A 57671-nucleotide genomic window follows, 5' to 3' on the forward strand; every position below is an offset into this window, starting at 1 on the left:
CGATGGCTGCTTCAACGGACTGCATCCAGCGTTTAGCGTCAGTTTTACGCGCAAAAGTCTGGCTCTGAGCGGGGTGTCCCTTGCGGCGTACTTTTGCCCGATAATGGGGCTTGCCATTCTTTCCTTGGCGACGCTCGATAGTGCCCATCGTTCATCCACATCGTATGGTTGGCAGATCAACGCAGCCCATTTGCACTTTGCCTACAATTGGGCGGTGGAGAAATCGTGATGCTAAATATGGAAGAAATGTTAGAAAAGCGTCCCATTTGTGTCCCATGAGACCCAGTTGTTGCAATCGATTGCAACGTAACTTATTGATAAATATGGTGGGCCCAGAAGGACTTGAACCTTCGACCTGCCGATTATGAGGAGTTGGGAGAGATTGAAACTCGGTCAGTAAGTGGAAGAAGGGTAAGGCCTTTTCTGGGGGCCGGCGCGCATTGTAAACGAAACCGAACGTATGCCGAGCCTGGGTGGTGGCAATACCGAGCAATTTTTCAGTAAGCCGAAGAGTTGTAATGGATTTTCAAAAACCGAACCCCGAACCTCCGCCGCAACCCCCGAAGCCTGCAGTAAGACTTGGAGCCGATTGCGAGATAGTCACAACCGGTCAAATATTCTCGCGACTCAGGCTAGGAGTGATTCTAGAGAGGAACAGGGTGGTAGCCTAATCGCCCCCTCATTATTTAACTGGCCACGATGGGTTAACTTGTCAGAACCCCTTACGCTCTATAACTAAATATCGCATAGTGTGTTTTATCATAGGAGTGGCCTACGTTGGCCTCCAGGGAGTATGTACTGGTTACAAGGACAAGGCGATGAGTGTAGTGAATAGACAGATTGTGGGTGTGTTGGCAGTATTTTTGTTGATGATTTCAAGTCCCGCTTGGTCAGATACCTATGATGTAACATCCGATTCATGTTCCGGGCCTGGGTCATTTCAGGCTGCCGTAGCCGCCGCTAACTCGAGGCCAGGGCCAGACACGGTGTCTTTTCAGACTGACGTCAATGGTGTCCGGGACACCGTTTGTGGCCTGAGCGGCGCCGACCCTGCCGATGCATATATGGCGCGCGTCACGGACGAACTGGTAATTGAAGGCAACGGGTATTCTATTACTGGTGGAAGCCGCTGGATCACACCGGATGGACTTTCAAACGTGATAGGGCTTTGTCCAGCAGACAAAGATGTCCAGGCTACGATTGTAAGCAACCCTGTCGGACTGGTAGCACTGGAAGATAACGTCAAAGTTACTGTTAATGATCTACAATTGCATGGCCTCAGAGCCATTGCCGCACTGCGGGCAGACACAGACCTGACCCTCAACAGGGTTACGGCTCAACGGACCATCGATTTCTATCGCTTCTGCGACACCGGTGCAATCTTCCTGGTCTCAGGCGAAAACCAGAACGTCACAATCAATGATTCAGTCTTCGAGGAAGCATGGAATGACGGTCTGGTAGTGCAGGGTCGACCGGACGGAAACCAATTCTGGGGTAATGCATTTATAGCCGGGTTTAGCTCTGCCGGAACGCTTTCAATTTCAAATTCATGGTTTGGAAATTTTGCCGGTATTCCGGTCATAGACTGGGATGGAGCAGTCAATATTCAAACCACCGAATTTAAAGACACCGGATTCATGAATATCCGCGGCGGAACTGCCACCATTGTCAACTCTCTAATCATGGGCGATGCAGCTGGTCAGGGCCTTCATCAACGGATTATGGCATCGGATGGTGGCTCTATTACGCTGGAGGCCAGCACCGTCGCTGTGAGTCTGTTGGATTGCCAGACGGTTTGCCAAAGTACCACGGGGCCTGGCCTGATCATTGCGACCAATAATGCAAGCATCGAGTTGAAGGCAAGCGCTATCAGTGTCGGTATCCCCGATATCCCTGATGTGCTTATCAGGGAGGCCACTGGAGGCAACGTCACCGCGACGGCTGCACCAAACCCAAACTGGGTGCAACCAGTTACGCCACAGGACGCTGCAGCATTGAAAGCGATTCTCGACCAACCGGCCTTACTGACCGATGCGCCGGGGCTGCCCAACAAGTTTGCCGCTGCATTTTTCTATGAAGCGGCTACGCCGCTGGCAGATGACGGTGGCGGTACCCCCGGGCTTCTCATCGATGCGGTCACAGGCGCCGACAGCGGCAATGAATTGCTTAGTCCGATTGACGGCGTCAGCCCGATCACCGAGGACATCTTCGGCAACCCCCGCACCGAAGCTGCTGGAACGGTGCGTAACATTGGCGCTGTTCAACTGGGCCTGGCACCCACGCTTCACCTGACAGCAACGGGTGATGCACTGGTTGACCTTAACTGGACCCGTCCCACAGATCCTGGCAGCGGCGCCATCACAAGTTATGAGGTCTGCTTTGGTACCGGCACCGTGCCAGATCCGTCAGCGCTTGGTTCAGACTGTGAAGACGGGGGCGGCAACCCTGGTACAGTGCAAACGATTTCCAACGCACCTGACAACCTCACTGGACAAGTGACTGCCCTGGTCAACGGCGAAACCTATTGGTTCTTACTGCGCGGCGCTAACGCTGTGGGCGGAGGCCCATGGAGTAATCCTGTCATAGGCACGTCCTACGGTGTGATCGGTACACCTTCTTTGACCGTCACATCGACGAGTTGCAGTGCAGTCTTGCTGGAGTGGACACAACCTGATTTGGGTGGGCACACGTTCGCCGGGTACACCGTAAGTTGGGGGCTGGGGGGCTCGGGTACTGCGACTGGCACCATTTTTATTCCGGACTACAACACACTTTCTACCACTATCAGCGGCCTTAATTGCAACACGAATTATTCCTTTGCAGTGACTGCAAGCACTGTTGATGGCTCTGCGGGAAGCTCCGGTACTGGCACCGTGCTGACGCCACCAGCATCACCGGTTCCTGCACTTGGTATGCGGGGGTCGATCCTCTTGGCCCTGGTTATGCTCGGAATCAGTATGGCTGGGGTGAGGCGTTTTCACTGCTTGAAGGTCGAGGGCCCATAGAAGGAACAACACAGGTACTTCAAAGTGTGTAAGCCTATGTTGATGACCTCGATCGGTGAATGCCCGTCCCCCGTTTATTGGGTAGAGCCGTCGACCACACACCCACCGACTCCAGTACATGAGTCACCACCTATAGTCGGATGCTCTAAGCAGTTATAACGCTATGATTTATAAGAAAAATGGTGGGCCCAGAAGGATTTGAACCTTCGACCTGCCGATTATGAGTAGCCGGGAGAGGGCCGAGCTACCCCAGTAAGCTGAAGAAAGTTAAAAGATTTCTGCACGTGAGCAGGGCAGGGAGGCCGAGACTGAACCTATGCCGAACATTGGGTGGGCCGGTTTGTAGGGCCGGTGCCAGTAAGTGGAAGAAAGGCAAGTACGTTCCCAGACCGAACTTCCGAACCAGGGCCGAACTGAGAATGCCCCGCCTTTCCTGGGTTCTAAGGGGCGATATTTTCAATCCGTGGAGTATCACGCCGAATCGAACTATTCTAATAGCCTTCCTTGTACGAGATACCCCTTCGTTAGATGCGAATCGAAGATATACGAGCTCATGTTGCAAGATCCCCCTGGTTTGAGGATCTGCCAGCGGAAGCCATTGAACGATTATCTGCTGCTGCAAGTGTAGAGAATTTCCCTGTAGACAGTCGCCTGTACGTACAGGGAGAACCGACCACGAAGATCTACTGCATTGTGAGTGGTCGGGTGAGACTATCATTATCCAGTGCTTCCGGGCACGAAGGTACTGCCAAGTTAAGCCAGTGATTTGGGCTAGTATCAGCCTATGAAGACCTACAAGCGACACCGATTCCCGCCAGATATCATTTCCTATGCTGTCTGGCTCTACTACAGATTCAACCTGAGCCACCGGGATATCGAAGATCTACTCGCCGAGCGGGGCATCATCGTCACTCGAGAATCGATCCGTCTTTGGTGCATCAAATTTGGAGCAATCTATGCTCGTCGCCTGAAGAGAAATCATCGAGGCTACGGCGATACCTTCTACATTGATGAAGTCTTTGTGAAGATCAGCGGCAAGCAGCACTATTTGTGGCGTGCTGTGGATCAGGATGGAGAAGTTGTGGATGTGTACCTACAGTCGAAGCAGGACGGGGCAGCTGCTAAGAGGTTCTTCAGGCGGTTGCTACGTAATTACGGCGGGGAGCCCAGAAAGATCGTCACAGACAAGCTCCGTAGCTATCCAGTCGCCCATCGCGAGGTCATCCCTGACACGATCCATGTGACAGATCAGTATGCGAATAATCGGGCCGAACAGTCTCACGAATCGACCAGGGTCAGTGAGCGAGGGATGAGGCGGTTCAAGTCGATGGCCCAAGCTCAACGGTTTGTGATTATCCATGCCGCTGTTCAGAATCTGTTCAATCTGGGGCGCCACCTAGTCAGGGCTGAGCATTATCGGTATCTGAGGTTCAGTGCGTTCAGTGAATGGAGTCGGGCGGTGGCATGAGAACCAAGGACTGATTTTCTATCGAATCAATGATTTAACTTGTCAGTACCCTCCGTACAATTTGCCTCCGGTATTTTGCTACCTAAAAGCATATGAGCTTTGTCCCCGTGAATAGTGTGGCCAATTAATTTTGCACGCCCGACCTCGCGGATAGATAGGTCAGCACTTCGTCCGATGCGTGTAGGAACGCAGATACCATGAGAGCTTGATCGATGAGTTTTGGGTCCGTGTGAAGGAAGAGCTGAACTTCACCATCGTAGTTAGACCAGGCGAACTTGGTGCGCTCATAGGGCACCATCGGAACGCGCAGCGTGTGTCCAATAAGCTTTGCTCCATCCACAAAGAGAGTATCGTCTGCTAGTGGAAAATAGTTGGAAATGAAGTCTGGCATAGCCATTCGCCGCAAGGTCGGCTCAAATATGGGAATACGTCTGGCAAATCTCATAAGACTGCCCGCTGTGTCATAGGAGCTGGCCGTTGGCTGAAGGTTGAGTATGCGCATGTGCATTGCATCAACCGGTTCTAGCGGGAATACGAAGGGGAACGCTTTGATTGCACGGTTGTTGCCTTCATCCATCGATAGTGAGCTTGTCCTTAAGCTGATGGGGCTGATTAAAGGCCGAGGAAGTTGATTATCGTTTTTTTCTTCGTATATCGTTGTGGCTCTTAAAGCAATAAAAGAGAAGATGTCACTCATGGGCAGTTTTGCGTCACGCCCTAGCTCAAACAGCTCCCTGTCACCCATTGGTAACTCAAATCTTGATACTTCGTAATCTGTGCCGGAAAACCCTATCGATCTCTCTGAGCCATACAGCTCGGTGAAGGGATTAGGCGCTTGGGGGTCCGCAGATTCGGTGGCAGTGTCAGCCCCAGCGGCGTTGGAAATTTGATAGCCGAACTGAGTTCGCTCACCCGCCTCTAGAAAGAGATGTTTGGCGTGTTTGTTAAACATTCCCTCAAGATCAGATATCACGTGATGCCAGACAAAGATAAGCTGCTTGCGATCCGAGCTGAGAAAGACGCGAAAGAGCGGGAGACCACTTCCCAGTTCTGAGGCTTTTGAAACGGCATGCTCCGCCTGCAATCGTGCCGCTTCAATATCCTCATCAGGGTCGAGTATCCAAAAATTCTTATCCCAATCGACATTTGCTGCCTGCCAGTATGGCAGACCTCGTATTTCAACAACGTTACGTTGAAACATTTTGTATGAGGACGTGAGGTCCTCTAGCCTGTAGCGAATTAAGCCTTCATCCAGAGGCTGATCGAAGTGGTAGTAAACGACACAGGGAGTTAGGCGGTTGTTTGGCGACCCTTGCATCAACCAGAATTGGGCATCACCATCTTCCACCTCGGTAAGGCCCATACTGTCGACACCGCGCTCAATCCAGACTTTGTAGCCGAATAAAGTGATTGCTATCAAACCGAGTGATGCGAGAGCAAAATATTTCTTATGCAAAGTGTTTTCCCAGAGTTTTCGTGAATAACAGAAGTAGGGATGCCGGCAGTTTCGCTAATGGGATATTCGATGCTTGGCAATTCATTCAGTCGTGATTTCATACTTTCCTCTTGCTCTTGATGCAAGCCGACCTGGTCCAGGTAGCTCCGGTCCCATTTTCCATCAGGGTGCAGTATAGTGGGCGGCGGAACATAATTGGGGTCATATTCGGCCAAGTTTCGAATGCGGTTGATCGATGGTAGAGCGCCAGGGTCCGCGGTCGCCGCCGTTTGGAGAGTGCAATGAAAGTACGCTCAGTACAGCGTGAATTTTTCGTACAGTTGCTCTTGGAACTGGAGAAAACAGGTGTCAGCTCAGGAGAGTTGCTGGATGAGCTGCGGCTGCGTGGCGTATCCGCTTTGGACACGTCCAGGGCCTTACTGGAAGGTGCGGAGTCGATGGTCTTGTTGGAAACTGCTGCAGAACTGGCAGACGACCCCTGCCTGGCTTTGCGTGTTGGGAAAAGGCTTGGTATTGCCAGTTTCGGTACGTTTGGTTTTGCCCTGATGAGCTGTGCGAATCTGCGCGAGAGTATCCGGCTCTTGCTTCGCTACGGGCAGCTATTATTCGAGCCCATCTGGAAAGCGTATGAACATGATGGAGGCTTGTTGCTGCGAGCGAACCCTACCCTGGGTACGCCTCTTCGGCGCCAGTTAGTAACCGAGTTGAGTCTTTCAAACGTTGCCGCGGTGGGTAGGTCTCTGTATGGGAGGCAGGTAGCGCGTGCAGAGGGTATAGAGGTTCAATTTGGATATCCCCGGCCTGCTCATTCTGCATGTTATAAACGTTGCTTTGATACACCAGTGAAATTCAACTGTGAACACAGCCAGATGTTTGTTCCTGCGCATGTCTTCGACACACCGGTTAAAACGGCGAACCGTACCGAGCACGTCGTTTTTCAGCAACAGTGCGAGGAGATGCTGCGCGAGTTGGCCACTGTCGAGAAAACCACCGCAGCTGTGCGGCAGTTATTGATCCAGTCTGCGGGCGATTTCCTCGATATTGCCCAGGTAGCCGATAAGCTTCATATAAGTGAACGAACCCTGAGGCGGCGGCTTGATGCCGAGTCTGCCAGTTTCAGAGCGATCGTCGAGGAGGTGAAAGATTTGCTTGCTCGAGAGTACCTAACGGCGACGGAATTAACGGTCGCAGAAATAGCGCAGCTGCTGGACTACAGCGATGCGGCGAATTTTCGCCGAGCGTTTACCGGTTGGAACGGCATAACCCCCAGCGAGTATCGCCAACGCGCTGCTGAAAATTTAAGTTGCTGATACTGTCAATATCGGCGAACGAACGCCTACAGGCGCCACCGACTTCCTGTCTGTGCATCAATCCATAAAAGCCTGACAGCAGACTCTGATCTGGCTCAAAAACTGTACTGCGCCTGTATCGCGATAGAGCGAGGCCGATCCGGAAGAGCGAAATAGCTATTCGAGTTGGTAAATGGCACGTCCTGATTCCAGATGGTTGTCTCTTCATCGGTCAGATTTTTGCCGACAACGCCAACCGTCCAGCCGTGGTCCTGGTTTGTCAGTGCAATACGTGCATTTACGATGGTTGCCGCGTCGTGCTTGGTGTTGGGGTCCAGGTCCAGTGCCGAGTAGAACTCGTCCTCATAATTGATGTCCAGGTTGGTCACCAGCAACAGGTCGCTGCCCAGAGGCAGGATGAGTCGGGCATTGAGCGATGCACTCCATTCGGGCGCAAACGTTAAGGTTTCTCCTTCCAGGTCCTGGCCACCGTCTTCACCGGGTGCGATATTGGTGCCGTCTTCGCGCAGGCAGCCGGGGTTGTTCAGCGGATCGGTGGCTTGTGGGATGGTACAGGTAGCCCCGGTGAAGTCTTCATAGTAGGCGTCGAGGTAGGCCACTGCGCCACCGAAAGACAGACCTTGCGTCACCTGCCAGCGGGCGTCGAGTTCCACCCCCTGACTGATGGATTCCCCTGCGTTGCCGACGCGGAAGACATCGCCTATCAGCGAGCTGGTCTGCAAGTCGTCGTATTCCATACGAAACACCGCAAGATTCAACTCTGCAGCGCCATCCATCAAGCGCATTTTCGCGCCAATTTCATAAGCGAGCACTTCCTCGGAGTCGTACTCGAGTATCGAGGGGTCGGCCCCCGGTACCGATTCACCGGTCAACTCACCGGTAAAGGGATTCGCCAGGCGAATCTCATACCCTGCTCCGCTGTACGCCTCATCGTAGCCACCGCCCTTGAAACCGGTGCTGACGCTGGCGTAGAGCATGGTGTCCTCGCCTATATCCCACTGGATGTTACCGGAGTAGGTCCACTTGTCTTCCTCGCGACTCAGGCCAGTAAATGAGTGCTGTCTGACATCCGCGATCAACTGCTGGTTGGCTGGGTTGGCGAAGAGGAAGTTGTCTCCGAACCGGATCTGCAGGCCATCGGAAACCGTCACCTTGTCCAGGTCTTTACTTTCCTCGTTGTAGCGTGCGCCGAGGGTAAATCGCAGCGTGTCGCTGACGTTCCACGTACCCTGGCCGAAAATCGCCCAACTGTCCGATTCCTGATCGAACACACTGGGCACGCCGCCGGCAGTAGCAGCAGAATACAGGGGCACCACGCTGATCGGACCAGACTGTGCGAAATCGAGATCGACAGTTTGCGAACTGATTTCCAGCTCGCCGCGTTGCAAGTAGGCTCCGGCAATCCAGTCAATGGTCTCTCCGCCAGGTGAGACGAAGCGTATTTCCTGGCTGTACTGTGTGTATTCCTCGTACTTGGTGCGAGATAGAGCTGGGGTCGCTGTCACGTCTGTGTTAAGAGTGGAACCGTCAGATTCGTAGTACGAGTAGGCCGATATCGAAGTCAATGTCGCGAATTCCAGGTCCCAGTTCAGGGTGACGGCGAACACATCGGTTGTGATCTCGTTGCCACCGTCAACATCGCCGGCGCCTTTTCGCGGGTCTCCAACGGTGGGCAGTGGTACGCCGCCTAAGCTGGTTTCCTGGCCGGTAAAATCGGATTGATATACGTAGGTGGGCCTGGACTGGCGATCGAAGTCGCCATGCTCGTATTTCATGTGAACATCCAGTGTCTCTAGCGGCACCCACTGGAGGCTGGCGCGTCCATACCAGATATCATTGTCGCGACCCTCTGCACCGGTCACCACGTTTTCCCACCAGCCGTCCATTCTCTCGTGGCGAACTGCTACCCGGCCGGCAAGGTTATCCGCCATCGGACCAGAGAGCATCAGGTCGTATCGTTCCTCGCCGTGATCAGGCTCGTACAGGACACCTACCATGCCCTCGAACTCACTACTGGGTTTGGCACTGGTAACATTGATGGCGCCGGCAATCGTGTTTTTGCCGAAGAGGATGCCCTGGGGCCCCTTGAGCACCTCAACCCGCTGCAGATCCATGCTGTTCGGCACTGTTGCCAGTGCGCCTCGTCCGGAATAAACACCGTCGATATACAATCCCACAGACTGCTCAAAGCCCGCATTGGTGCCAGAACCCACGCCACGGATAAACAGGTTGGGCGTTCCGGCGCCATTGTTGATGGTGACATTGGGCATGTACTGGGTGAGTTCCTCCAGGCCGGTGATGCCTGTCTCGTCGATTCTCTCACCACTCATGGTAGTGATGGATATCGGCACGTCCTGCAGGCTCTCTACCCGCTTCTGGGCCGTGACGATGATTTCTTCCAGCATAAGCTGCTGAGCCTTGGCTACGGCGCTACTGCCAGTTAATGCAATTGCGACAGCTGACGCAAGGAAGGTATATCCGTGACCGTGGTGTTGACCGGGCCTCATTACGAAATCTCCGTTACTCTTTAGTGTTATTGAGGCCAGTATATTCGCGATCTCGACTGCGCGCGGGTCATATTCGGCCATTCGATTCGCTCTTTGGCATTAGTGGCAGGTCAGGGTTTTAAGGCGCTCCGAGAATGGCCGAATATGACACGTGCTCCGGTGGGCGGGTAGATATAATCCGGTCGACATAAAGGATATGAAGTTCACCGGCCCTGGCTGCCTGGTGAGGGTTTTGGTCATGCTAAAAAAATTCATGCTGGTAGTGTTGGCTGTCCTTGCCATGGGCGTTGGCTTTACTGCCGTCAAATTTATTATCCCCTTGTACACCGTACTCGATAAGGCGGGGCCCGGCAGTGCACCGCGCGACCTCGCACTGCAGAATGACAGCAGGGTAGAAGCGCCATTTGGCAACGCGCATCCGGTGTTGGCCGAAGGGCAGCCATCGTCGGAAAATATGGCTGCAGGCGCAACGAATCTCTACTGGGGCGAGTTACATTTGCATACGGGCGAGAGTTTTGATGCCAGCATGATGGGCAACAAACTCAGTATTGAGGATGCCTACCGTTTTGCCACGGGCGATCCCCTGGTGGGGCCCGGGGGCGAGACTATGCAACTGAGTCGTCCCCTGGATTTTGTCGCGATTACCGATCATGCAGAAGGTTTTGGTACTCGGACACATTGCTCCGACCCAAGCCTGTCGCTGCGCGAACGCGCGACTTGCTGGTTGATGGGCTTGGATAACCCGGCCCTGTTCACGATCTTTGTCGACGGTGCTCGTGGCGCAGCCAAGCCTGGTGATCCGTCGAAGCCTGTAGGTGTCTATCAGCCTGAATCCCGTCAGCCTCTTGCATTGGCCAACTTCCAAACTTGTAAGCCAGGGCAGCGGGCCTCGCAGCGGTGCTATGAAAATACTTATAAGGATTGGGCGCGTTATGTAGGGCTTGCCAATGCGTATTACGAACCCGGAGTGCTAACCACACTGATCGCCTACGAGTTTTCCCCTACCTTGCCGGATCAGGGTAAACACCATCGCAATATCATTTTCCGTTCCGATGTTGTGCCCGAGCGGGCCATTTCCAGTTTTGATGTGCCCAATGCGATTGAGTTGTGGAAAGGGCTTGAGGCGACCTGCGGCGCGGGTTGTGACTTTCTGACCATTCCGCATAACCCGAACAAGTCCTGGGGGCTGACCTATTCGCGTTACACCTGGGATGGCCAGCAATACGGCGAGGATGACTGGCGCCTGCGACAAAAACGCGAACCGCTGGCTGAGATTTTCCAGGTCAAAGGTTCTCAGGAATGTGCGCTGGGTGTCGGTGCGACGGATGAAGAGTGCGACTTTGCCCAGGTGCTGGATCCCTGCCAGCCGGGAGAGACGACCGGCTGTGCCTTCCAAACGGGCTTTGTTCGCCAGGGCATGAAGGTGGGTTTGGAGCTTGAGCGGGAGTTCGGCTTCAATCCCCTGCAAAATGGTTTTGTAGCGGCAACAGACAGCCATAACTCCAATCCGGGGGATGTGGAGGAGTGGGACTACCGTGGAGCTTCAGGTACAGTCACTTCCCCCGCCCTCCGCCGTCTTCGGGAGGGCGAACCTGACGGTAAGGCCTATCGCTCCAGGCTTAAATTCAATACCTCTGGCGGTCTGGCTGCAGTATGGGCTCCCGAGAATACCCGCGAAGCCATTTTCGACGCGCTCGCACGCCGCGAAACCTATGCCACTTCCGGGCCGCGCGTCGCGCTGCGTTTTTTTGCCGGCTGGGGCATTGATGAGGCAATGCTCGATGCGCCCGGTCTGGTGCCGCACTTGGAAGCAGTAGCCGTGCCTATGGGGTCGGTTTTTTCCACTAGCGGAAAGGCAGAGTCGCCGGAGTTCCTTGTCTGGGCGATTCGGGATCCTATGGATGCCCCCCTGCAGCGCATTCAAATGGTCAAGGGCTGGATCGATAGTGCGGGCAAGACACATGAAAAGGTGGTCGATATTGCCTGCGCTGACGGCCTGCAAGTCGACCCGGCAACAGGTCGCTGCCCGGACAATGGAGCCAGTGTTGATCTGGCAAGTTGCCAGTTTAGTACTGGTTCCGGCGCCACAGAGCTAAAAACCCTTTGGCGCGATCCGGATTACGTCGCTGATCAACGGGCTTTCTACTACGTGCGGGTGCTGATGAATCCCACCTGTCGTTGGTCCAGCTTTGACGCAATTCGCCTTGGCAGGAAACCTCCCCAGGGTGTGCCCGCAACCATTCAGGAAAGAGCCTGGTCTTCGCCGATTTGGTCGGGCGATTAACCGTGTGTTTCAAGTGAGAAAAAAGTAGTACTGACGAATTGACTGCAGCGGACGACTGAAAATTGCACCCTGGGAATTCCAGGCTAAGGGTCCACTGGTGTGGTGCTGGATAGTGGAACAAAAGAAACGAAATCTCACCAGAACAGCGTGCTGGATAGCTTACCGGTGCGTTCTATGTAAGCAGACATTAGAGTTAAGGCGATAATAGATGAAGCGCGTCGCAGTTGTTGTTTTATTGGCTGGCCTAGGGCTGTGCTTGTACGGATTGAGTTATCTTTACAGAGTGGGGCCGATACCTGCGGGCTTTGCCGCCCAGGCAGTATGCGCGGGTGTGTTTATCTCTGGGCGTGATGCCGATGATGTGTACGTCCACGACATTATGGCAATGCAGCGTCGCCTGGTCGATTTTGAGGTGCGAGAGCAAGTCGTAACTGCCACTTTCGGGTTCTGGCCGATTACGGCTGTAAAGCAATCGGTGTATCGTCCCGGTCTGGGTTGCGCGCGTCTTGGTGGAGGGAGCGTCGCAGATCTGGAGGGACCTGAATCTCTGGTGCGTGAGTTGCCGGAATCTCGGCGTGCCTGGCCTGAATTGGTCAGCGAGTCGGAGGGTGTGGATAGTGCGGCGATAAGGGCGGCGCTGGACCGGGCTTTTACTGATGACGCAATTGAATACGAGCAGAGGCAAAATACCCGGGCCGTAGTGATCTTCCACAAGGGCCAGTTGATTGCCGAACGCTATGCCGATGGGTTTGGCCCCGATGTGCCATTGGACAGCTGGTCCATGAGCAAGAGCGCCACCAGTGCCCTGGTGGGCATACTGGTGGGGCGCGGTCAGTTGGACTTGTCGGACAAGACCGGTCTCAAGGGCTGGGATACTCCTGGTGATCTGCGCAGTGAAGTGACCATTGGGCATCTGTTGCATATGACCAGTGGGCTGGAGTTCAACGAAGGTTACGAAGAAGATCCGATTTCCGATGTGACCTTTATGCTCATGACCGCAAAGGATCTGCCTGAATTTGCAGTGCAATACCCGATCACCGCCAAGCCCGGTACCCGCTGGGCTTACCAGACCGCAAGCCCGGTATTGCTGGGTCGCGTTATTCGCGACAGCTTTGAATCAGATGATGAGTACAACCGTTTTCCTCAAACTGCGCTTTTCAATAAGATCGGTATGTACAATGCTCATTACCAGATGGATGGTGGTGGGACCTATGTGGGTGGTGCCATGCTCTTCGCCACCGCCAGAGATTGGGCGCGTTTTGGCCTGATGTATTTAAATGACGGTATCGTAAATGGCGAGCGTATTCTTCCGGAGGGTTGGGTTGAGCTATCCACCACACCCACCGACGCGTCCATGAAAGCGCGTGCCTATGCGGCCCAATTCTGGCTGAATCAAGAAAGCGCGGAACAGATGATGCCGAGTATTCCCAAAGATGCCTACGCAGCCCGCGGCCACTATGGTCAGTCGACTTTTATTATTCCTTCGCGCGATTTAGTGGTGGTTAGGATGGGTCAGAGTTTCGGTACCACTGCTTGGAATATGGAAGCGTTTCTATTTGATATCCTGGCGGCACTCGAGGGCTAACCGATTTGTAGGTAGCCTAATCTTTATGAGGAGCGTTCGGCATCCGAAGATTGAGGTGGATGAATGAGAGTTCACCCTCCGACTCCGACATATGGATCAATCCATAAAAGTCGGATGCTCTACCCTATAGAAAACCTATAAGAATCAATAAGATGGTGGGCCCAGAAGGACTTGAACCTTCGACCTGCCGATTATGAGTCGGATGCTCTAACCAGCTGAGCTATGGGCCCCGGGGGAAGGTGGCATTATATATAAGAGTTCAGCGCGCTGGTAGTGGTTGCTGCCGACTATCCTGTTACCGAAACACCAGGCAGCTGCTACTCTCATACTCGTGTTATTCCTGTAGTAAGCTGGAACTAGACATCCACGCGATGTTTTTGCATCGTTTGCAACGGTATATGGAGAAAGCATTTGATCCCTTGGGGTGTAGCAAGTGAAAGACTTTAAAACGATTAGATCATTTGGAGTAACGCCCCGAGGGATTATCCATGTAGGAGCAAACACCGGACAGGAGTTTGAAGTCTACAGGTCCTCTGAGGCCAGGCATGTTGTCTATGTAGAGCCGATATCCACTGTGTATAAAAAGCTGAAAGAAAAAGTTGAGCAGCAACCCGGGCATGTTGCCTTGCAGGCGGTGTGTTCAGATGTTTCCGGTGAAAAGGTAAGCTTCAATATATCGAGTAACAATGGGGAGTCGTCCAGCATGTTGGGGCTGGGCAACCACGGCAAACTCTATCCAGGGATAAAGTACGTAGGTAGTGAGGAGCACATCACCACGCAGCTTGATCAGCTACTAGCAGATCGCTGGCAAGATGCTGACTTCAATGTTCTTGTTGTTGACACTCAGGGCGCGGACCTCAAGGTGCTTCAGGGCGCGTCTCGCCTTCTCGATACGCTGGAAGTCGTTTACGTTGAGATCGCCGAGATACGTCTGTACGAAGGCGGGTGTGTCTGGACTGAGATATTTGAGTTGCTCTCTGACAAGGGTTTCTCGATGAAAAATATGTATATCAACCCTAAACACTGGGGAAATGCGCTATTCATCAAGGCCAGTGCTGCGCACTCACCCTTACTGTCTGTAGCACCGCTGCCCGATTGGGCACTGAGAAAAAAAAGGCCTGTATGGAAAAAGCTACTGCGATGGGCATAGCTAGTTATTGTTTGACCGTTAGCTATACCAGCACGTGGGAAGGGGTAGTGTCGGCCGGCGAGTATTGTCCCGATCCAGCGGATGGGGGAAAGATTTTGCAGGAACCGCCTCACCAAGACGATCATTTCTGAGGAAAGTAAACTCGCAGACACGGGGCAGATCCAAGCCGTAGCGCTGCAAGCTGCCGCAGCAATTGTTCGGGTGGATATGAACACAGGTATGTGTTTGCAAGAGTTTCGCTATTGCAGTAGAGGCGAGTCCATAGAACTGTCGATTCCATAGTTCGTGCAGGGCGTGCAATTCAATAACGATGACGCGGCAGCGCTGCAGGAATTCACTGGAGACATTCAGCAGGCTCTCGTACTCGGCTCCCTCGATGTCCATCTGCAGTATCAACTCACTGTCGTTGTCTTGACCGACTTGGCTGGCCCATTTGTCCAACGTCAGATAGTTCGCACTGTCCAATGCCCCCACGAATTTTTTGGTGAAGTGAAATCGAGAGTTCTCTAGCGCAGGTCCTTCTACAGAGTAGTCTGCGAGGTATACTTGCATGCCCCTGTCTGCGCAGTCCTGCTCAAACCCAGATACGTGGCTAACACCGGGCGAAAAGCAGACGGAGATACCGTTGAGGTCGTCTGGGACGAGATAGCCGCCATCGCCCTCCGGACCGAGTCTGACGAGTGGGATGCTGGGATCTTCGACCGGTTTTAAACTGGCAACTAGATTCGAGACGTCCTGAATAGATGTGCGGGCAGTGACTACTGATTTATTGGCGGCAAGCGACCGGAAATCACGTTCAGAAATATTCAGCCTAGCCGCTAGCTTTGATTTGAGGACATTCTTTACTTTTTTGAGACCAATTTTGCGCACTGTTCACTCTCTTATGTCTTCTACCGTTCTCTAGCGATTCGAGATATATAATCCCTCAACGTTTGCAGAGTACAATTCACTTGAGATGAAAGCTAATCATATTGACATGATTCGGGAGATGGCGATTGAACTGGGTGCTCGTGACCCTGCCAACGCCTATCGTTTGCTAAGGGTAGCCCAGAGGTACCGACCCGGCGGGAGTGTAATCAATAAAATGCTTTGGTCGTACTGGCGATTTTTGCTCGCTGATTGTCTACGAGACGCCGGTTCTTTTACCCTGCCAACGCTTTTGTACCTGTTCCGGACGGGGTTGACATCCTTTGCTACGCGGATTGCTGGCTACATTGGATTTTCATCTTCCGGTAGATCGACGCCATATGATATTGAATGCGTTGCTAGAGGTCTGGAGAACAGTGATCCTCAACTCGCGTATGGATTGATCAGATTAATGGCGCTTGAAGAGGCAACGCCAGGTTACTTATCAGAATTGCAGTCTCGGCTTCATCTGCGGTTATCCGGCCATGTGTTAACAGCGCGCTCTGATGGAACCACCGAGCGCCTGAACGGCATAATTTGCGGCCTCATTTTTGCTCGAGCTATGCAACTTCCTTTCAGCTTTAGTTGGGCGACCAACGTGGGGGCTATACATAATGCGTTGTGCTCTGTGACCAACGATCTTCCGAATTTTATACATCCCAAGCTGGTCGAAAATCACTACATACCATACTCTGAAATGCAGCAATATAGGATTGCTGGTATGGATCATCTAGCCTGCGAGGCGGCTTCGGGAATCAGGCTCCGTGCTCCAGTGACCCTATCCCAGCGAGACCAGATATTGAAGGAACACCTTAATATTGTTCCCCCCACCCGCCTGCTCTCTGGCCCCGACCAGCCTTTCGGTGCGCAGCTGCTTCGAGACTTGGAGAACGTGATTCCTCTGGTACTGGACCCAGCGTATCTTGCGCTTTTCGCTGAGATGCGCGGTCGTTTTCGACGCGCTCTTGGTGTCCACTATCGAGGTGGCGATGTTATCTACGGGCAATCTCGTCATGGCGTGCTGGCCCTTGGAGATAAGTCTGCTCCGCTTCCGGTGGTGGAGTCTCTGATCCAGAGAAGTGATGAATCGACGGTAGTGATTTTCGGTACTGCGGTGGGTGACACGCTGACCGAAATGAATTATCTGCGAGATCGATATAGCAATGTTGTACTCGCCTCCGATTTTTGGCGCGAGGGGTTTGATGAAGTGATCCAGGACTCAATGATGATGGCGGCCTGCCGGCATCTTGTCGCCGCTGGCCGGACAGGTGTCGCTCATTTGGCAAAGATGCTGAATCCTGAGCTGTCTTTTCAGCCCTTTATTGGCGTGTTTACTACAGCGGAATACTACCAAATTTGCATGGATAATCTCGATAACCCTGATTACAGTTCGCTTCAGCGTTCCTATATCAATATACAGGCGTTGGCTGTATGTAACGACAATAATGTACCGGCCTCGGTCCGAGAGCGATTAATCTCTAACGTGTCTCGTCTCGATCCCAAAAATATGCAGCGTTGGCGGAGCACTGTGCTGAACTCTACCTAGCGAATTGCTTCAATGGGCAAATGAAAAGTTTTAGCTAAACTGGATATAGATTGCATCCTCGAGAAATTGCCACGAACGCTGGCCCGAACAGGCACCATGGATTACATTGACATCCTGTCCCATCGGAAACGCAGGTTTACCCATCGACCAGAACTATAATATCGAGCGAGCACCAACGCCGCTGCCGGCCACTTTGAGAGCTGAGATTGAAGCCCTTTGGACTAGCGAGGGCGTGCGGATTATCGATACGGAGCAGCGCCTCGCGCAAGTGGGCTTCATTGCGCGTAGCGCAGAGGGCGAGGTGGTCGGCGTGTGCTCGAGTAACATCGAGAAGGGTATCTACAACGGTTTGCTCTTTCACGCTATGCGGGTATTGGTCGCCAACGAGCATCGGCAGAATTTTCTCGCTTTTGATTTGTTGGCCCACCTTACAGAGCTGCATTTTGAAGAGTTCAAGGCAGACCCGCAGTCAGGGCCTGTCGGTGTGAAGGTGGTTATTCAGACACCGATCGTAGCCGAGAGGGGTGCTATTCGCTGTGCGCGGACGATACAATTTCCGGTTAATAACGCCCCATGGACGTTTTTGCTTTCTGGCTTTGCTCCGGGTAACCAGCCTGAATATTGTTGCTACTTCCCCCGTGACGATGAGGCCTCTTTGGCGGCTCAAAATAGATGGACTAGCGATTCTGCGCCACGTGTTGAGCATGTGACAGTAAAGTTGTTGCATGAAGGTGGCCCAATTGCAGAGCGAGAACAAGTACTCGGACTTTTGCAAACGCTATCGCCACGCAGTGCTGTTGCGGGTGCTCAGGCAGAGCTGGCAGGAAGGGCGATATACACCTTATATTTGGCTGACCAGCTTATAGCGCTGTGCGAGCTGGTACCGAGAGACTTGCCCGAGATTAATGGCCTCCTTGTCGGCTTGTATACCCATACACTTACTGATTTGGGAAAGTTGGACGTAGCGGCCTGCTTTGCACGTGGGATATATGAACAGCTCGAAGCGAATACCGGCACGATCCCATTCGGCGCTGTAGGACTGTTTATGGTGTATGCCAGCCGAACAGCGCTTCCGCCGGTCTGCCCGGTCACCGGTTTTCACCTCCATGGTGTGGATGGGCAGGGCAAAGAGCTACGTGTGAGATTCTTTGATGAGATTAAGGTAGAAGTGCCGCGCAGCTGAGAGTTGCGGGTGATAATGGCCGGGCCTTGGCCCAGGTTCAGGAAAATGACAGGAAGACCTAGATGAGTGAAAGCGCCGTGCGCCTTGAGAATGTAGTCCATCCCCTTGCTCCCTCGGTACAGGAGCAAGTGCTCTCGCTGTGGGAAAAGGAAAAAGTAAAAATTGAGGATAAAGACGAGCGCCTGCGGGAGATCGTTCTCCTTGCGTGGGACGGCGACGAACTGCTGGGTATAGCGTCGCTTGGCATCTATCGCCATCCAGGCATCGAACAGTCGCTCTTCACTTTGCGGGCACTGGTACGCGCGGAATCACGACAGCAAGGGCTCTCATATCAAATGTACCAGGCTGCTGTGGAGAGGGTAGAAGAGCGATTTGACGCGGGTGAAGATATTCGCGGAATCGGCGTTTATGTCGAGGTTGAGGCCGCCCTCATTGCGGATTTGGCCGAAGCGCGCTGTACATTCGCACATACACACTCGGTGCAGGCGCGGAAAGTACAGTTTAACCTGGTCGGAATTTCAAAGGCGGGTCGCCCGCAATATATTTACTATTTCGAGAATGCCTCGCTATTTTCAGATGGCCCGGTCTTAGAGGAAAAAATGGACAAACTCGCAGCGGACGCTGATCTCGAGTTGCGGTTTTGTTGGCAAGCGCTAAGCCCTGCAGAGCAGCAGCAGATCATAGGCATGTGGATGTCGTACGGGGTGGTCGGTGACCGTGAAAGCTGCATGCAGCGCCTGCCTCAGGTAGCTGCCATTGCTCTTGAAGAGGGCGAAATCGTCGGGATTTCCAGTGTGTTCCAAACGACCTATGATGAGGCCAAGGCCACCTTTTTGGGCTTTCGCAGTTTCGTTAGCCCCAACGCGAAGAGTTCATTCATCGCGACCAAGTTGTTGAATCTGGTCTACGACGAATTCAACAAGTCATATCGGGATGACAACGCCCTCCAGGGCATTCACGGTGTTGCTTATGTTCTGCAAAATGACGGACTGAACAAAAATGTTCGTATGGCGCGTGGCCCCGATGTGGGGTCATGTTTGATAGGCTATTTAGATAAGTTGCAGCTGCGTACAAAGTACTTTGATGGAGCATCTGTCAAATTGGGGGGTTAGCCTTTGCCGGCGGAAGTGCGCGCTTCGGCCAGCAATTTTGCCGCTGCTTCGAAGTTGGGTTGAATCTCGATTGACCGGCTGAGATAGTCGACGGCCGCTGCGCTGTTGCCATTGTCCAGCTCAAGACGGCCAAGAGTGAAAAGGGCTTCGGCATGCCCCGCCTCGCGTTGCAGTACATCTAACATGACTGCCTTGGCACGAGCCTTGTCGTCAGCCTTGAAATGCGCCAAACCCAGGTTGTATCTGGCAGGGAGGTAGTTGGCATCGGATTCCAGCGCCTGTTCGTAACACGCGATAGCCTCTTCGACCTCGCCCTTGTTCAGGTGCCCATTGCCTGCTTCGAAGAAATTCTCTGTAGATTTCCAATCGGGGTCGGGAGCGGCCACGTTGTTCACCAATTCATCGGGAATGACGAAAGTGCTGAAAGCAAGCTTTTCATTCTCGGTAGCTATATCGGGGAAGGACTCCTGCAGAACGTTTACGGCGAAGATTTCCTGCACGCCTCCCGTGAACTTCAGGAAGGCTACAGTTTCGCCGTTGCGCACGTCGATTACCCAGACACCGCTATCACGGACAGGTTGGCTGCGGGTTATTTCCAGGTCTGAAAATACGGCGGTCTCTCTCACCTGGGAGATGCCCACGAAGGCGTAAGGCCCGAAGAAATCGATACCGCGGGTGAACCCTGGCAGGGTGACTCGCAGCGCGTCTTCACCGGTTTCGGGATCGAAAGCAACTACGCTGCCTTTGCCGGACTCCAGGTACCATAGTTTCTGGGCGTACCATCGCGGAGAGTGCGGCATGGAGAGAGAGTCTCTGACGATACCGTCGGTCTTAATGTCGATGATCACCCCGCCGTTGGTCTTATCTTTGCGCCATCCACCAGGTTCGTCAGAGGTCCCTAGCGCCGAAACGTAACGCACCTGATTGTCGCGCACCGCGAGCCCATTTAGGTGGCAGCGGTCGCGGGGGTCGTAAGCGCTGATGAAGGGCGGCCGCCAGATCGGTTCAAAATTGTAGTCCTGATTTACTCGGCAGAGGCAGGAAAAGCGCGTGTTAACAAAAACGATATCTTTGCCGAGCAGCGCCATCTCATGAATGTCAATATCACCAGTGACATGTGATGTGCGAGGGACATAGCAGGCGGTGTGGCGGCCCAGTGGCTCGAGCTTTGGTGCCGCCGATGGCACATTGCGTAAATCGTAGATTTGTCCCAGTGCACCCAGCACGATACGGTTCTTCGCTACGGCGAGCCCCATGGGCTTGCGGAAGGCTCTGAAATGGGTGTTGGTAACCCCATTGTCCTCGCGGGCAATAATTACTTTGCCCGCCTGGTAAGTCGTGATGAGGATCGAGATACCATTTTTCGCCAGTAACTCGGTAAAACTGCGCGTGTGTACGCTTTCGAGATAGTCCTCCCGCGGCCCGGAGGCCGCGGCGGGCGAATCACTCATATTGGAACCGCTTACTGAGTGCGTTTCTTTCTGCGTGATCGTATACCCCGCAACCCAACCATGCCCATGACACCGGTGAGGAAGGTGTAGAGTATGGCTGGCATCACGGGCACCGGCACGGGCGGTTCGACCGCATCGGCAGTTGGAGCCGCTGCAGGGGTGCTTTCCGCGATGTAGATAGGATCGACAATGTCGGGGTCTGAACCATTGCAGTCGAATGGGCCGTCTGGTTCCAACTCGAAGGTAAAGATCACGCGGTCAGCACCGAAGGGCTCGGGGCTGTCGTCCAGCACTTCCCAGCCATCGTCTGGGTCAGCGGGTGCTGCCGGGTTACAGATTTGCTTCACGAGGCGAAGATCATTCGGGCTTGCCGGTGCGATCAGTGACAGTTCGACGGCGTCAGTATCATCACCTGTCTCTACCACAAAGCTTACGCCGCCGAGAGAAAGGTCGTAGCCGCCTGCTGTCATGCCAGCTGTAGGCGTGACGTCGCTTAGATCGTATTCGCTGTCATTCACCAGGAGCGTGAGTGGGCCGGCCGTATCGTGCGTGAAGCTCGCAACATGGGCCTGGTCTACGTCGGGGAAGCCATCGCTGTTGCCGTCTCCGTCCGGTAACACGATGCCATAGGGAGCAGGGTAGCTATCGAGCCCCGCCAAAATATCGGGGTCGGTGCCAGCGGCGCTGAGCTCTGCATCGTCGACCAGGCCATCGCCATCTCGTTCTGCCATGTGCTCATATGCACCGAGGTCCGGGCAATCGTCACGAGGGTAGCCTCGCTGGTCCTCATCAAAGATATCTGGGGATAGACAGCCGCCATCAGTGTCTATCGCACGGCTCCCTGGCAGCAGCGAAATCGTTGCTGTCTCGGCAGCAAACCCGGGCTCAAAGTATTTACCACCATCGTCATCGTTGCCTGCCACGACGTCGGAGCCATTAAATTGAAGCGCGCCCAGGAAAGCGGGGTCTGCCAATTCCGGCGCAAGGAACCCAGCGAGAGGGGAGTCGTCACCGTGGAATACTGACGTCGATGAGACGTCCGGGTCAGATGTTGGATAGTACACATCCTTGTCACCCTGGGAGATATCACCACTGATAATGGAATTGTAAAGCGGGTAGCCCGAGGAATTCTTGTCGAGGAAGACTTGGCCACCACTTGGCGTGCCCTCATAGGAGCCGGTGTTCCCTGCGATAGTGGAATGGATAATACCGCCTTCCTCGCCTTCGCCTCTGAGGTAGAGGCCCGCGCCAAGAACGGCGCCTGATTCGCCGCCCCCGCCACTTAGCGAGATACTGTTACTGGCTACTGTGGTGTTTGCAATTTGGGGAACATCGTCATATTTGCCGATGAATGAAGCTGAGACACCGCCACCTTTGACCTCTGAGGCGCTAGCAGAAGAGGTAACGTCAATGCTATTGCCTGAAATCTCGGAGGCCTCGATCGCCAGAGCCAGTTCTCCGCCATCGCCTGAGGCATCTGTCGAGATACCGAGGCCGCCGCCAAAGGCCTCTATAACGATGCCGTCTCCGCCCGAGACCGTCACCGAATTATCACTGATCTTGGAATACTTCCAACTCGAAAAGGCGCCGCCGAACTCAAGAATGGGTATTTGGGCTGAGCCTCCGCCACCAACGTATACGCCGCCTTCACCGCCTTCGCCTGACCCTGCATCAACCAGCACCTGGTTGCCCGTGATTTGGGCACTGCTGCCGATGACCACGCTGTATTTGGCATCGGAGAAGGTGCCGCCGCCGCCGACAAGGGCGTAAACGTCACCGCTTGAGACACTTACGTCTACCGTGTTGTCCGCGATGCCTCCAGGCGAGGTAAAGATCGCGTCCGAAAGGGGTAGGCCATACTTTTCCTCAGGTTCCTCGTCGGAAATAATGGCGTATTCGGGCTTCTTGCCATTAATGAACTGGAACGCGGCGTTGAGGCCGCCACCGCCAACGCTGCCAGTGAGTGCTGATCCGCCGACGACGTCCACCTCGTTGCCGCTGTTACCGGAGTAGATGCCTAAATATTTGCCGTACTGTAGCTCTGTCGGTAGGAATGATGGTGTGTCCAGTAACGCCGTGCCGACGGCAATACCGCCGCCAGTGGCAGAGATTTCTTCTTGAGTGGCGTCGACGCTAATGCTATTGCCGGTAATCGTAGATAGCATCGAAATTACTTGTGTAGCGGTGTCGTAGAGGAAGTCTTCGCTGAAGTCCTCTTCCTCTTCCTCATCCCCTTCGCTTTCAAGTATCAACCCCCTCTCGGAGTCGAATAGATTGACTGAGCCGATCCCGCCGCCAGCAACGACGTCGCGAGCATTCTCGCCAGTTTCAGCGGCATCCAGTTCAACTGTAATCATATTGCCGGTAACGGTGCTTGTTCCCACCATTACTGTGTTGCCACATGTGGAGAGTGGCCCACCAAAGTCGCAACTTAATCCTTCCTCGGGCAAATTGAGTCCGTCCCAGAAGTCAGATATGCCGTAGAGAATATCACTATTGAGTGCACCCACACCGGCACCCACAGCGATATCGTGCTCTTCTGCCCCGGAACCTGTCATGGTGATTTGATTGTCACTGACATCGGAGTATTTCAGGGAAAGGAATTGACCAGTACTTATCCCCGGCGTGCCGATAAACACACCGCCGCCGGAAGCCAGGGAATACTTGGCGGGATCCTCCTCCGCGGTTAGTGAAACCGTTGCCGAATTGCCAGTGATGGCAGAACCGACGATCGAGTTGCATTGTATTGAGCTGCCTGGTCCAGGCCCAGGTCCACTGCAGTCGCGGGCAAGCACAGACTCGGACTGCTCGAAATCTGATTTCAGAATCGCCAGGCCGCCGCCTAGAGCCGCATACTTGGAATCCTCGCCCTCAATGACGGTGTCTGTGATTTGGGCAGAATTGCCTGAGATCGTGCTCGTTATGATGTCTACGCCGTCAGGGTTGCCGTCCAGGGCTGCAGCTTCTGCCGCGAAGCCTTCAGAAACGCTGTCGGTGAAGAACGTTTGTGCATGGTCGGAGGTCAAGCAGTTCTGGCCGTAATCACTCCCTGATGGATGCATGTTAGCGATGCCGTTGACTGCTGCGCCTCCGCCGAAGGCGTAGTGGCCCGGAGAGCCTTCGTTTGCTCTTCCCATTACCACGTTGTCGGTTAAGCTAGTGCCTTGCAGGCAGAGCTCGCCGGCTTCTACTGCGACACCGCCGCCCACCCCTGAGGCAGTGTTGCCTGTGATGACACTCTTATCTAAAACGAGAGCATGGTTCTGTGCGGATATCGCGCCGCCGATGCCGGAGTGGTCGGCACCACTGAATTCGAGGCCGCTGACGATGAAGGGAATTGGAGTGCCGCTGTCGTTGGTAAGAGACAGTAGCCGGTAGCCGTCACTGCTGGGCTGGATCGTGACCTGGGGCTGGCCGCCTGTATCCACCGGGGCTGAAAGTATCAACGCCTTATTGCTAGCGAGCAGTGAACTGTCTAGGCTGATGGTGCTGATCGAAGTCACGTCTATGGTGATGGTGTCACCCGAAGCCGCGTTTTCGATAGCATGGCGCAGGGTGCCGGGATCAGTGGTATCGGCACTGTCGGTAACGGTGAAAGTGGCCGCTGAGGCGTCCATTGCAAGAGCCATCGAGGCATTGGCGACAGCGAGAGTCAGTAGTGCTTTTTTGTTAGTGCGCACGCAGGTCTATCCTTTGATCAAGGTGTTATCTCCTTATACTAGATGCTCTTCGCGCCACTTGGTAGCGGATTGTTGGTGAAATTTAGTCTCTGCAATGGTAATTTTTGGCGCATGTCTAATGCGAAAAGATCAACAACTGTCCTGTCATGCCTGTCGGTACTAGCGCTCGGTGCGGCGGTGGCCTTCTATTATTACCTGCCAGGCGATACCCCCGATGGGTCGCAGGCCGCTGCTGCCGGGGCTTTGCAAGGTGCTGAGGCAGACATGAAGGCGTCAGCGAGTCGCAGCGATAAGTTCTCTAGGTGGCCTGCTGCGGGTGAGCGTGAGCCCGCCAACACCGCTACCCAGTCCACGCGGGAAGAAGCTCGCGAAATCGCCCAAATGAGACGTGCGTCACGAATTGAGGCCTACAATGCCAAGCCTGCTGATGAGCGAGCACGGATCGTGGCTGAGCGCTGGGAACTGACGGCTGAGCAAGAGGCAGAGCTGACCGGGATCCTGGCCCGCTACAGTGAGCAGATTGCAGCGCTCGGTGACGCTGGCCTGGAGGGCTCCGACTTGGCGCGAGCCCAGAATCAACTGCAGAGCCGGCAAATGAATGAAATTGGGCCGATCATCTCCGATAGCCCAAGAATGAAGCGGTCAAAGCAGAGGTTTATGGATGCCGCGGCCGCCCGTGGCGGGACGCTCGTTACTGATTAAATGTCTCGTTCGCTCTCCGGTATGGTTGTCAGCCAGATGAGCAGGCGCAGGAACCCATGAATTCTGTCGCGTCATTGATCGCATCGCTGGTGATCACTGCCAGTTTTGGCGTTGCCATCGCGCGTCGCAAACCCGTTGTGATCGAGGCGGCAGCTGCACCCTGGCTCAAGGCCTCTTTGTCGGGGCTGCAAGGGTTTAATCGGTCTGCTTAGTCCTCTCCCCCAAAGTCTGCCGCCGTGTGCTGCGCCATCACTTCCAGAAACCAATCGGGGAACTGGCCGACAAACTTGTTCATGTCCCAGTAGTCGCTCCAGCGATAGATCAGTCCGTCGCGTATCTCGTGCATGGTGGCGAAGGTATGTTCCGCGGTCTCGCCGGTTTTGAAAATCCACTTTTCGGTATGGTCCAGAAAGACCACGTCGCCGTCTGCGGCAATGTGGTGAGTGACCTGCTCCTGGCGCTCGATATGGTCCCAGGCAATTGACAGCCGTTTGACGCAGTTTTCAGGTCCGTGTGCACCGGGGTCGTCGCTGGGCATGTCGCGATAGTGAATCTCCGGGTGCATGCAGGCCTTGAGTGTCGCCCAATCGTGTGCTGCCAGCGCCTGCCACATTTTCTGTACCAGAGCCTTGTTGTGGTCCGACATACCTGCTTCCTCTTGTTATTGTTGGTTGCGTTTGGTCGCAGGGAATAATACACCGGATTGACGGTGTGGTGACGTGGAGAGATGCAATAGACTGGCGCTCCCTTTGCAATCGCAATGCCGTGAACAGCGTGAGCCACACTCCTTCCCAGCTCAGTGCCCGGAGTCAGCAAAATTTTTTGCTCGCTGCCGCGTTTATTATGCCGCTGACATTTTCGGTCTGGCAGGCCTTGCTCAATAATTTTGTAGTGGAGAAGGCCGCCTTTACTGGCGCCGAGATAGGCATGCTGCAGAGCCTGCGTGAGGTGCCGGGCTTTCTGGCGTTCACTGCGGTCTATGTATTGCTGGTAATACGTGAGCAGCGATTTGCGCTGATGTCGCTACTGGTGATGTCGGTGGGGGTGGCTCTGACGCCGTTCTTTCCCACTGTTTATGGCCTGTATACAACCACCGTGGTCATGTCGCTGGGCTTTCATTACTTCGAAACCATCAACAAGTCGCTCACTTTGCAGTGGATACCCAAGCAGGAGGCGCCGCATTTCATGGGGCGCGCGATGGCTGTCAAAGCCGCCGGCGCACTGCTGGCTTACAGCGGTATCTGGATTCTCATGGAGTGGGTCGGTGTCGGATACACCGGGATGTATCTATTGGCCGGTGCTATCGGTGTGGTCATTACCCTGCTGTTGTGGGCGCGTTTCCCGCAGTTTCCCGAGGGGGCAGCGCAGCACAAGAAACTGGTGTTCCGGCAGCGCTATTGGCTCTATTATGCACTGACATTTCTAGGTGGCGCACGCCGCCAGATCTTTATGGTGTTTGCCGGTTTTATGATGGTCGAGAAGTTTGGCTATTCGGCAGCGGATATCAGCCTGCTGTATCTGGTTAACTATCTTTTCAATCTGTTCTTTGCGCCACGAATAGGTGCCTGGGTGGGTCGAGCTGGCGAGCGTGTAGCGTTAAGGGTTGAATACGTCGGCCTGATCATGGTCTTTACCGGTTACGCTTTCGTCGAAAACGCCAACGTGGCGGCGGGGCTGTATGTTATCGACCACCTGTTCTTTGCCCTTTCGATCGCAATCAATACCTACTTTCAAAAAATTGCAGACCCGAAGGACATTGCCGCCACATCGAGTGTCAGCTTTACCATCAACCATATCGCAGCGGTGTTTATACCTGCCTTGCTGGGCTTGCTCTGGTTGAGCTCGCCGGCGGCAGTTTTCCTTATTGGTGCGGGTATTGCAGTGCTCTCCCTAGCGCTATCGAACCTGATTCCCGATTCGCCTGTTGCCGGTCAGGAAACCCGATTGGCCTAGCGAGAGTCTCTGAGACGCCCTCGATATTTGAGGCGAGCCAGTTCCTGCATGTCTTCGACGGTGTCGCTCTCGTCCATGATCTCCCTGCCTAGCAAGGTTTCGACTGCGTCTTCCAGCGTGACTATCCCCTCGGTCTGACCGTACTCGTCCTCCACCAGAAACATATGCTCACGGCGTTTTATGAACAGGTCCAGCAGGCGCAGTACGGGAAGCTCCCGTGACACCCGATTCATGGGGATCAGGAATTCACGGAGTGGGCGGTCCTCGCCGTCCTCTCGCTCAATTTCATGAAGCTGCGGACGCAGGGCGAGCCCCACCACGGTATCAAGGCTTTCTTCATAGACTGGCAGGCGGGTGAAGGGGACTTCAGCCAGTTGGGCGAGCGCTTCGCCCACGGTCAGTGTTGAATCCAGCGCACTGACTACGGTGCGCGGGGTGAGAATGTCTTCCGTGCGGGTCTGGCGCAGCTTGAGCATGTTTTCAAGTAGCTCACTCTCCTGTGATCCGAGTGCGCCATGATGAACGCCCAGCCTGGCCATTGCCGCCAGTTCCTCGCGGCTGATCGCGCTAGAGTGTCCGCCGCTGCCGAACAGCGCGGTGAGTTTTGCTGAAACCCAGACCAGCGGATACAGCAGTTTGACCAGTACCTGTATGACCTGAGCAGCCGGTAGCGCCAGTTGCTTCCAGTAGCGTGCGCCCAGCGTCTTTGGAATAATCTCCGAAAGATAGAGGATGGCGAGTGTGAGCAGGAGTGCAACGATAGTTTCGTATTGCGCACCAAATACTTTCAGGGCCTGGGCACCGACTCCTGCTGCGCCCATGGTATGGGCGAAGGTATTCAGGATCAGAATGCTGGAGATGGACTGATCGAGGTTTTCTTTAACGCTTTCAAGCGCTTTTGCGCGCCGGGGTTTATCGGCTTGCTGGCTGGCAACGAAACCGGGCGTCACTGAAAGCAAGACTGCCTCGAGAATTGAGCATAAAAAAGAAACACCGATCGCGATCAGTAGATAGATTAGCAGTAGGGTCATGCCGGAAATGGGGCCGCCTGATTAGGAGCGATAAGTATAGGGGACCTGAGAGCGGGGCGCTTGTGCTATTTTTTGCTGCGTGGGAAAGGGGTTGGCCGGTGGGGAACCACCGGCCAGAGAAGGTTTTACAGGGCAGGCAGCAGTACGCTGTCGATGACCCATACTGTGCCGTTGTCTGTCTTCACACCGGTGCAGTTGACTGCAGCGTTGTTGACCAGGGCAGAGCCTCCAGCGCGACCAAAGTATACAGACTGGCCTTGCAGGGTGTCTTTACGTTGAGCCAGAGTGCTGGACAGGCGACGGGGGTCGGGAGCACCCGCGGTCACATGGTAGGTCAGTACTGCAGTCAGCAGGTCGGTGTTACCTACCACGACGTCTACCAGTTCCATGGGCAGTGCAGCAAAGGCGTCGTTGGTGGGTGCAAACACGGTGATGTTTTCAGTGGTGGCCAGGGTGTCTGCGAGGCCAGCAGCGACGACGAGATCGACCAGTGTGCTGAGTTCTGGAGTTGCGATCGCAGCGTCTACGATGCTGCCGTCGAAGGTTACTTTGTTGGCAGATGCGCAGTCTCCGAAGCTTTGTGCATTTGCGCCAGAGGACAGGGACAGGGCTACAGCGACGGAGGCCGCGAGGGTTGTCAGGTTTTTCATAATCAGCTCCAAAGAGTTTGTAAGGGGTTAAGGAGTAAGCCCTTTTTATGGCAGCCGTTGCTGTCGTAGCGGCGCTTACTTGAAGGGAATTACGAGCTCCTGCGTCGACCAGATCATGAGCAATATGGCGAAACACGGGTTTGTCTGGCTTTTGTCCACAAAAGCCCTTTCGGCAACCTTGTCGTTTGCAACATTGCTATAATGAGAGAACTATCGCCTGGGGTAGGCCCTGGGCACGACAGCAAGGTAGATATCCATGAATAAGAATTCCAAACTGATATCAGGTTTCGTCGCCTGTCTCGCCCTCGTTGCCTGCGACGGAGCGGCTCCGCCGCAGGGTGAAGAGCCAACCGTTCCCAGTGTGAGCAGCGCCCCTGTAGGTCCGCCTGACACGGAGTGGGTGCTGCACGGCAATGATGTAGGCGAGCAACGCTTTTCTACTCTTGACCAGATAAACCGCGACACAGTGGACCAACTCGAACTGGCATGGTCCTTCAACTTGTATACCCGGCGTGGCGTCGAGGCGACGCCGCTGATGGTGGATGGCACGCTCTACGTCACTGGCTCCTGGTCCATGGTCTACGCTCTGGACGCTCGCAGCGGTGAACTGAAATGGTTCCACGATCCCCAGGTAGATCGCGCTTTTCTCGCCAAGGGGTGCTGCGATGCGGTGAATCGGGGAGCGGCCTATGCGGACGGCCGCGTCTTTGTCGCCACATACGACGGCCGCCTGGTAGCGCTAGACGCTGGAAATGGCGAGGTTCTGTGGGATGTGCAGACGACGGATCGCAACCAGTCCTACACGATTACCGGCGCGCCCCGGGTCGTGAAGGACCGCATTGTTATCGGCAATGGTGGTGCGGAACTGGGTGTGCGTGGCTACGTCAGCGCCTATGACCAGAAAACCGGTGAAATGGCCTGGCGCTTCCATACGGTGCCCGGCAATCCGGCTGACGGATTTGAAAGTGACGCCATGGCAATGGCCGCGAAGACCTGGACGGGCGATTGGTGGAAGTGGGGTGGCGGCGGCACTGCCTGGGATTCGATGGTGTTCGACCCGGAGCTGAATTTGCTCTACATCGGGGTGGGCAACGGCTCGCCGTGGAACGCCAAACTGCGAAGCCCGGAGGGTGGCGACAACCTTTTCCTCGCCTCCATCGTGGCGCTCAATCCTGACACTGGCGAATATGTCTGGCATTACCAGACGACCCCCGGCGAGACCTGGGACTACACCGCCACCCAGCACATCATCATGGCGGAGCTGGAAATAGACGGCACTCCACGCAAGGTGCTGATGCAGGCGCCCAAGAATGGCTTCTTCTATGTCATTGATCGTACTGACGGCACGCTGATTTCTGCCGAGCCCTACGTCAACGTGATGACCTGGGCGAGTCATGTGGACATGGAAACTGGGCGGCCGGTAGAGACCGAGAATGCCCGCGTTTTTGATGGCAAGAATGTTTCTCTGCCAGGCAACGCCGGCGGTCACAACTGGCCGCCGATGTCTTACAACCCCGAGTTAGGGCTCGTTTACATTCCCACGCTCGAGTTGCCCATGGTTTATCTGGAGCCCGATTCGGATTTGTATGCCGAGCCGGGGCGTGGCATGTGGAATACGGGTTTCGACCGCGCGCCCAACATTTTGCCGGAGGTGCCGGATACCGTTATTAACGCGGAGGTCGAAGAGCTCTATAAGGGCCAGGTGGTCGCCTGGGATCCGGTGGCGCAGAAGCGAGTTTGGGCTGAACCCATGGAGCGCCCCACAGTGGGTGGTACCTTGGCCACAGCTGGAGGATTGGTCTTTCACGGCGGCAAGGATACTTACATGACCGCAGTGGACGCCGAATCTGGTGATGTATTGTGGTCTCGCGACACCCAGACCAGTGCCTGGGCAGCTCCAATGACCTATGCCATTGGCGGTGAACAGTACCTGGCTATCGCTGCTGGTTTCGGCGGTGGTCTGGCCAGTGAGGCCAGTGCAGCGGCCCACGGCTGGGAGATACCGAATATTTCACGCGTGCTTGTCTACAAACTCGGTGGTACGCATGAGTTGCCGGCAGTGCCAGATTACCAGAGGCCTCTGGTCAAGCCTGATGCCGTGTCGGCTAATGACGCAGTGGTGGAACAAGGCAAGGTGCTGTTTCATCGCCACTGTGCCATGTGTCACGGCGACAGCCTGCGTGGCGGTGGTGTAACCCCCGACCTGCGCTATGCGAATGAGGCGGTGCACAGTTCATGGCAGGAAATTGTCCTGGGCGGCGCGTTAGAGAAGCGCGGCATGATCAGTTTCTCAGAGTTTCTATCAGAGACGGATGCGGAATCGGTCAGGCAGTACGTGTTGTATGGTGCGAACAGGCTCTACAATGATTTGAATCCGGGACCGCAGGGCTGACGTTGCTTTTGAAAACCATAAATTAGTCTGACAGAACACCTTGTTTAAGTTGGAGGTGGTGGCCCGCGACCGACTAATGAGCGCAATCGCATCATGATTTTTTTCCGGGCGAGAATCAATTTCCATGTCCATTCTCGAGATGGTGGTTTGGGGATTGCAGCGGTTGTCGCCAGCAATTGTTCCGCGTCCAATGCCGCGTGAATATCGTTCTGTTGGACTTCAAAATAAGCCAGCCCAAGGGATTCTGCGAGCCGCTCGAAATGCAGCCGCTTGCGTGGCTCTTCCATGCGGGGGTAGATTTCAACGGCTGATGCGTCGCTTCTGCACCAGATGATATTGCCCAGGGCTGCTCCGTGCTGGCCAATGACGATGTCGGCCATCTGAAACAGGGATATCTGCTCAGCCAGGGTCATGTCTTCAAGGTGCACCCCCGCTACTTGTCCATACTGCTTGTTGAGCTTCGAGATAATAGCATCAAAGTTTGGAAGAGAGCGGCGTGCGGCTCCTGCAGACTTTGTCTCGGATTCGGCGGTGAGGTAGAACTTGGGGGGCTTGTCCCTATTGATCAACAGCACCTTTTTGCTGGATCCGGCGAATTTCATCGCTGTGCTTTGGCGAAACGATTCGATTTGTGCGGAGAGTCGTTTGAGAATAAAACTTCTCGCAAGAAGTATTGCCTCTGCGCGATAGAGCCAGGGCTTGTCCATGCCTCGCACAGAAAGGTGGAGCAGGGTCCGGTTGTTTGGGCTTATCGAGGATTGCTCAAGGCTGGCGTGCTCTTCACGAGGAAGAATCGTCAGTTTTTCTAACGCTAGCGCCTCGGTATGTGCATCCAGAATCGCGCAGCTTCTCACATAGATAGACCCAAGGCCTCTGCGTTTGTGGACTCGCTGGTAGGCGATTACCAGCGGAATCAAATAGCCGAACAGGTAGTGGTAGTAGTGCTGAACCGAGCCGTTAGGGCTTATTTGGAACGTCACGCAGATATCGTGATCGTATCTGGCTGTCTTGGCTGACGAAGCTCTCATTGAATGATTGCGGTCTCAAAAAGAGCACCGCGCTCCCTTCGGAAGCGCGGTTACTGAGTGCTACTCGTCGAGGAAGCTCCGCAGGTAATCAGAGCGTGTGGGATGGCGCAACTTACGCAGGGCCTTCGCTTCAATTTGGCGAATTCGCTCCCGGGTAACATCGAACTGTTTGCCCACTTCCTCGAGGGTGTGGTCGGTGTTCATGTCGATCCCGAAGCGCATGCGCAGCACCTTGGCCTCGCGTGCAGTGAGGCCGGCCAATACTTCCTTGGTGGCTTCTTGTAAGCCCTGGCCGGTGGCTGCATCCACGGGGGAGTGAATGGTGTTGTCCTCGATGAAGTCGCCCAGGTGGGAATCTTCGTCGTCGCCGATCGGCGTCTCCATGGAAATAGGCTCTTTGGCGATCTTCAGTACCTTGCGCACCTTGTCTTCCGGCATATCCATGCGCTCGCCCAGTTCTTCAGGCGTGGGCTCGCGGCCCATTTCCTGCAGCATCTGGCGCGAGATCCGATTGAGCTTGTTGATCGTTTCGATCATGTGCACCGGAATACGGATAGTGCGTGCCTGGTCGGCGATGGAGCGGGTGATGGCCTGGCGAATCCACCAGGTGGCGTAGGTCGAGAATTTGTAGCCGCGGCGATATTCGAACTTGTCCACGGCCTTCATCAGGCCGATGTTGCCTTCCTGGATCAGGTCCAGGAACTGCAGGCCGCGATTGGTGTACTTCTTGGCAATGGAGATCACCAGGCGCAGGTTGGCCTCGACCATCTCTTTCTTGGCGCGGCGGGCACGGGCTTCACCCATGCTCATGCGGCGGTTGATTTCCTTGATCTCGGTGACGGTCAGGCCGGTCTGTTCTTCGAACTGGGCGATACGGCGCTGCAGGCGTTGAAGGGTTTCCTTCTCGGCGTTCAGTTTGGGCCCGTACTCCTTCTTGCGAGCATGGCGAGAGACCCATTTGAGGTCTGATTCAGAGCCCTGGTAGGACGCGATGAAGTCTTTGCGCGGCATGCCGCAGACCCGGGTGGCGATGCGCATGATCTCGCGCTCCTGATCGCGTACACCGGCCAGGATATTCCGCGGCGAGTCGGTCAGGGGGTCGAACACGCGAGGCGTGAGCTTGAAAAACTTGAACAGATCGCCGAGTTTTTCCATCTCTTTGATGGTAGTGGCGTCACTGCGCCCCTTGGCGGCGATGGCCTTCTCGGTTTTGTTGTACTGGCGCTTGAGCGCAGTGAAGCGCTTCTTGGCTTCTACCGGATCGGGGCCGTTGTCGGTCTCTTCGTCGTCATCGTCATCGCTGTTGCTCTTGTTAGCAGCAGCTTCGGCCATTTCTGCGGCGGAAGGGACATGCTCAGCCGGGTCGAGGTAGCCCACCATGATGTCTGCCAGGCGGCGTTCTTCTTTGGCTACCAGGTCGTATTCGTCGAGAATGCTTTTGACCGCGCCGGGGTAGAGGGCGAGGGCGGCCAGTAATTCCCTGATACCTTCTTCAATACGCTTGGCGATCACAATCTCGCCTTCACGTGTCAGCAGTTCCACGGTGCCCATTTCGCGCATGTACATGCGGACCGGGTCGGTGGTGCGGCCGGCTTCAGTTTCAACGGCGGCGAGTGCGGCCGCAGCTTCAGCGGCGGCGATATCGTCAGCGGACGAATCGCCTTCGGTCATCAGCAGCTCGTCGGCATCGGGGGCCGCCTCGAACACCTGAATACCCATGTCGTTGATCATCTGGATGATGTCTTCGACCTGATCCGGATCGGAAATGTCCTGGGGCAGGTGATCGTTTACCTCGGCGTATGTGAGGTAACCCTGCTCTTTGCCTTTGGCGATAAGCGCCTTCAGGCGAGACTGTTGTTGGACGGCGTCGTTCATGCAACTGAACCTTTGAATATGCAGAAAAAAATCAGCCGGCAATTATAGCCGGAAAGTGTACGTTTAACTACTGGTAAACCATGGGAGATACCGGTTTATTTGGCGAAAATGCCCCCGCTATCGCCCCAGAAATCAGCTTTTCTTATGTATGGGCAATTTGCTCGATTGCAAGGGGTGTGGCGCCTGCACGGTGTTCTGTGCTGTTTGTGCTAAGGCTTGTGACGTTGTGCATCCCGCTGCTGCTTTTCCTGCAGTAGCTCCCTCAGGCGCTGTTTTTCCAGCTCGCTGAGATCAGCGTAGTTGGTGCTTCTGACTTTGTCGACTTGGGCGGCCAGTTTTGAGTGATGAGGCAATTGGTTGGCCAATTTATCAACCGTATCGAGGAATTGCTGGCCGATCCCCTCGGTGGGTATCAGTCGCTCCTGGCCGGCGAGGCGATTCAGTAGTTCGCCCTCTGAGGTGCCATACCAGTGGCCTAACAGCATACCGGTGTTCGATTCAGGGCGTCGATGCACAAGTTCAAGCAGGCTGCGCAGTAGCTGGGCGTCTTCGCCCTGCAGGTCTGCCAGGCTGGCAGGGTCCACGTTGCGCGCGATCTCGGGCTTGTGCAGCACCAGTGCGATGGCCCCCTGGGCGAGGTTGGAGTAGCCCGCCGGGAATGTTGGCGCCGCCGAGCGCTGGCGGGGTTGTGATTCCCCTTCGGGGCCCATCTCTGGCCCCGGGTCAGGGTAGCTGTCCGCAGATAGGGGCGGCATGTCATCCAGTCCGGGGGGCGGTGGTTCCAGGGCGCGCGAGCGCTCGGTGTGGGGAGGAACTGCTGTTGGCGGTGGCGCTGCCGCTTCCAGCTTCATCAGGCTTTCGAGCTCGAGTCCAGTGCGCTCGGCCAGCGCCTGAAACATCAGTTGCCGGTAGACCCCTTCGGGTAGTTGGCGGATATAGGGGAGTGCCAGTTTGCTCAGGCGGGCGCGACCGTCCAGGCTGCTGGTGTCTAGCCCGTCTGCGACGGTGTCGAAAAGAAATGTTTCCAGTGGCTGGGCGCCTTGCAGGAGCGCCTCGAAAGTCTCTTTGCCGTTGGCTCGAACCACCGTGTCCGGGTCCTCCCCTTCAGGCAGGAACAGGAATCGCGCCTGGCGACCGTCTTCCATGCACGGTAGGGCCGCTTCCAGGGCCCGAAATGCCGCCTTGCGTCCCGCTTCATCGCCATCGAAACAGAAAATCACCTCCGGGCAGCGCCGGTACACACGCTCCAGGTGCGTTTTACTGGTGGCTGTGCCCAGAGTGGCGGTGGCGTAGTTGATGCCGTGCTGGGCCAGGGCGATGACGTCCATATAGCCTTCAACGACCACCAGTCGATCCAGTTTGCGGTTGGCCTGCAGCGACTGGTAGAAGCCGTAGAGCTCCCGGCCCTTGTGAAATATCTCGGTTTCGGGGGAATTGAGGTATTTGGGCTTGTCGTCCCCAAGCACGCGTCCGCCGAAGGCAATGACGCGTCCGCGCTGGTCGCGGATGGGAAAGACGACCCGGTCACGGAAGCGGTCGTAGATGCGTCCGGCATCATTTTTGACCAGCATGCCCGCTTTCATCAGCTGCTCGCGCTGCTCATCGTCAGTGCCCAGGGCCTGCAGCAGGTTGTCCCAGCCCGGCGGAGCGAAGCCCATATCGAATTCTTTGGCGATCAAGCCAGTGAGACCGCGCCCTTTAAGATACTCCACCGCACGGGCTGCGGCGGGATGCTGGCGCAGCTGCTGCTTGTAAAAGTCCGCCGCCTGCTCCATCAGTTTGTACAGCGACTTCTTGCCGTCTTCCTGCTCTGCGCGAGCCCGCGCGCCAGGGCCCTCTTCCCGGGGTACCTCCAGACCGGCACTGCTGGCGAGGGTTTCCACTGCTTGCGGAAACTCCACGTTCTCGTAATCCATGATGAAGCCGAGCGCGTTGCCGCCGGCGCCACAGCCGAAGCAGTAATAGAACTGTTTGTCGGGATTGACGCTGAACGAGGGTGTTTTTTCTTCGTGGAAGGGGCAGCGGGCGGAGTAGTTCTTGCCGGTTTTCCGCAGCTTTACCCGCCGGTCCACGACATCGACGATATCGACGCGGTCGAGCAGGTCATCGAGGAAAGCTTGAGGAATACGTCCGGCCATATAAGGGTAGTCTAGCGTTGCCGGAGCAGTGGGCGCTACCGAAGTAGCTTTTTTCGCACGGCAGGGGCCGCGTCGAGGTGGTGTCAGGCGTTCAGCCGAGCTTTAACCAGCCCGCTAACGGCTCCCATATCGGCTCTTCCGGCCAGTTTTGGCTTGAGCTGGCCCATGACGGGGCCCATAGCGGCCATACCCTCAGCGCCGGAAGCCGCAATAGCCTCGTCGATCAGGGCAATGATCTCATCTTCCGTGAGTTGCTGCGGCAAAAACTCCTGCAGCACCACGATCTCCGCGTTTTCTTTATCCGCTAGTTCAGTGCGGTCAGCGTCGATGTACTGCTGGGCCGAATCGCGGCGTTGCTTGACCATTTTGTCGAGCACGGCCAGTGCACGGGCATCGTCTACTTCGATGCGCTCGTCCACTTCGATTCGCTTGAACTCGGCCTGAATCAGCCGGATGGTGCCCAATCGCTCTTTGTCCCGGGCCTTCATGGCCGCTTTCATGGCGGCCCTGATGGTATCCGTGAGGGACTGGTCACTCATAGGAGGGGTGCTCTGCGCCAGCCAGAGTGATCAGTACAGGCGTACGCGCTTGCGGTTTTCGCGAGAAATCTTCTTCAGGTGACGCTTGACCGCGGCAGCTGAGGCGCGCTTGCGCACAGTGGTGGGCTTCTCGTAGTGCTCACGCTTGCGTACTTCAGCCAGAACACCGGCTTTTTCGCAGGAACGCTTGAAGCGACGCAGTGCTACGTCGAAAGGCTCGTTTTCCTTGACCTTGATGTGGGGCATTAACTCTATACCTGTCTGTTTGTCAGTTGCATTCCCCGAAAAATCAGTTCGGGATTGCCTAAAAGGGCGCGCATTCTATACTCATCAGCCCCCCCAATCAAGTATCATGCGGCCCATGAATTTACATAGGATTTACCAATGCTGATCCTCGGGTTGGAAACCTCCTGCGATGAGACAGGTGTGGCGCTCTACGACACCGATCGAGGCCTGTTGGCGCACGCCCTGTTTAGCCAGATCGATATCCATGTCGAATACGGCGGCGTGGTGCCTGAGCTTGCCTCTCGCGACCATGTGCGCAAGACACTTCCGCTGCTGGAAGAGGTCATGACAGAGGCCGGCGTAACAGCCAAAGATATCGATGGCGTGGCCTATACCGCCGGCCCGGGCCTGGTGGGCGCATTGATGGTAGGCGCCACTCTGGCGCGCTCGCTCGCCTGGGGGTGGGGTGTGCCCGCTCTGGGTGTCCATCACATGGAAGGCCATTTGCTGGCGCCCATGTTAGAGGAGAAGCATCCCGAATTCCCCTTTGTAGCCCTGCTGGTGTCGGGTGGCCATACCCAACTGGTGCGGGTAGACGGTATCGGCGAGTACAAACTGCTGGGGGAATCCCTGGACGACGCAGCGGGTGAGGCTTTCGACAAGGTCGCCAAGATGCTGGGTCTGCCCTATCCCGGTGGGCCACAGGTAGCGAAGCTCGCCGCCGAGGGAGACTCTGACAGGTTCGACTTTCCCCGCCCCATGGTGAATCGCCCGGGCCTGGATTTCAGTTTCTCCGGGCTCAAAACCTTCACCCTGAACACGGTAGATGACTGCAAAATCGATGGGGTGCTGGCCCCGCAGGACCGGGCAGATATTGCCCGTGCCTTTGAAGATGCGGTGGTTTCAACGCTGACGATTAAGTGCCGCAGGGCGCTGAAGCAGGAGGGACTAAAAACCCTGGTGATGGCGGGCGGAGTAAGCGCTAACTTAAGCTTGAGGGCAGCTCTTAAAGAGGCTCTGGCGAAGGAGCGGGCGGAAGTGTTCTATCCGGCCCCCCAGTTCTGCACCGATAATGGCGCCATGATTGCTTACGCCGGGGCACAGCGCCTGGCGGCAGGGCAGGCGGATGATGACGGCGCGGCAGTGCGCCCGCGCTGGCCCATGGACCAGCTGCCCCCGATCGAGGCCGCCTGATGGATACTGTGTATATAGAAGGCCTTGAAACCGACGCGGTGATAGGTGTCTATGCCTGGGAGCGCGGCATCCGCCAGAAGCTCGTGATCGACCTCGAGCTGGCCTCGGATAACCGCGCTGCAGCGGCCACCGATGCGATCGGGGATGCGGTGGATTACGACGCTATTTCGAAGGCAGTGCTGGCCTATGTGCGAGCGAGTGAGTTCCAGTTGATTGAAACCCTCGCGGAGCGTGTGGCCGACCTGGTGCTCGCTGATTTCGATGTGAGCTGGCTACGGCTGCGCCTGGCCAAGCCCGGGGCGGTGGCCGAGGCGGCGAGCGTTGGGGTGATTATTGAACGGGGTGAGCGCAGCTGATGCCGCAGGTTTATCTTGGCCTTGGCAGCAATATCGAACGCGAACGCTATATCGTTGCTGGACTCGATGCCCTGACCCAGCGTTTCGGAGAACTTCAGGTGTCGCCGGTCTACAGCAGTGAGGCCATTGGCTTCGAGGGGCAGCCTTTCCTTAATCTTGTCGTAGGCTTGCGGACCGATCTGAGTATCGGTGAACTTGCCGGGCAATTGCGCCACATTGAGTTCGAGCACGGCCGTCCTGTGGCGGCGTCCCGTTTTTCATCGCGTCAGCTCGATATCGATATTCTCACTTATGACAATGTGATCGGTATGGTGGACGGCGTCGAATTGCCTCGGGGAGAAATTCTGGAGAATGCCTTTGTGCTCCGCCCGCTGGCAGATCTGGCGGGGGAAGAGGTGCATCCGGAAGCTGGGCGGGCTTATGCCGAGCTGTGGGAGGCCTATGACAGGCCGCAGCGCATTGAACGGGTCGCTTTCGAGTGGCGGGGCCGGCAGCTGTAAGCATTATTCAGCTATAAACTAGTCCGAGGAATTCTCAGATCGCAGCTTTTCGAGGCGCCGAATCTGTTCCTCGGCGATCGCCTCGCCAATGGCAGGCCCCTGCAGGTCTGGAAAATCGGCCGCGGAAACGTCAAGCGCCACAGCGCGAACTCGCCGCAGGTAGTCGGCCTGTGGGTAGTCCCGATCCTCGAAACCGGTGCGACCCCGGGCATCGGCCTCGCAGGCCATAATAAAGAACTCCCATTTTTCCGCCTGACGCAGGCCGCTAGTTGCGCGAAGGAGCTTGAGCAGGGTCTTGCCCCGCAGTTCCAGTGCGCGATGGCTGTGCAAATGATACTCGCAGACGGCCAGTGCCAGGTCCCGGTAGTGGTTCGGCGCCTTGAAGCGCTTGCAGACGTTGCGCACCAGCTTAACGCCGCGTTTTTCGTGTGCGATGTGGCGCGGCCATTCAGCCTCTGGCGTGGTGCCCTTACCAAGGTCGTGGACCAGGACAGCAAAGCGCACGTGCCTGGGAGCGTCCATTCTCACCGCCTGCTGCAATGACATAAGTGTATGCAGGCCTGAATCGATTTCCGGGTGATGTTCTGGTGTCTGGGGTACGCCAAACAGGGCGTCCAATTCAGGCAGTAGCTTTTGCAGTGCGCCGCACTCTCGCAGGACCTCGACAAAGACTTCCGGGTTGCGTTCACCCAGCGCGCGATCCATTTCCACCCAGATGCGCTCTACGCTGAGATGCGCCAGTTCGCCTTGAGCGACGATATCTGCCATCAAAGCTAGCGTTTCCGGTGCTACAGAGAAGCCCAGGTGATGGAAGCGGGCGGCGAAGCGGGCGGTGCGGAGCACTCTGAGGGGATCTTCGACGAAAGCGTCGGAGACGTGGCGCAACAGCCGCGCCTGAATATCCTGTTGTCCCCCATAGGGGTCGATGATCGAGCCATCGCTTGCTTTCGCCATGGCGTTAATAGTGAGATCCCTGCGTAACAGGTCTTCTTCCAGGGTTACACCCGGATCGCAGTGTACTTCGAAGCCGTGGTAGCCGTGGCCGGATTTGCGCTCGGTGCGGGCGAGGGCGTGTTCGTCCCTGGTTTTCGGGTGGAGAAAAACCGGGAAATCTTTACCGACTTGCTGAAAACCCTGGTCCAGCATCTGTTGTGGCGTAGCGCCAACGACGACCCAATCGCGCTCAATCACCGGGTAATCCAGTAGTGAGTCGCGCACAGCGCCGCCGACGAGATAGGTGTCCACCTCAGGCTACCGGTCGGCCGTTCTCGCACCGGCAGCGTGTCCAGGCGCTGGTGTCGAGACAATACAGTGACAGTGTTCCACCCCAGACGCAGCCTGTGTCCAGGCCAATCGCATTGGTCGAGCATGTGCGGCCATTCAATGAAGCCCAGTGTCCGAACAGGATCTTGTCTTTAGCGGCCTTCCGTTTTGGATGGGCGAACCAGGCGGACACCTTTTTGCCCTCGCAAGGCGGCTCCGGGCCTTTGCTCACAAGGTCGAGGTGCCCTTCTCGGGTGCAGTAGCGCATGCGGGTAAGGTAATTGGTAATGACGCGAAGCCGCTCCATGCCTTCCAGTTTTTTGTTCCAGATTGCGGGCTGGTTGCCATACATATTGCGCAGAAATTCGACGCAATCGGGGCCGCGCAGGGTCGCCTCTACTTCGCGGGCCCGCTTCAGCGCTTTCTTGATCGACCACTGTGGGGGAATGCCCGCGTGGACCAGGGTGTAGCCATGTTCGTGATGCACGAGCGGCTGGTGAATCAGCCACTCGATTAACCGGTTGCGGTCGGGGGCGTCCAGGATTTCATCCAGCGTGTCGGACTTTGATGGACGGCGTGCACCGCAGGCGACAGCCAGTAAGTGCAGGTCGTGGTTGCCGAGCACCATTACCAGGCTGTCGCGCATCTCGTACATGAACCGCAGTGTGCCCAGGCAGTCCGGGCCACGATTGACGATATCGCCAGCTGACCAGAGTACGTCTTCCGCAGGATTGAATTTCACGGTCTCCAGCACGCACTTCAAGGGTTCGAGGCACCCTTGAATGTCGCCAACGACGTAGGTGGCCACGTTAGTTCAGCGCTGTAGGTGTGTGGAGGGTGAATGCGGGAATCGGCACTTCGAAGGTGGGCAAGTCTTCTGGCGGGACGTTCATGGGCTCTCGTACAACCATGAAGTAGCTACCCTCCATATACCCGATGGCGGTCTCCAGTGTTGCGCCGCTGGTATAGCGAAACGATTCGCCGGGCGGGATGATGGGTTGCTCCCCGACAACGCCTGCACCCCGCACTTCCTGGATCTCATCGTTCGCGTCGGTGATCAGCCAGTGTCGCGATAAGAGTTGTACCGGGCTGTCACTGGCGTTGCTGATGGTGATGGTATAGGCGTAGGTGTAGTGCCCCTCGGTCGGGCTTGAATGCGAGGGCAGGTAGGTGGTGACCACGTTGATGCCGATCAGGGACGTCTTGAAAGGTATGTTAGGCATTGAGAGCGCCGGTAATTGCAATAAAGTGGCTGAGTTCGAGGGTTTCTGATCTCGCGCCTGGGTCGATACCCAGGGCGACTAGCGCATTGCTATCAATAATACCCTTGAGGTTATTGCGCAGGGTTTTTCTGCGCTGGGCAAAGGCGGCCTGGACAACCTTGCGCAGTTGCCCCTCGTCACAATCCGGCCAGGGCGATGTTGTCCGCGGTGCTAGCCTCACAATGGCGGACTGAACCTTGGGGGGAGGGAAGAAGGACTCGGGCGGCACGTCGAATAGATGGTCTATGTGGCAATGGTATTGGGCCATAATGCCCAGTCTACCCCAGTGCTTGCTTCCCGGTTCTGCCGCCAGGCGCTGCACTACCTCAAGCTGCAGCATGAAATGCATGTCTTCAATGAGCGGTGCGTTTTCCAGCAACTTAAAAATCAGCGGAGTGGAAATATTGTAGGGCAGGTTGCCGACCACCCGCAGTTTTTCGCCGTCGACGGGGAGTGCGCTGAAATCGAATTTGAGTGCATCGGCGCTGTGTAGTTTGAAGCCGGGGTAGATGCTGAATGCCGCCAGCAGGCCGGCGACCAGGTCTCGATCCAGTTCCACTACATCCAGCCGGCATCCTGTGGGCGCCAGAGTTTCAGTCAGAGCGCCCTGGCCGGGCCCGATCTCCACAATGTGGTCGTCGGGCTGGGGGTTGATCGCTCCGGCGATACGGTCGATGACGCCTTCGTCAGTAAGGAAGTTCTGACCGAAGCGTTTGCGGGGGCGGTGGCTTGAAGGCTGTTTTGACATAGGCGCATTGTACTCTGAGGAAGGGTAAATACTACCGCGAAAAGGCATTCTCCCAGTGAATTCTGTTACACTGCGGGCCTCCGAAAATGAACGTTCCGAGTGAAGATTTTCATGACTGTTTTCCAGTACTTCAGCTTAATCAACGTGCAGGCACGCATGCTGTTAAAGGCTGATGCCTCCAAATTCAAGCTGGGAGTAATGTGGTGGTTCCTTGAGCCGCTGATGTGGGTTGGTGTTTTCTATATTGTCTTCAGCCTGATTCTGGACAATGGCGCCAAGTCGGGCGATTTCATACTCTTTCTTGCCACTGGCAAGTTCGCTTTCATCTGGTTTTCGAAAACTGTGATTCAGGCGTCCGGGAGTATTGTGGCTAGCCAGGGTTTAATCGGTAAAGTGAATATGCCCAAATGGATCTGGCCCCTTTCCGCAATACAGGAGAGCTTGTACAGACAGGGTTCAGTGTATTTGCTGCTGATTATGCTCCTCGGCGTTTTCGGTATTTATCCCAGTGTCAGTTGGTTCATGATGATTCCCGTCATGCTCGGCATGTATCTACTGATTGTTGCTTGCGGGCTGATCGGAGCCTGCCTGGTTTGTATAGTCAGAGATTTCATGAAATTTATTCCTCTTGGCATGACATTCCTGCTGTTTACTTCGGGCATATTTTGGGACGTCCATGAGATTCCTAACCAGGAAAAGGCGCAGATGTTGCTAACGTTCAACCCTTTGGCGTTCATGATTGATGCTCACCGACAGGTCCTGCTCAATAGTGCATCACCTGATATGTCACACCTTTTGGTTCTTGCTCTCGTATGTCTTGCGCTGATTGTGTTGACGATCGCTTATATGCAGCGTTATACACACTATCTAGCATTGAAGGTGTTGACCTGATGATGGAAGAACAGCGTAATTTGATGCTCGAGTTACAGAATGTTTTCCTGAACTTTCATTCGAGCAAGGGAACCTTCGACAGCGGTGTTCACCATGTGCTGGATGACGTGTCATTCAAGCTCTATGAAAATGAAACGCTGGGCATTATCGGTCGCAATGGTGTGGGTAAAACTACCATGTTGCGAATTATGGCGGACATTCTTGCCCCCACGAGTGGGGTCGTGAGGAAACGTCCGGGCAAGACGGCTTCATTGCTCACTATCGGTTTGGGTCATAAAGTTGATCTCAGTGGTAGGGATAACGCGCTTCTCTCGGCAATGCTGCAGGGTGCCAGTCGAGAAGAAGCCGAGGGATTTCTCGAGGAAATCAAGGAGTTTTCTGAACTGGGCGATTCATTTGAAGAGCCAGTGAAAAACTACTCCTCGGGTATGAAGTCTCGTCTGGGTTTCACCACCGCATTGTTATCGCGTGTAGATATTTTGCTGGTAGATGAAATACTAAGCGTAGGTGACGCCGAATTTCGCGCCAAGGCTGAGAGGGCAATGAAAGAGCGGATTATGGGCAATCAGACCGTGGTCTTTGTTTCTCATTCAGACCAACAAGTGAAGGCATTGTGTGATCGAGTGATCTGGATCGATGGTGGCAAGATATGTGGTGAGGGTAACCCAGATGAAGTTATTAGCGCCTATCGAAAATCGCTGCGGCCCAGTTAGTTTTCTCAGTCTTCTGCTGTTGCCAGCGAAACGACTTCCGAGTGCTTTTTCTCAAAATTTCGCCTAAGCCCGTCCCAGACAGCATTCCTCGTCAGGCGGAGAAATATTGATCGTTCTTCCTTCGGGTAGTGGCGACAGGTAAGGAAAAAGCCTGGAATCTTGATCAGCAGCACTAATGGGAAGAAGACGCCTGAAGCAATACGAAAAAGTTCCAGTCGATTCCGATAGGTGTAAAAGACTTTCCATAGAGGGTAGTAAACATCCCGCTGATTGATCAGAGTCTCGCAGTCGTGCCGAAAACGTATAGTGGGGACGAACCAGTGACGGAAGCCTGCCAAGCGCGAGCCAAGAACATAGATAATGTCGTCGGCGTAAATAAATAACTCGCTGCGTGGTAGGCCTATTTTGCCTGAACGGATATTTTCCAGCCGGATGAAACAGCCTACGAAAGACGAGGAGTCAACCTCCAGAGGGGCTTTGCTTGCATAGGCCTGATCATCAACATGAAACCCGGCGCGACCTTTTCCAGCGGTGCCGAAGAATTCCCTGAAATGCCAAAAGGGATTCATGCTTGGCCTGTTCATCTCGCTGATGCGCTTGCCGTCCGGCAGGTAGACTGAGGCGGCCAGTGACCCGACGTCATCAGGGATATCCAGAGCGGCAAAAGTGTCAGTCGCCCCTCGTTCGGGGTAAGCGTCGTCGTCAAAACAGACCAGCCAGTCGGCCTCTGGGATATTGCTTGCCGCATAGGAAAATCCCAGATTGAAACCTCCAGCCCCGCCGAGATTCTTCTCACTGTGAATGATCTCTAGACGATCATCCTCGACACTGTTCAGCCATAGATCAGTGCCGTCGGTAGATGCGTTGTTGACGATCACTACTCTGAAAAAGCTGTTCTCCAGCGTTTTTTCGAGGGTCAGCTTCAATTTTTCGAGACGATTAAATGTGACGATGACAGCGACGAGTTTTCTAGACTGGGTCATGTCAAATCGGCTCTACAAAAAAGGCGGGGATCTTGGCCTCGTCTCGCTGAAGGCTCAAAAAGCGATCCGCAGCCTCCATGGCTTCAGCGATGGTCACGTCCATGTCCAGGTAGCGATATGTGCCGAGGCGTCCGACAAAACTCACACCCGGCTCCTCGCGAGCCAGTTCGACGTACTGGCTGAGCATTGCTTGCTCTTCGGTGAGTCTGATTGGGTAATAGGGGATATCATCAGGCCCGCACTCGCGGCTGTACTCTGCGAAGCAAATGGTCTTCGTGTGCTCTTCCCAAGGGGAGAAATATCTGTGTTCAGTTATCCGGGTGTATGGCACTGTTGCGTCGCCGTAGTTCATCACCGCGCAGCCCTGATAGTCACCGTCGGCGCGAATTTCTTCAAAGTCGAGAGTACGATATCCAAGACGGCCGTACTGATGGTCGAAATAAGCATCAACCGGCCCGCTGTAGAATACGTGGTCGTAATTGCCGGTGTCGCTTCGCTTGAACTGCGTGTTCAGCGACACGGAGATGGCAGGGTGATCGAGGATCTTCTCCACGATAGCTGTATAACCCTCTTTCGGCATACCCTGGTACTTATGGAAGAAGTAATTGTCATCGTAATTAAAGCGTACCGGGAGGCGCTTGAGAATGCTTGCAGGCAACTGGGTGGGGGAGCATCCCCACTGTTTCTCAGTGTACCCCTTGAAGAACGCTTCGTAGAGGTCCTTGCCGACGAACCTGAGCGCCTGTTCCTCGAAAGTCTGGGGGTTCTCAATGCTGAGATCCGCTTGGGTCTCAATAAATTCCCGTGCCTCTGTCGGTGAAAAAGTCTTGCCAAAAAACTGGTTAATCGTCAGCAGGTTAACCGGAAGGCTGAAAACTTTACCGCCGCTGGTTGTCTTAACCCTGTTGGTAAAGGGCATAAACTCGGTGAACTGGTTCAGGTAGTCCCACACTTTCTCATTATCGGTGTGAAATATATGGGGTCCGTAGCGGTGGACCATCACGCCTGTCTTGTCATCTCGCTCTGTGTGGCAATTGCCTGCGAGATGCGGCCTGGCGTCAACGACCTTTACTCGATATCCGTGCTCGGCAAGCTGCCGGGCAATGACGGCGCCTGAAAATCCTGCGCCAACTACTGCGATTGTTTCCATTGGATGGTCTCTACCTATCGTTTTTCTAGTAGGCATTTTTGTGCACAAAGCCCTTGAAGGCTGTCATCAGTATGATTTTGAGGTCTAGCCAGAGAGACCAGTTGTCGATGTAGTACAGATCGTGTTCGATACGTTTTTCGAGGTCTGTATTGCCTCGCCAGCCGTTGATCTGGGCCCAGCCAGTGATTCCTGCCTTGACCATGTGTTTTTGCATGTAGCGTGGTACTTCGTCCTTGAACTGCTCAACAAACACTGGTCGCTCGGGACGCGGCCCAACTATCGACATATCTCCCTTCAGTACGTTCCAGAACTGAGGTAGTTCATCGAGAGAGGTTTTGCGAAGAAAGCCACCAATGACAGTAGCTCGTTGCTCTCCGCTGGATGCCCAGACCGGCCCTGAATCGGCCTCAACATTGACGGGCATTGTGCGAAACTTATACATGTTGAAACGGCGATTATTCCAGCTAACCCGCTCCTGGTGATACAGCACCGGGCCCGGGCTGCTTATTTTTACCGCCAAGGCAATAAAGAGAAGAAGAGGGCTGAGAACCAGCAGCAAGAGAGATGAAATGACTTTGTCCTCTATCGCCTTTATCCAGCGATTCACGCCGTCCATTGGGGTTACTGAAAGGTTTATCACCGAAATATTTGCAACCGTGCTAATGGAGTGGTTGATCAGGCGAAAGCCGAATAGGTCCGGAATCAATCGAACATCTGCTGTCGCATCGCGTAACTGTTCCATCACCTCTTTAATGAGCTCTTCTTCCTTAAACGGCATCGCCAGCCAGATCTGGTCGACATGGTGGGAGCGCACATACTGCAGCCCGCTAGCGATGTCGCCCTGTTGCGCTTTGTCGGGGGCCTGGGTGGTCGGAGAGGACGCGAAATAGCCTGCGACGTTGAACCCTGCTTCGGGAGATGCCCGCAGTTGGTCCAGAACTCGCTCGCCTACATCGCCGCTGGCGAGAATGACCACGTGTCTGAGGTTATATCCCTTCGCCCGCATCCGCCGGAGGACACTGCGCAACGAAAATCGAAGACATATCAACCCGCCAGCGCCGCCGAAATACCAGATAAGCAGCCACGCCCGTGAGAAAGAGGCAGATGTCTTTGTAATGACAGAGAGAATGATTAGAACTGCGAATATGGTGGTCCAGGCAAGCAGAAGGGAGACAAATTCCTGCATGTAGTCCTCGCCTCGCCATGTTCGATAGAGGTCGAATGCATGGAATCCCACGAGCTGCAGTAGAATGGAGAAAAGTACAGCGATTTGATAGTAAAGTACGTTGGGTGGCCCTGATGATGGCCCAAAGACAATTGCATATCCGAGTGCACAGAAGCCGAGCGAGACAGCCACATCGGTCACTCGCATGAGCCAGAGCAGTAGCTCCGAGTGTTCGCGCAAGTGGCCTCGAGATTTCATTGTTGAATAGTTTCCTTTGCTAACAATAGCTTAGGGAGGTAAGTGTGCAAAATTTTACCACTGGCCAGCTTCTCCGGCTATAAGTCTGAAGGTAAATCAGCGTGTTCCGGCGGAACGCTAGGTGATCCTTTGGAACAGCAGTTTGATACGGCGCCATTGGGCTGCAAGCCGTGAGGTAATTTGCAGAGGACCTTCTTTGGAGCGTGCCTCGTCCAGTAATTTCTGTAGTTCTGTCTCGGTGGCGCCGACCTCAGGTCGCTGGGAGCCCTCGCGTTGGCTTGTCTCGCTCTTCGCCGGCAATAAATCGTATATCCTATGACCTAGCTCTCTGGCGAGTTTCTCGGCGTTTCTGTTGAAATGTGCGATCTCCTCTGGGCTCAGTTCGCTGCTGCGATACTTTTCTCCAGGGAGCGCCTCAATTGACTTCTGCAGCGAGCGGGGGCGGACATTCGCATGCAGGGGATACAATTTATTCAGCAGGAGCAGGCACTCCACGGCTCGAGCCGATAGTGATGGGTTGCGCCGCTCCTCTGGGAGCCCCATAGCCTCGAGGTCCGGCAGGGAAAATTCCCGTAGGAAAGTGCTTGTTAGTCCTGCCTTTGCAGCATCTTCAAACTTGATAAATCGAGTGCTATCGATGCCAAAAACGCGAGTTAATTTTCTGGGATAGTCGAAGTAGCGTCTTGCTGCGGTTGCGTAGCTGGTGGGTTCGGTAATCAGGCCTGAACGCGCCGCCTGCGCGGTATTGGAGTCCATCCAACTATGAATCTCGCGGCAGAAATACGCCGCAGAAACCGGCGCATACTGACCCAGGAACACTTTGAGTTCTCTCAGGTTGGATTCAGGGAGCATGCTAATTTGCTCAGCCGAAATCACTACGGTGGCACCATTTGCTGTGCTGAGCTCCCGGTGCATTCTGTACAGAGTTAGGCGACGAAGCAGTCGTGTGCTCGTTTTCCCTAATCCATGGCGCCGATTTCGGTGCCAATTCCAGGGCTCGTCCATGAAGGCAGAGTAGATGTCACCGTGCTCCGGACCAATTCCAAGATAACGAATGCCGAATGCATTGAGTACTTTCCGGTTCTTAAACAGCGTATGTTGAATAGAGGTGGAGCCAGTCTTATGCGGCCCGACGTGAAGAAGAATTTGGCGCGGCGGGCTTCTCACTTTCGCGGTTCCACCCCTGGATCGTTAGTTGACCTGCTCAAGATTGATAGCCTTTTGGAAGCACTTGATACTGCTTAAGCCATTGAACAAGTTTGTCTGTCTCCTCGTTTGTCTCCCAAAAATTGGTGCTGATCTGCTTAGTGAGCAGGAAATAGAGAAATTGATCCACTTTGTCGGTGTCAGCTTCCCACTCATTGAGCTCTGTGAGGCGTGAAGTGTCGTCTTGGCACTCCAGTGAGACGTGGTGCCCAGTATTAAACCCGGTGCCCAGAGAGGCGCATTTCTTGCCGTAGAGAAGGGCTTCCAGCATAACCGTGGAATTGCTGCTGATAACTGATTTTGCATGAATGAGCAGGAAGCGAAGATCGCGATTTTCAGGTGCCAGCAAGATGTTCTTGTCAGCCACTGTGTTCCGGGTGTTTTTGTCCAGAGGGTGGAGCTTGAATATGATTTTTTCGCCGGGTAAAAAACCTTCAATCGCATCAATCATTTGCTGGTTGTCATCAAATGGGCATAGTTCGAACGCCGTATCGGTTTCTAGCTGCAGAGGCACAAAGATGAAATCTGACTGGCCAACCACCTGATCGGTGGCTGCCTTGGTGTTCTGGTCCACTACGGTATCCCAGCGCACTTTGATGAAATTGTGTGCTGTGTAGAATTCCCTGAACTTTGCTAGCTTCTCTGCTTCATTGGCCTTGAGTGGGTGCAAGTTGGCCTGCCGTACCGAAGACCGTCCATGTACACCGACATCGTCGAAATAGACATTCTTGTTCTGAGGGAAAAACCCTACCTCGCAGTAGACTCGCTTATGGAGAGGGATTGCCTCAGTGGCTGCCCGGATTTCCGGCCACATTCCGTTGGGGATAATGATTTTACGGTAGGGGGTGCAGTCTTCTCCAGGCTGCAGGAAGTGGATGGGGAGCTGAAGACGCTTGCTTATGTTGACCAGGAAGGGCGTGATGACGGGGTGCTGAAAGTACAAGAACCCGATGTCCGAAGGACGCCATCGGCGGTAAAATGGTTGCTTCTTAACCGCATACCAGAATGTAAATTTTAGCCTCAGGCCCCTGAGGCGGACTTTGAAATAGTTTCTACTGAGACCTAACATTCTGATGAGTTGTCGATACCTTGGTCGGTGTTGGAATCAGCGGCGTTCATGAATGCCTCTTTGGTCGCTTAATTGCGAGATTAGGGGCCTGAATTTGGTTATAGTATCGGTATTGCCCAGTCGCTTCCATAGTAGCGGGCCTTCTCTATCTTCACGCCTGCGAAAGCCGGTTTCACCGTTTCTCCAAGGTGACTTTGATAGAAATTGAACATAAGCCCTGCGGTGGGTTATATCTGGCGATGAAACACATATGAGAATAGTCTTTTTTGTTCCTTGGCTCACCCAGGGCCGAGGAGGAACCGAAAGCATCGGTTCATTGATCGCCAGTGGTATGGCTGCCCGTGGCCACAGCGTTTTTATATACACCTTTGATGATTTGTGGCGGGAGAGTCAGTGGCAGTTGGACGGTTCGATTGCCATCCGCCGCGTCCCAGAAGCCAGGGACGACAGCTCGACGCTGCAGACGCTATTGGAGTTACAGGTAGACCGCCCGGACCTGATAGTTGGCCTGCATATGAACAGGGAGTTCTTCCGCTATGTCTATTATGCGTGGCGCCTTGATGTTCCCGTTGTTCTCTCTGAGCACATCAATCCAGAATACCCTAGAAAGATTGGTCGTTTTGGCAAACGTGAGCGCGAAATTATCTTCGAGGGTGCGAATCGTATCCATGTGTTGTTGCCAGAGTTCATCGAAACTATTCCCACTCACTTGAGGGAGCGGGCGGTGTCGATAGGTAACACTATTCATGGGGAAGACCTGATTCAGCAAAGGTCCGAAAGACAGAAGCAGGTGCTCACGGTTGCTCGCCTTGTCCCACGGAAACAAGTCGACGTGCTTATCGATGCATTTGCAAAGGTGGCTGATCTGTACCCTGAATGGAATCTAGTTATTGCGGGCTATGGGGAGCAGGAGCAGGAGTTAGTCAGGCAAGCGTCAAAATTGGGTGTATCTGAGCACGTTGAATTTCTAGGTAAGACTGATCAGGTCTACCCGCTGTATGAGTCGGCATCGATATTCGTTTTGCCGAGCGAAACTGAAGGCTTTGGCCTCACCTTAACGGAGGCCATGGCGCATGGACTTCCCGCTGTCGGTTTCGCCGATTGTGAGGGGGTGAATACCCAGATTGTCTCCGGTGAAACTGGCCTGCTGGTTGGAAGTGAAGATAAGTGTGGAAATCTGGCTGGTGCCTTGTCTTCGCTAATGGGCAATGTTGAGTTGCGGGAAAGAACTGGCGCCGCTGGCAAGCTGCGCTATGAATCACTTTACTCGAATAGAGTCGTATTCGATCAATGGGAGACGTTTTTGCGCGAGGTCTGTGACGAAAGAGGGCATAGGCTCCGCAGCGGAGATGACCTGACACCGGAAGAAAGGAAGCTGAAAGCGGCCCTTGAAGGCGGGCTGGATGACTATAGGGAAGAGTTGCTAGGTTAGTGATATGACTGTGTTACACGACAAAATTTATTCGAGATTCAAAAGCATCGTAGATGCTCGCCAGACCTCGCGTCCGGAGCTTGATATAAGAGAATTTGTTTCGAGTATAGCCAGCTCGAGTATCACCTTTGGATATATAAGCAGAAACTTCTCTCAAGGTTACCCTGCAAACCTGAGGAAGCTTTTCCCGGCTAGCGTTGGCTTCGATTCGGAGCAAGCGATGTCCAGTGAGTGGGCCGCGATACCCAGGGCGCCTGTAGACAACGAAAAACTTGATCCGCATGTGGGCACTGAGAGAATCCTCGATAACTTTGAGCCCGACGATAATGTTCTATTTTTTGAGCAAGGGTTTGTCGCTTCGGCAGCGAGTTGGAGCCATTCGTTTCGTGAGCAAAAGATCGAATTCGCCTGCCTCGCCTATATGTTTGACGATCTTGCATTCTACTATATGTCGGAATACGAGAACCGCCTCACGAGAAAACTGAACTCAACATCGAAGCCCGATGCTCATGAGTTTGCTCGTGCTGATGCGGTCATAAACAAACTCGTGTCGGAGAAAATATCGAAGTACAACTCACAGCCTGATTACCGTGCGGTAATCGGCGAGCCTGGGAAGCGCAAGGTACTTGTGATCGACCAGTCATACGGTGATTCATCGACTCACTATGGCTTGGCTGAGGACTCTGTATTCGAGGAAATGCTGCTTGCGGCGATTAAAGAAAATCCCGATGCCGATGTGATTGTAAAAACCCACCCTGACAGTATCTACGAAAAGGACACTCGGGCGGGTTATTACAGCGGCCTTAGGGACTTCGAGAATGTCTATTTTTTCCGCCAGCCGATTAACCCATTCTCTCTATTTGAGATGGTTGAGAAGGTATATGTGGCGACGAGCGGCGTGGGCCTTGAAGCCCTTTTGGCAGGCAAGCCGGTCGTGTGTTTTGGCGCGCCGTTTTACTCCGGCTGGGGCTTGACTGACGATCGACAGTCAGTGCCACACAGGCAACGTCAGCGCAGTCTCACTGAACTTTTCCATTACACCTATATTTGGTATACGCACTACTTTACGCCACTCTCTGACGGCGAGTGCCAGATTGAGGAGGCGTTGGACTACATAACTCGATACAGATCTATGGAGACACGCCCGGACTTGCCTGACAGTCATAACCCCGTTCGAGTGTCGGTTATTGTGCCAGCCTACAATGCGCAGTCCTTTCTTGGGCAGACTCTGGATTCTCTGCTGGAACAAACATTGGTAGCGATTGAGATCATCGTCCTCAATGACGGTTCCAGCGACGGCACCCTGACACTGATTCAGCGCTACGCCGCCCATGACAAGCGGGTTCGCTGTGTAGATCTCAAGGAAAACATCGGGCAGGGGTTTGCGAGAAATCAGGGAATAGCAATGTCGCTTGGCGACTACGTGTTTTTTCTGGATTCTGATGATTATCTTCTGAATAGCAGTGTGCTGGAATCGGTCTATCGGAAAGCAGCTGAAACAGAAGCCGATATGGTACGTATGCGTAAGGCTTACGAAGCTCTGGAAGACGGGTCAGGGCGTTTTGTAGGCAAGCGAGATGATGCATGCGAGGAATTTTTCAATGCACCTTTTTCGGAAACCCGTATTGAAGATTCTCCCTTCTTGTTCCAGAACCGACATTTTTGGACGTTTCTATATCGCCGTGAATTTTTGTTGGATAACGAGATCGAATTTTCTACTCCACAGTGGGAAGAACGACCGTTCTTGACAAGGTCGTTACTGAGTGCGGCCAAAATAGCTGATTCCCATGTCCCTGCTATTGTCTATCGAGTTCGAAGAGACTCAACTGCGAGGAGGGTTAAAAAAGCCCGCGACTTACAATTTCAACTTCAGAACTATCGGGAGACCATGGAAGCGCTAAGCGCGGCCGGTGTCGAACTAAAGCCGGCAAAGGCCATGGTTTCCACCCAGATAGTGCATGCGTTGTTCTACGGTTGGTACTGGGAGACTCTTCAAAGCCTGCCAGCGAGCGAAAAATCCGATCAACTGGCTAAAGTGCAAACTCTCCTGTCTTCTTCTTTATTCTCACCGGAGGAGATGAGCGCTGACGCTTATAATGTAAGTAAGATTCGTTTTGCGGGCTATGAATATCAATTGCTGCTGGCACTGGCTTCCAGCGGGCTGTGGCATCAGGTGGACAGGGTTCTGGCGGGAGAGACCTTTTCGGCGCGTGAGATGTACGAATTGATTAAAGGGCCCGAAGTCGCACTCGCCTGGTCTGCCAATCACTTCAGTAAGTACTCGCAGAAGAGGCTGACTTACGATTTCAATGCCGGCGACGCAGCGATCAGGCCACGTATCATTTTGCATATTGGCTCCACGAAGACAGGAAGCACCTATCTGCAGCATTTCTGTGATCTCAATCGGGCGGAATTGCTGAATCGCGGAATTTGGTTCCCTGAGTTTGGACAATTTTGGCAGAGCAGTCGTCCGCATAAACAGGCGGGGCATTCAGAATTTATTCATGCCGCCCACAAAAGGGACTATAGCCTGCGGGATAGAATTCTTGCCGGCGAGGCCATAACGGGCAAGAAAATTGAATCGGTTGTGTTGTCTTCGGAAGCCTTTTTCCTTATGCAGAGGCCCGGAGTTCTACTCGACTATTTTAGTGGGTTTGACGTCACGGTAGTTGCCTACCTCCGGCAGCAGGAAGAATGGGCACGCTCTCAATACGCCGAATTTGTCGCGGGTGGCGCTATAGGTAAAGTCAGTGACTCTTTCTCAGATTGGATAGATCAAGACATTACTCGTAGTCGACTCGTGTACGACAAAAAGTTGGATTCATGGGCGCGTTTTGTCGGACGGGAAAATGTGGTGGTTCGTCGCTACAGCAAGGAATATTTGCTTGGCGGGGATTTGGTAGAGGATTTCTTTTCTTCAATTGGCCTGGAAGACGCTGCCGGGTTTGAGCGTCCACCAGAGCTCCAGCACAACAAAGCGGTCATTTCTTCCAGGCATCTTCCTCTCATTAGGGCGTTGAACAGATTCTCATATTCTTCGGCTGAGACTTACTTTGATTTCATAGATAGGGTGGAAGCTAAATTAGCGCACTTGGATGCTTCGGATTCTCGGAATGAATTCTTGAAAAGCCTTCCTGTCGATCTTGAACAGGCTATAGATAAGGGTAACGCATATATCGCCGAGGCCTACCTGAAAGAAGCCACAGGACCGCTGTACCCTGCCGTCATCAAAGAACGAGCGCAATCTGACCTGGTGCCTTTGAAAGTTACCTCTGAAGAAGCGGAAGCTATTCTTGACGCATATACAGAAGCAACAAGTAAGAGTAGCGATGTTCTATCTTTTGAGATGCCTTCACACTCGCTAGATGATGAACCTGTTTTCAACCTGGGGTACTTCAGTTGGCGACGCCAGTTGAAACGGCTGATCCGAAGATATTACAGAGATCGGTTGTCTGCGGAAGAATTGCTGTTGTTCGATTCGAACGTGGGCAGGCTTCAGGCAGAAACCGGCTCGCGTGTGTTACGCACACTAATCCCCTATTTTTATTCTCAGGGGTCCGTTTACGGGTTTCTAAAGTGGAGGGCACTCCTGACGCCCTATGTGTCCCGTCTAATTCTCAAGTTCTGGGGGGCAGCCAAGTATGATGAGTATATCGAAAGTCCGGTGAAGTTCGTCCGTCATCACAATAAACCAGTGTTGGTCATTTTGGGGCGGATTTTGTATCCGATGGGAGAACTTCGGCCATGAGTGTTAAATTTGTGAGACGTATGCGCAGGAAATGGCGTTCCGCTGCTGGGGCTTTAGCTGGCAAACCTATGCCTGCTGGTCGATTTGGTATTACGTTGGATCCGAATGATGGGTTCTGCAAACCCGATTTTTTCGGTAGCCTCGAACTTGAGGTTGACTGCGTTATCGATGTGGGCGTCCAAAGAGGAACTGACTGGCTATACAAGTCATTTCCTAAAGCGAAGTTTCTACTGGTTGATCCGCACCCTGGAGGTGAGGAGATGCTTCATTCTCCACCTGAGAGCTACAAGTTTATTGAAGTTGGTCTCAGCGGCTCACCAGGGAAAGCCGTTCTAGATCTCAGGGGGCCTCGGTCGTCGCTAAACGAGTGGAGCGCGAAGGCGCCACATCAGAGCGCGGGAAAGCATGAAGTCAGCCTGATAACTCTGGATCAATTGATTGAAGCGGAAGCTCCCACAGATAAGATTGGGTTGAAAATCGATACAGAAGGCCATGAGTGCCAGGTCATCTCTGGCTTGGACAATTATCGGGAAAATATCCAGTTTTTAGTGTGTGAATCCAGCATTCGGAAGCGTTTTCAAGAGAGTTATCGTTTCTCTGAATTGATAGCCCTGTTATCGAGCAAGGGGTTTGAGCTCTATAATTTTGTTTCCCCCCAGATAGCTCGTCCTACTCACTACGACTGCATTTTCTTGCCGACTGACCACGAACTGTTCTCTATTGGAGTTTAGTAATTTCTGGCGGTCCCAAATACGAGCGTCGTATGCGTTAACTCTGTCCTGGCGAAGAGGCAGCTTGGGATTCTCCCACAGTCTTCGTCGTGTCAGTCACGTTCGCTCGGCTCTAAAACGATCCATTTTTTTATTTGCGCCCAATTTTCCAAAGAACAAAGGAAGAGGTCTGCGTGCATATCGGGAGTTTGTCGCTCGGATAGTGGAAAGCTGCTTTGAGCCGAGTTCTTCGTATTGCCGCCATACTTTATTGGGAATAATGCTTCTCGCATCATTCCACAATTTGCTTCCCGCTTTGATGAATTCCCCGCCATAATCGCCATCTTCAGTACTGTGACGAGTGTTCGCGATGTGTAGTTTTGGAATACAAAGCGCGCCGTAGCCTGATTTCAAAGCGCAGAAAAAATATGCGTACCAGTATGTGCCCCCACCACCGTCGTAGATGGCAGGAAATACCTGTTTGGCAAAATCGCCGCGAAATACTTGTACCTCAAGGTCGGCGGCGAAAATGCCGAAAGGCTGTTCAGTGTTAGTGTTACGCCTTACCTCCATATCGGTGGCGTGATGCCAGTTAGTAGAATATGGCACAGCAAGTGGAGGCCGGTATTGTTTGAGTGCGTCTTTAAGCGCTTTAAGACCTGCTGTACCCGTATGTATATGTATGTCATCGTCTGCCATAACGATATAGTCATCGTCAGAAACCAGGTTTTTCACATGGCTATAAAGATGATCGCGCCCCTTACTCCAGCTTAGCTTACTGCTTTCGCATGGTACGTTCGCTTCCGGATCGTCCATGCCATGTTTCCAGTTCAATCGAAAATACTCGATCTTGGCGGCGTTCAACATTTGCCTGAACTCCGACCTGGACTCAAGTATTCCAGATTGTTCGCACCAGACAATTTTCATGCGAGTGACTCCAGATAAGCATCCAAAAGAATCAGCTCGGTCTTGTCAAAAATACCGACTTCCGTCAAGCGTGCATAGGCTGTGCGTATACTCTCCGCCGGCGAAGAATCTGCTGCCAGATCGAGATTATTCAGAGTCTCCAGTAAGGTAAGAACCTCTACATAACCAGTATGTTCTCCGAAGAAGTCTCGGTATATCCGATGTTCATTTCTCTCTTGGCGAACGAGGGCGGGGGAATAAACAACCGCACTCGAATGATGATATAGAATGTATTGCGCAATGTATCCCCGATATATATCCGTCATCCTGAACTCGCAAGACGAAGGTAAATACATTAGGGGAAAATAGCATCGAGGCCACATTGTGGCTTGAGAATTAAACGGATGAAACCGCTTGAAGATGTATGTTGGGCTTTCCAGTCCGTCGCTACTAAGATCTATATCATTACCAAAGACCAGCCTGTAGATGGCATCCACATCAGGGTTTCCATCGACCAGAAACTGGATTACACCGGCAGTTTCACACGATTCAGATCCGTTGGCTGGTTGGTCCGGTTCTTCCAGCCATTGAAGAGGGTATCCTCTAGCCCAGATGTTGTTTGGGACATCATATATAGATTGAAAAACGTTGGACTGGTCAGACTTTGCGAGCTCGCCGAGAGAACTAAACAAGGGTGCAATACTTGACTCCAGTTGTCGCAGCTTTTCGGGATAGAGGAAATTGTCATCGTCGGTCTCAAAAATATAGTCGATAGACATATTCGAGAGTCTGGCGAAGCTCAGGTTCTTCCGAGAGTAACTGTCCCAGGGGCACAGCCGTTCATAGGTAGAGCGCGGCTCGCTACCGAAAGAAACTATATCTACATCCGGGTGTGTTGCGTCCAGCTCTCCTGATTTTCTGTCCATGGCAAATGACATAGG

General features: G+C 54.2%; 45 protein-coding genes and 1 tRNA gene (1 of these 46 only partly in view). 21 read left to right on the forward strand and 25 right to left on the reverse strand.

Annotated elements, in window-relative coordinates; genetic code table 11:
• Positions 1-986: 986 nt before the first annotated feature.
• Both EY643_RS01500 and EY643_RS01505 read left to right on the forward strand, forming a co-directional pair.
• On the forward strand, positions 987-3005 hold the full coding sequence (locus EY643_RS01500; RefSeq protein ID WP_170287236.1) for a fibronectin type III domain-containing protein: 2019 nt from the start codon (positions 987-989) through the stop codon (positions 3003-3005).
• 784 nt (positions 3006-3789) lie between these two features.
• Positions 3790-4473: an IS6 family transposase gene (locus EY643_RS01505; protein ID WP_152660546.1), complete on the forward strand. Its 684-nt coding sequence runs from the start codon at positions 3790-3792 to the stop codon at positions 4471-4473.
• Positions 4474-4597: 124 nt separating this feature from the next.
• Here the strand turns inward: EY643_RS01505 and EY643_RS01510 are convergent, their stop codons facing one another.
• Positions 4598-5929, reverse strand: coding sequence for a hypothetical protein (locus EY643_RS01510; RefSeq protein WP_152660547.1), 1332 nt, complete (start codon positions 5927-5929; stop codon positions 4598-4600).
• A gap of 281 nt (positions 5930-6210) precedes the next feature.
• Here EY643_RS01510 and EY643_RS01515 point away from each other — a divergent pair, with 281 nt between their 5' ends.
• Positions 6211-7239 carry an AraC family transcriptional regulator gene (locus tag EY643_RS01515; protein WP_152660548.1) on the forward strand — a complete coding sequence of 343 codons (1029 nt, stop codon included), beginning with the start codon at positions 6211-6213 and terminating at the stop codon, positions 7237-7239.
• Positions 7240-7334: 95 nt separating this feature from the next.
• Here the strand turns inward: EY643_RS01515 and EY643_RS01520 are convergent, their stop codons facing one another.
• Positions 7335-9746 carry a TonB-dependent receptor gene (locus EY643_RS01520; RefSeq protein ID WP_170287237.1) on the reverse strand — a complete coding sequence of 804 codons (2412 nt, stop codon included), beginning with the start codon at positions 9744-9746 and terminating at the stop codon, positions 7335-7337.
• Positions 9747-9984: 238 nt separating this feature from the next.
• Between EY643_RS01520 and EY643_RS01525 the strand changes: the two genes are divergently transcribed.
• Together EY643_RS01525 and EY643_RS01530 are read left to right on the forward strand one after the other, a co-directional pair.
• Positions 9985-12030, forward strand: a complete 2046-nt coding sequence (locus tag EY643_RS01525; RefSeq protein ID WP_152660550.1) for a DUF3604 domain-containing protein — start codon at positions 9985-9987, stop codon at positions 12028-12030.
• A gap of 208 nt (positions 12031-12238) precedes the next feature.
• Positions 12239-13615, forward strand: a complete 1377-nt coding sequence (locus EY643_RS01530; protein ID WP_152660551.1) for a serine hydrolase domain-containing protein — start codon at positions 12239-12241, stop codon at positions 13613-13615.
• A 153-nt stretch (positions 13616-13768) separates the two neighbouring features.
• On the opposite strand, the gene EY643_RS01535 is transcribed toward EY643_RS01530, so the two are convergent.
• Positions 13769-13845 (reverse strand) — tRNA-Ile (locus tag EY643_RS01535).
• A 203-nt stretch (positions 13846-14048) separates the two neighbouring features.
• On the opposite strand from EY643_RS01535, the gene EY643_RS01540 reads away from it, so the two are divergent.
• Entirely contained in the window at positions 14049-14765 is a 717-nt protein-coding gene (locus EY643_RS01540) for an FkbM family methyltransferase (protein ID WP_152660552.1), read from the forward strand.
• An 18-nt stretch (positions 14766-14783) separates the two neighbouring features.
• Here EY643_RS01540 and EY643_RS01545 read toward each other — a convergent pair whose 3' ends face one another.
• Positions 14784-15635 carry an FkbM family methyltransferase gene (locus EY643_RS01545; RefSeq protein WP_152660553.1) on the reverse strand — a complete coding sequence of 284 codons (852 nt, stop codon included), beginning with the start codon at positions 15633-15635 and terminating at the stop codon, positions 14784-14786.
• 118 nt (positions 15636-15753) lie between these two features.
• On the opposite strand from EY643_RS01545, the gene EY643_RS01550 reads away from it, so the two are divergent.
• The 3 genes from EY643_RS01550 to EY643_RS01560 all read left to right on the forward strand — a co-directional run bounded on the left by EY643_RS01550 (position 15754) and on the right by EY643_RS01560 (position 19512).
• Positions 15754-17217, forward strand: a complete 1464-nt coding sequence (locus EY643_RS01550) for a hypothetical protein (protein WP_152660554.1) — start codon at positions 15754-15756, stop codon at positions 17215-17217.
• A gap of 268 nt (positions 17218-17485) precedes the next feature.
• Positions 17486-18400, forward strand: coding sequence for a hypothetical protein (locus EY643_RS01555; RefSeq protein WP_152660555.1), 915 nt, complete (start codon positions 17486-17488; stop codon positions 18398-18400).
• A gap of 62 nt (positions 18401-18462) precedes the next feature.
• On the forward strand, positions 18463-19512 hold the full coding sequence (locus EY643_RS01560) for a hypothetical protein (RefSeq protein WP_152660556.1): 1050 nt from the start codon (positions 18463-18465) through the stop codon (positions 19510-19512).
• On the opposite strand, the gene EY643_RS01565 is transcribed toward EY643_RS01560, so the two are convergent.
• Positions 19509-20963: a TIGR03032 family protein gene (locus EY643_RS01565; protein WP_152660557.1), complete on the reverse strand. Its 1455-nt coding sequence runs from the start codon at positions 20961-20963 to the stop codon at positions 19509-19511. The two genes, EY643_RS01560 and EY643_RS01565, sit on opposite strands and share 4 nt — an antisense overlap.
• 11 nt (positions 20964-20974) lie before the next feature.
• Complete coding sequence (locus EY643_RS01570; RefSeq protein WP_152660558.1) at positions 20975-24643, reverse strand: choice-of-anchor Q domain-containing protein; 3669 nt, start codon at positions 24641-24643, stop codon at positions 20975-20977.
• 111 nt (positions 24644-24754) lie between these two features.
• On the opposite strand from EY643_RS01570, the gene EY643_RS01575 reads away from it, so the two are divergent.
• Positions 24755-25345 (forward strand): hypothetical protein, encoded by a 591-nt coding sequence (locus EY643_RS01575; RefSeq protein WP_152660559.1) that lies wholly within the window; start codon positions 24755-24757, stop codon positions 25343-25345.
• 56 nt (positions 25346-25401) lie between these two features.
• On the forward strand, positions 25402-25557 hold the full coding sequence (locus EY643_RS01580; RefSeq protein WP_153239443.1) for a hypothetical protein: 156 nt from the start codon (positions 25402-25404) through the stop codon (positions 25555-25557).
• Here the strand turns inward: EY643_RS01580 and EY643_RS01585 are convergent.
• Entirely contained in the window at positions 25554-25991 is a 438-nt protein-coding gene (locus EY643_RS01585) for a nuclear transport factor 2 family protein (RefSeq protein ID WP_152660560.1), read from the reverse strand. The two genes, EY643_RS01580 and EY643_RS01585, sit on opposite strands and share 4 nt — an antisense overlap.
• A 128-nt stretch (positions 25992-26119) precedes the next feature.
• Between EY643_RS01585 and EY643_RS01590 the strand changes: the two genes are divergently transcribed.
• Positions 26120-27298, forward strand: coding sequence for an MFS transporter (locus EY643_RS01590; RefSeq protein ID WP_276612679.1), 1179 nt, complete (start codon positions 26120-26122; stop codon positions 27296-27298).
• Here the strand turns inward: EY643_RS01590 and EY643_RS01595 are convergent.
• Together EY643_RS01595 and EY643_RS01600 are read right to left on the reverse strand one after the other, a co-directional pair.
• Positions 27295-28329, reverse strand: coding sequence for a CNNM domain-containing protein (locus EY643_RS01595; protein ID WP_152660562.1), 1035 nt, complete (start codon positions 28327-28329; stop codon positions 27295-27297). The two genes, EY643_RS01590 and EY643_RS01595, sit on opposite strands and share 4 nt — an antisense overlap.
• A gap of 125 nt (positions 28330-28454) precedes the next feature.
• On the reverse strand, positions 28455-28979 hold the full coding sequence (locus tag EY643_RS01600) for a fasciclin domain-containing protein (protein WP_152660563.1): 525 nt from the start codon (positions 28977-28979) through the stop codon (positions 28455-28457).
• 256 nt (positions 28980-29235) lie between these two features.
• Here EY643_RS01600 and EY643_RS01605 point away from each other — a divergent pair, with 256 nt between their 5' ends.
• On the forward strand, positions 29236-31371 hold the full coding sequence (locus tag EY643_RS01605) for a PQQ-dependent dehydrogenase, methanol/ethanol family (RefSeq protein WP_152660564.1): 2136 nt from the start codon (positions 29236-29238) through the stop codon (positions 31369-31371).
• A 44-nt stretch (positions 31372-31415) separates the two neighbouring features.
• Here the strand turns inward: EY643_RS01605 and EY643_RS01610 are convergent, their stop codons facing one another.
• From EY643_RS01610 to rpsU, 5 genes are all read right to left on the reverse strand, one after another.
• Positions 31416-32399 (reverse strand): glycosyltransferase 61 family protein, encoded by a 984-nt coding sequence (locus EY643_RS01610; protein ID WP_152660565.1) that lies wholly within the window; start codon positions 32397-32399, stop codon positions 31416-31418.
• A gap of 60 nt (positions 32400-32459) precedes the next feature.
• Positions 32460-34274, reverse strand: a complete 1815-nt coding sequence (gene rpoD / locus EY643_RS01615) for an RNA polymerase sigma factor RpoD (RefSeq protein ID WP_152660566.1) — start codon at positions 34272-34274, stop codon at positions 32460-32462.
• A gap of 209 nt (positions 34275-34483) precedes the next feature.
• The gene (gene dnaG, locus EY643_RS01620) at positions 34484-36412 is read right to left on the reverse strand and encodes a DNA primase (protein ID WP_152660567.1); all 1929 of its coding nucleotides are present in this window, start codon (positions 36410-36412) and stop codon (positions 34484-34486) included.
• Positions 36413-36495: 83 nt separating this feature from the next.
• Positions 36496-36951, reverse strand: coding sequence for a GatB/YqeY domain-containing protein (locus tag EY643_RS01625; protein WP_152660568.1), 456 nt, complete (start codon positions 36949-36951; stop codon positions 36496-36498).
• Positions 36952-36981: 30 nt separating this feature from the next.
• Entirely contained in the window at positions 36982-37197 is a 216-nt protein-coding gene (rpsU, locus tag EY643_RS01630; protein ID WP_152660569.1) for a 30S ribosomal protein S21, read from the reverse strand.
• A gap of 138 nt (positions 37198-37335) precedes the next feature.
• On the opposite strand from rpsU, the gene tsaD reads away from it, so the two are divergent.
• Genes tsaD through folK form a run of 3 tightly spaced genes read left to right on the forward strand, consistent with a single transcriptional unit; the run spans position 37336 to position 39226 of the window.
• The gene (tsaD, locus tag EY643_RS01635; protein WP_152660570.1) at positions 37336-38370 is read left to right on the forward strand and encodes a tRNA (adenosine(37)-N6)-threonylcarbamoyltransferase complex transferase subunit TsaD; all 1035 of its coding nucleotides are present in this window, start codon (positions 37336-37338) and stop codon (positions 38368-38370) included.
• The gene (gene folB, locus EY643_RS01640) at positions 38370-38726 is read left to right on the forward strand and encodes a dihydroneopterin aldolase (protein WP_152660571.1); all 357 of its coding nucleotides are present in this window, start codon (positions 38370-38372) and stop codon (positions 38724-38726) included. The genes tsaD and folB overlap by 1 nt, the downstream gene beginning before the upstream one ends.
• A complete protein-coding gene (gene folK / locus EY643_RS01645) occupies positions 38726-39226 on the forward strand; it encodes a 2-amino-4-hydroxy-6-hydroxymethyldihydropteridine diphosphokinase (protein WP_152660572.1) in 501 nt (166 codons plus the stop codon). Before folB ends, folK begins: the two co-directional genes overlap by 1 nt.
• Before the next feature lie 18 nt (positions 39227-39244).
• On the opposite strand, the gene EY643_RS01650 is transcribed toward folK, so the two are convergent.
• From EY643_RS01650 to rsmA, 4 genes are read right to left on the reverse strand one after another with little or no spacing between them, the layout of a single operon-like run.
• A complete protein-coding gene (locus EY643_RS01650; RefSeq protein WP_152660573.1) occupies positions 39245-40471 on the reverse strand; it encodes a multifunctional CCA addition/repair protein in 1227 nt (408 codons plus the stop codon).
• Position 40472: 1 nt separating this feature from the next.
• A complete protein-coding gene (locus EY643_RS01655) occupies positions 40473-41297 on the reverse strand; it encodes a symmetrical bis(5'-nucleosyl)-tetraphosphatase (protein ID WP_152660574.1) in 825 nt (274 codons plus the stop codon).
• A 1-nt stretch (position 41298) separates the two neighbouring features.
• On the reverse strand, positions 41299-41712 hold the full coding sequence (apaG, locus tag EY643_RS01660; protein WP_152660575.1) for a Co2+/Mg2+ efflux protein ApaG: 414 nt from the start codon (positions 41710-41712) through the stop codon (positions 41299-41301).
• Positions 41705-42499 carry a 16S rRNA (adenine(1518)-N(6)/adenine(1519)-N(6))-dimethyltransferase RsmA gene (rsmA, locus tag EY643_RS01665; RefSeq protein WP_152660576.1) on the reverse strand — a complete coding sequence of 265 codons (795 nt, stop codon included), beginning with the start codon at positions 42497-42499 and terminating at the stop codon, positions 41705-41707. Before rsmA ends, apaG begins: the two co-directional genes overlap by 8 nt.
• A gap of 111 nt (positions 42500-42610) precedes the next feature.
• On the opposite strand from rsmA, the gene EY643_RS01670 reads away from it, so the two are divergent.
• Positions 42611-43390: an ABC transporter permease gene (locus EY643_RS01670; protein WP_240732792.1), complete on the forward strand. Its 780-nt coding sequence runs from the start codon at positions 42611-42613 to the stop codon at positions 43388-43390.
• On the forward strand, positions 43390-44103 hold the full coding sequence (locus tag EY643_RS01675) for an ABC transporter ATP-binding protein (RefSeq protein WP_240732793.1): 714 nt from the start codon (positions 43390-43392) through the stop codon (positions 44101-44103). The genes EY643_RS01670 and EY643_RS01675 overlap by 1 nt, the downstream gene beginning before the upstream one ends.
• Before the next feature lie 5 nt (positions 44104-44108).
• Here the strand turns inward: EY643_RS01675 and EY643_RS01680 are convergent, their stop codons facing one another.
• From EY643_RS01680 to EY643_RS19625, 5 genes are all read right to left on the reverse strand, one after another.
• Positions 44109-45086 (reverse strand): glycosyltransferase, encoded by a 978-nt coding sequence (locus tag EY643_RS01680; protein WP_152660577.1) that lies wholly within the window; start codon positions 45084-45086, stop codon positions 44109-44111.
• 1 nt (position 45087) lies between these two features.
• Complete coding sequence (glf, locus tag EY643_RS01685) at positions 45088-46236, reverse strand: UDP-galactopyranose mutase (protein WP_152660578.1); 1149 nt, start codon at positions 46234-46236, stop codon at positions 45088-45090.
• A gap of 25 nt (positions 46237-46261) precedes the next feature.
• Positions 46262-47659, reverse strand: a complete 1398-nt coding sequence (locus tag EY643_RS01690) for an undecaprenyl-phosphate glucose phosphotransferase (RefSeq protein WP_152660579.1) — start codon at positions 47657-47659, stop codon at positions 46262-46264.
• A 117-nt stretch (positions 47660-47776) separates the two neighbouring features.
• On the reverse strand, positions 47777-48511 hold the full coding sequence (locus tag EY643_RS01695; RefSeq protein WP_152660580.1) for a hypothetical protein: 735 nt from the start codon (positions 48509-48511) through the stop codon (positions 47777-47779).
• 352 nt (positions 48512-48863) lie between these two features.
• Positions 48864-49934: a capsular polysaccharide export protein, LipB/KpsS family gene (locus tag EY643_RS19625; protein WP_152660581.1), complete on the reverse strand. Its 1071-nt coding sequence runs from the start codon at positions 49932-49934 to the stop codon at positions 48864-48866.
• A 250-nt stretch (positions 49935-50184) separates the two neighbouring features.
• Here EY643_RS19625 and EY643_RS01705 point away from each other — a divergent pair, with 250 nt between their 5' ends.
• Genes EY643_RS01705 through EY643_RS01715 form a run of 3 tightly spaced genes read left to right on the forward strand, consistent with a single transcriptional unit; the run spans position 50185 to position 55845 of the window.
• A complete protein-coding gene (locus EY643_RS01705) occupies positions 50185-51366 on the forward strand; it encodes a glycosyltransferase (protein ID WP_152660582.1) in 1182 nt (393 codons plus the stop codon).
• Between the two features lie 4 nt (positions 51367-51370).
• Positions 51371-55114 (forward strand): capsular polysaccharide export protein, LipB/KpsS family, encoded by a 3744-nt coding sequence (locus EY643_RS01710; RefSeq protein WP_152660583.1) that lies wholly within the window; start codon positions 51371-51373, stop codon positions 55112-55114.
• On the forward strand, positions 55111-55845 hold the full coding sequence (locus tag EY643_RS01715) for an FkbM family methyltransferase (protein WP_152660584.1): 735 nt from the start codon (positions 55111-55113) through the stop codon (positions 55843-55845). The genes EY643_RS01710 and EY643_RS01715 overlap by 4 nt, the downstream gene beginning before the upstream one ends.
• Positions 55846-55941: 96 nt before the next feature.
• Here the strand turns inward: EY643_RS01715 and EY643_RS01720 are convergent, their stop codons facing one another.
• Positions 55942-56751 carry a hypothetical protein gene (locus EY643_RS01720; protein ID WP_152660585.1) on the reverse strand — a complete coding sequence of 270 codons (810 nt, stop codon included), beginning with the start codon at positions 56749-56751 and terminating at the stop codon, positions 55942-55944.
• Positions 56748-57671, reverse strand: the 3' portion of a protein-coding gene (locus EY643_RS01725; protein WP_152660586.1) for an STELLO glycosyltransferase family protein. It continues 93 nt past the right edge of the window; the window shows 924 of its 1017 coding nt (coding positions 94-1017); its start codon lies beyond the right edge, outside the window — the gene reads right to left on this strand; it ends in the stop codon at positions 56748-56750. Before EY643_RS01725 ends, EY643_RS01720 begins: the two co-directional genes overlap by 4 nt.

The organism is Halioglobus maricola (assembly GCF_009388985.1).
Lineage (GTDB): Bacteria > Pseudomonadota > Gammaproteobacteria > Pseudomonadales > Halieaceae > Halioglobus > Halioglobus maricola.

Bases quoted from the DNA above. Each gene is read 5' to 3' on its own strand.
- EY643_RS01705 (WP_152660582.1), top strand. From the start codon at position 50,185: ATGAGAATAGTCTTTTTTGTTCCTTGGCTCACCCAGGGCCGAGGAGGA.
- EY643_RS01610 (WP_152660565.1), bottom strand. From the start codon at position 32,399: ATGAGAGCTTCGTCAGCCAAGACAGCCAGATACGATCACGATATCTGC.
- EY643_RS01525 (WP_152660550.1), top strand. From the start codon at position 9,985: ATGCTAAAAAAATTCATGCTGGTAGTGTTGGCTGTCCTTGCCATGGGC.
- EY643_RS01625 (WP_152660568.1), bottom strand. From the start codon at position 36,951: ATGAGTGACCAGTCCCTCACGGATACCATCAGGGCCGCCATGAAAGCG.
- EY643_RS01530 (WP_152660551.1), top strand. From the start codon at position 12,239: ATGAAGCGCGTCGCAGTTGTTGTTTTATTGGCTGGCCTAGGGCTGTGC.
- EY643_RS01670 (WP_240732792.1), top strand. From the start codon at position 42,611: ATGACTGTTTTCCAGTACTTCAGCTTAATCAACGTGCAGGCACGCATG.
- EY643_RS01560 (WP_152660556.1), top strand. From the start codon at position 18,463: ATGAGTGAAAGCGCCGTGCGCCTTGAGAATGTAGTCCATCCCCTTGCT.
- EY643_RS01550 (WP_152660554.1), top strand. From the start codon at position 15,754: ATGGCGATTGAACTGGGTGCTCGTGACCCTGCCAACGCCTATCGTTTG.
- glf (WP_152660578.1), bottom strand. From the start codon at position 46,236: ATGGAAACAATCGCAGTAGTTGGCGCAGGATTTTCAGGCGCCGTCATT.
- EY643_RS01520 (WP_170287237.1), bottom strand. From the start codon at position 9,746: ATGAGGCCCGGTCAACACCACGGTCACGGATATACCTTCCTTGCGTCA.
- EY643_RS01690 (WP_152660579.1), bottom strand. From the start codon at position 47,659: ATGAAATCTCGAGGCCACTTGCGCGAACACTCGGAGCTACTGCTCTGG.
- EY643_RS19625 (WP_152660581.1), bottom strand. From the start codon at position 49,934: ATGTTAGGTCTCAGTAGAAACTATTTCAAAGTCCGCCTCAGGGGCCTG.
- EY643_RS01565 (WP_152660557.1), bottom strand. From the start codon at position 20,963: ATGAGTGATTCGCCCGCCGCGGCCTCCGGGCCGCGGGAGGACTATCTC.
- EY643_RS01720 (WP_152660585.1), bottom strand. From the start codon at position 56,751: ATGAAAATTGTCTGGTGCGAACAATCTGGAATACTTGAGTCCAGGTCG.
- EY643_RS01600 (WP_152660563.1), bottom strand. From the start codon at position 28,979: ATGAAAAACCTGACAACCCTCGCGGCCTCCGTCGCTGTAGCCCTGTCC.
- folB (WP_152660571.1), top strand. From the start codon at position 38,370: ATGGATACTGTGTATATAGAAGGCCTTGAAACCGACGCGGTGATAGGT.
- dnaG (WP_152660567.1), bottom strand. From the start codon at position 36,412: ATGGCCGGACGTATTCCTCAAGCTTTCCTCGATGACCTGCTCGACCGC.
- EY643_RS01675 (WP_240732793.1), top strand. From the start codon at position 43,390: ATGATGGAAGAACAGCGTAATTTGATGCTCGAGTTACAGAATGTTTTC.
- EY643_RS01605 (WP_152660564.1), top strand. From the start codon at position 29,236: ATGAATAAGAATTCCAAACTGATATCAGGTTTCGTCGCCTGTCTCGCC.
- EY643_RS01595 (WP_152660562.1), bottom strand. From the start codon at position 28,329: ATGACCCTACTGCTAATCTATCTACTGATCGCGATCGGTGTTTCTTTT.
- EY643_RS01710 (WP_152660583.1), top strand. From the start codon at position 51,371: ATGACTGTGTTACACGACAAAATTTATTCGAGATTCAAAAGCATCGTA.
- rpsU (WP_152660569.1), bottom strand. From the start codon at position 37,197: ATGCCCCACATCAAGGTCAAGGAAAACGAGCCTTTCGACGTAGCACTG.
- EY643_RS01715 (WP_152660584.1), top strand. From the start codon at position 55,111: ATGAGTGTTAAATTTGTGAGACGTATGCGCAGGAAATGGCGTTCCGCT.
- EY643_RS01505 (WP_152660546.1), top strand. From the start codon at position 3,790: ATGAAGACCTACAAGCGACACCGATTCCCGCCAGATATCATTTCCTAT.
- apaG (WP_152660575.1), bottom strand. From the start codon at position 41,712: ATGCCTAACATACCTTTCAAGACGTCCCTGATCGGCATCAACGTGGTC.
- EY643_RS01580 (WP_153239443.1), top strand. From the start codon at position 25,402: ATGAATTCTGTCGCGTCATTGATCGCATCGCTGGTGATCACTGCCAGT.
- EY643_RS01575 (WP_152660559.1), top strand. From the start codon at position 24,755: ATGTCTAATGCGAAAAGATCAACAACTGTCCTGTCATGCCTGTCGGTA.
- tsaD (WP_152660570.1), top strand. From the start codon at position 37,336: ATGCTGATCCTCGGGTTGGAAACCTCCTGCGATGAGACAGGTGTGGCG.
- EY643_RS01585 (WP_152660560.1), bottom strand. From the start codon at position 25,991: ATGTCGGACCACAACAAGGCTCTGGTACAGAAAATGTGGCAGGCGCTG.
- rpoD (WP_152660566.1), bottom strand. From the start codon at position 34,274: ATGAACGACGCCGTCCAACAACAGTCTCGCCTGAAGGCGCTTATCGCC.
- rsmA (WP_152660576.1), bottom strand. From the start codon at position 42,499: ATGTCAAAACAGCCTTCAAGCCACCGCCCCCGCAAACGCTTCGGTCAG.
- EY643_RS01515 (WP_152660548.1), top strand. From the start codon at position 6,211: ATGAAAGTACGCTCAGTACAGCGTGAATTTTTCGTACAGTTGCTCTTG.
- folK (WP_152660572.1), top strand. From the start codon at position 38,726: ATGCCGCAGGTTTATCTTGGCCTTGGCAGCAATATCGAACGCGAACGC.
- EY643_RS01680 (WP_152660577.1), bottom strand. From the start codon at position 45,086: ATGACCCAGTCTAGAAAACTCGTCGCTGTCATCGTCACATTTAATCGT.
- EY643_RS01695 (WP_152660580.1), bottom strand. From the start codon at position 48,511: ATGCTCCCTGAATCCAACCTGAGAGAACTCAAAGTGTTCCTGGGTCAG.